Below are 57,671 nucleotides of genomic sequence, written 5' to 3' on the forward strand. Positions count from 1 at the left end.
TATTTTTTTGCAAAAAATTAAATGTTGGAGTTATTCACCCCAACATTTATTATAGAACCTTTTGACTTTTATAAAAAGAGATAGTGTATATAATGGTGGTAGTTTGTAGACAAAGTTATAAAATTCTTCACTAATTTTCAAATTTAGAAAATATGAAGAAACGGTCGAAAATAGAATTACAAACTCGCTATGCTCAAACAGTGTAATGCTAATCATTTTCTTCCTTATTCTATATTTTCACAAATTCTCAATAAATGTTTCGAATTTTAGGACTTTGCTACAATATACTTTGTCAATAGTCTGTATTTTATATATAATTGTATTGTTAGTTTTTATAAATGAAAAAATAGGGAGATTTAGCTATAATAAGCTAAAAAATGATAAAATAGTATAAAGGAGTATTTAATAGTAAAGCAGAAGGAAATGAGGGGGATATCATGTCTAATTTTACTTTTTTAAATAAGAAATGGGCAATATTGGCTAAGTTAGGAACACAAGCAGAAAACTATCTTCATACGGATAGCAATGCATCCATGTTAAAGATGCGTATGTTTGGAGAACAACTGATAGATCATATATTAGCAGCTTTGAAAATTGAAGTGGATAAATTTTTAACTCAAGATGATAAGATTAAACTTTTAAGAAATACAAGAATAAATGGAGCTATACCAGACTTGTTTGATATAGTGAGACGTTATGGAAATAAGGCGAATCATGAAGGCTATGAAAACAAAAAAGATGCTTTAGAATGTTTAGTAGCTATGTATAGAATATCGGCTTGGTTTTATATTAACGTAACAAAAGATACTTCAATAAAACCATTAGCATATAAAACTCCTAAACCAGTTAAAGCGAAAGCACCAGTATATAACATGGAAGAGTATGCTAAAGAAAAGGAAGAAATAAAAGAAGAACATATTAAAGAAGTAAGTGCTGTAAAGGAAGAAGTAAAAACAGTTATTGAAACTGAAAATGATAAAAAGTTAGAGAAGGAAGTTGAAGAAACTTTAGAGCTGAATGAAGCAGAAACCAGAAAAAAATTGATAGATATAATGTTAAAGGATGCAGGATGGGATATTAGTAACAATGAATTTGTGAAAGTAGAATTTCTCTTAGAAAACCATAAAGAAGCTGGTAAAAAAGGATTTGTTGATTATGTATTGTTTGATAAAAAAGGCAAACCAATTGCAGTAGTAGAGGCTAAAAAATCTTTTGTTGATCCTATTATAGGACGCCAACAAGCAGTAGAATATGCCAATACGATAGAAAGAGATTATAAAGTTCGGCCTATAGTTTTTTATACCAATGGATATGAAATATACATGTGGGATGATAAGTACAGTGAGCCAAGACAAATTTGGGGATTTTATACACTAGAAGATTTAGAAGAATTATTTTTTAAACATAAGTATAAGAAGGATTTAAACAAAGTTGAAATAGACCAAAATATTGCAGGAAGACCCTATCAAATAGAAGGGATCAAAAGAGTGTATGAAAGATATTCAAGTGGGTTTAGAAAATCTCTTTTAGTAATGGCTACAGGAACTGGAAAAACAAGAACAGTTATTGGATTAACAAAGGGCATGATGGAAGCAAATTGGGCTAAAAGAGTATTATTTTTAGCGGATAGAGATGAACTTGTAAGACAAGCTAAAGAGGATAAAAATAGCTTTAAAACCTTTATGCCAGAGCAAATATCTTGTAGATTTACTGGGAAAAATTCTGATAATAGAGAGGCTACACTTTATTTTTCAACATATCAAACTATGATTAATTATTATAGTAAGTTTAGTGTAGGATTTTTTGACCTTATTATTTGTGATGAGTCTCATAGAAGTATATATAAGACATATAGGGATATTTTAGAATATTTTGATTCTCGTATTATAGGGCTAACAGCTACACCAGTAGATTTTATAGAAAGAAATACTTTTGATTTATTTAATTGTGAAGAAGAAGATCCCACATTTAATTTTTCCATAGACCAAGCTTGGAGTCATATACCTCCATATCTTATTGAGCCAAGAGTAATTGATGCTACTACTGACTTTTTAAGAAAAGGAATAAAATATAGCCAAATGACAGAAGAACAAAGAAGACAGGTGGATGATGAAGGTTATAATGGTGATGAAATTGAATTTGATAAAAAAGAATTAGAAAAGAAAATAACAAATAAAGATACCAATAAGTTTATATTAAAGACATTAATGGATAATGGAATTAAAGTAGGAGATCATTTAGGAAAGACAATCATATTTGCCAAAAATAAAAATCATGCTAATCTACTAGATTCGTTATTTAATGAAATGTATCCTCAATATAAAGGAAAAATGACGGCTGTTATTTATTCAGGAATTAAGGATAAGGAAAGACTTATAGAAAATTTTAAAAATGAAGAATTCCCTAGAATTGCTATTTCTGTAGACTTATTAGATACAGGAATAGATGTACCTGAAATAGTTAATTTAGTATTCGCAAAGCCTATATATTCAAAGGTTAAGTTTTGGCAGATGATAGGTAGAGGAACAAGAAGATGCGATAATTTATTTGACAATGGATTAGACAAAACAGAGTTTGTTATTTTTGATTCATATAAAAACTTTGAATTCTTTGAAATGAATCCAAAAGGATTTATTCCTAAGCTACAAAAAACATCTATGCAGGTTAGATTTGAATCTTTGTGCAAGCTTTTAGAAACATATAAGTTAAAAAATAAAGAGAATATATGCAATGATTTTGTAGAAAAGTTAAAGAGAGATATAGAAGAGTTACCATTAGAGAGCATAGAAATAAAGAAAAATAGAAAGAAAATAGAACAGGTTAAAAAGGAAGAATACTGGAAGAATTTAAGTGAAAACTTTATTAAAAAGCTAAAGTTAGAGATTGCACCATTAATTCAATGGATTGAAGCGAAAGATAATTCAGATGCTATTTCATTTGACAACTCAATATATAGAATACTTCAAAACTTTGAGAATAACGATAAGGATTTATTGATTAAAGAAATTAATGTGACTATGGAAAAGTTAGCAAGACTAAAACTCAATATAAATCAATTTGATGGAAAAAGAGAGGTTGTAAAATCATTATTACAGCCATCAGGTTGGGAGAATCTTAGTTACGAAAGATTAGAGAAAATAAGAATAGATCTAAGAGATTTGATGAAACATAAAGGAGCTACATCAGGAGCTTTTGTAGTATTTGATATAAAAGATACTGCTGGAGTAGTAAAAGAAATTAGTGCGGGTTCAGTTTTATATGGAGCTAATATGGAGCCTTATGAAAAGAGAGTGAAATCAGCCATTGAAGAGAAGTTAAATGATCAGTTAGTGATTCTTAAAATTAGAAAAGGTGAAAAGCTTTCTCAAACTGAAATAGAGGGTATATACTCCATATTTGGTGAAGAATTTGTTTATAGTATAGATGAGCTTTCAAGTAAAACAGATATAGATAAAGAGGATATAGTCGGTATTATTCGAAAGTTTGTTGGTGTTGATGAAATGGAATTAAATAAAAGGTTTGAAGAATTTATTCAAAAGTACCATAAAAAAATGAATGCTACTCAAATTAAAACTTTAGAAATTATTAAGAACGATATAGCTAAAAACAAAGGGATATCCTTTGCAGCATTATTTGCACAACCCTATACATCATTTAGTCCAAATGGAGTGGATGGTATATTTGGGAGAATGGCTGATGATGTCTTTGATCTGATAGCACCATTTAAAGCGACATATATATCTTAAATTTAGGAGGAGTCAAAGCAATGTTAAGTCCAGATATTAAAAGTAAAATTGATAAATTATGGAATAATTTTTGGTCAGGGGGAATATCGAACCCTCTGACTGTAATAGAGCAGATATCATATCTTTTGTTTATAAAAAGATTAGATGATATGGATAATGCAAATGAAAAAAGAGCCAATAGAATAGGCAAACCATATAGATCGTTATTTATGGAGCTAAGTGAAAAATTAAAAGAAGACCGTAAGATAGAGGAAGATTTTAACTATGAATTATTAAAGTGGAGTCAATTTAAGCATTTAGATGTTGAAAATATGTTTGATATTGTATCACAAAAGGTATTTCCTGCAATAAAAAAATTAGGTGGGGATAATTCAAGTTTTACAGCTGAAATGAAGGATGCAGTATTTATGATACCAAAAGCATCTCTACTTCAAGAGTCAGTTAGACTTATTGATGGAATAAATATGGATGATGCAGATACTAAGGGAGATTTATACGAGTATCTTTTATCAAAGCTTTCAACATCAGGAGTAAATGGTCAGTTTAGAACACCAAGACATATAATAAGAATGATGGTTGAACTTATGGACCCATCATGTGATGATAAAATATGTGACCCTGCTTGTGGTACTGCTGGATTTTTAATTAATTCATTAGAATATGTATTAGAAAAATACACAAACTCTGAAAGTGTATTTACCGATGAGGAAGGAAATCTTCATAATAGAATTGGAGATATGATGAAGGGTGAAGAGTGGGAGCATTTTAGAAATCAAATGTTTTATGGATTTGACTTTGACCCATCAATGGTTAGAATCGCTTCAATGAATCTTATGCTTCATAGTGTAGATAACCCAAATGTAAGACAAATGGATACATTATCTAAAAATTATGAAGAAGAAAATAAATATACATTGGTATTAGCAAATCCACCTTTTAAAGGAAGTATAGATAAAGAAGATATAAATTCTACCCTTGCAAAGGGAGCAAAAACTACTAAGACTGAACTTTTATTTATGAAGCTTATCAATACAATACTTGATTTAGGTGGAAGATGTGCTGTAATAGTTCCAGACGGAGTGTTATTTGGATCAACGAAAGCTCATAAGGATATAAGACAAAATTTAGTGGAAGAAAATGCATTAGAAGGTGTAATATCAATGCCTTCAGGAGTATTTAAACCCTATGCAGGAGTATCAACAGCGGTGCTTTTATTTACAAAAGGTGGAGAAACAAATAAAGTATGGTTTTATGATATGCAAAGTGATGGATTATCACTAGATGATAAAAGAAACAAACTTGATCATGATGGAGATATTCCAGATATAGTAGAAAAATGGAGAGCTGTAAAAAAAGATAATACGATAGAGCCAACGAAAGAAGATAAATGGTTTTGGGTAGAAAAAGAAAAGATAGTAGATAATGATTATGATTTATCAATAAATAAATATAAGAAAATAGAATACGAAGAGGTAGTATATGAAAAGCCAGAGATGATACTAGATAAGCTTGAGGCTTTAGAAAAATCAATTTTAGAGGATGTAGCAGAGCTTAAAGGAATGGTGAAGTAGGATGGAGAAGACTAATTTTTCAGAAGAGTGGAGAAAAGTTAAACTATCGGATTTAGGAAAAATACTTACAGGAAATACACCATCAACAAAGTGTGAAGAGTACTATAATTCTAAAGATTTTATGTTTATTAAGCCAGATGATTTAAGGAAAAATACACTTAATAAAATAAATATTAGTAAAGCATATATATCATCAAGTGGGTCTGAAAAAGCAAGGAAGGTACCTGCTGGAAGTATATTAGTAACTTGTATCGGAATTATAGGTAAGGTTGCAATAGTGGAAGCTGAAGCGTGTTTTAATCAACAAATTAATGCTATAATACCTGATAATAATATAGTGGATGCAAAATTTTTAGGGTATGCTATATTAAAATATAAATATTTACTAAAAGCAGTAGCTAATGCGCCTATTGTTCCTATAATAAATAAGACGCAATTTAGTGATATAGAAATTAAGATACCCCCATTAGAAACTCAAAAGAAAATAGTTCAGGTTTTAGAAAAGGCTGAAAAGGCTATAAAAAAGAGAAAAGAAGCTATTAATTTGTTGGATGAATTAGTTAAATCGAGATTTATCGAGATGTTTGGGGATCCAGTATTAAATCCTAAAGGATGGAATGTAGGAGTATTAGAAAAGTATATTGATGTAATAGGCGGATATGCATTTAAAAGTACTAAATTTATAAATGAAGGTATACCAGTGTTAAAAATAGGCAATATTAATGCAGGATATTTTAAGCCAGAAAATTTGATGTTTTGGAAAAAAGATAGGAAACTTAATAAATATTTGATAAAGCCGAAAGATTTAGTTATATCACTAACAGGAACTGTTGGTAAAGATGATTATGGGAATGTATGTATAATTGGTGACGATTATGAAGAGTATTATTTAAACCAACGTAATGCAAAGTTAGAAATTAAATCAGAAAATTTATTTAATAAATATTATTTAACATATTTATTAAAAGTTCCAGAAATTAAAAAGAGATTAACAGGAATTAATAGAGGTGTGAGACAAGCAAATATTGCTAACAAAGATATTTTAAATTTAAAAGTACCAATACCACCAATAGGTTTACAAAATGACTTTGCTAAATTAGTTAATCAAATCGATAAATTGAAATGTAAAATGGAGGAGAGTTTAGAAGAATTAGAAAATAACTTTAATTCATTAATGCAAAGGGCATTTACTGGAGAATTATTTAATTAAATTAGAGGAGTATATATGTAATAAATTTGATATTTATTATAATTATAGAAAAAGGTAGTTGTAAAATGAAAATAGTAACTTATCTACAGAAAAAAGCATATATAGATATACATTTAATTAAAATTTAAATGATTTAAAATAAAATTAGGAACGACACAGGGGTCGTTCCACTATGTTGTATACATGATGAAGAAATAGCAAGAAAGTTTTCATACATTAAAAGCTATTGATTGCCTGAAATTTGAAAGAGGTGAGCTTATTAATGAATGATGCTCAAAAAAATGATTTGTTTTATGTATGTTGTCTTATAGAATTTATAGGTAGAAAAACTAAAAATAGAAGGTCAACAATTGTTCAAATATTAGGTAAGGAAGAACTAACAAGACAATTAGATATTGCAGAGGTTAATCATTGTCTATCATTTGACCAAGTTTCAGATGAAATAATAGAGTATTTTAATATATCAGAAGGGGATTTTGATACTGTTGGAGTATGTAAATACAATGTTCCAAGTGTTCAAGCAATAGGAAAAGTGTATCAGAGATTAATAATAAGTATAATTTCAGAACAATATAATTTACTAGATGTTTTATTCAAAGTATTTAATTCATTTATAAGTGATGAAATTTCAGATTTCAATTCATCTGTTTATTATAGTAACCCAGAGTATTTAAAGTACTCTTACTTAGAAGGAAGATTATTAGAGTAATTACTTTTTCATATTCTTGAAACTTATAAGAAAATAAGATATAAATAGAATAAAGAGTAATACTATAAAGGGGTTGAAAGGCATGAAATATAAAACAAAAAAAGTAGTAGCTATTACTATTGCAGCTATGATGGTGATTAGTGCTTTTGCTACAGTAGTTTCTATTTTCTAGACAGAAGGTTATTAGCGGTAAAGTGTATTTTGGCAAAGGCATAAAAATAAGGAACAATTATTGAGAATTTGTGAAAATATAGAAAAAAGAGAGAAAATGATTAGCATTACACTGTTTGAGCGTAGCGAGTTTGTAATGCTATTTTCGACTGTTTCTATATATTTTCCAAATTTGAAAATTAGTGACGGTTTTTATGCCTTTGTCTACAATTTAAATGATTTTTATATTAAGAATCATTTTTTCTTATCAGTAAAATAACAAATCTAAAAAACTTTTCGCAGCAGTAGAAAGAGGAATTTTTTCATGAGTAAGGATTCCTATGCTTCTCTTAGAAGACTTTGGAACTACATCTAATATAAAAATATCATCAGTTTTAAGAAGTGTTTGAATAGCATCCTCCATAACAAAAGATATTCCCAATCCAATTTTAGTAAGTTCCATTAAAAGATCAATACTTTCTAGTTCAATTTCAGGCAAGATACTTACTTGATGATTTTTTATATAACTTTCAAAAAAATTTCTAGTAGTAGAATTCTTCTTAAGACTTAAAAAAGGATAACTTTCAAGATCTTTTAGATCTATTTGTAAATTTTTTAAGTGATCATAAGACTTTCCTGCAATAAATACATCTTGTATTTTTTTTATTTCTGTATATTTTATATCCTTATTATTCTGTTCAAAAACATTTACTACTGCTAGATCTACTTTTCCTTCATACAAAAGATCTGCACAAAGAGGAGAAGGTTTGTTAATAAGTTGGATTTTAATATTTGGAAAAGCTTCATGGAATTTTTTAATATAAGATAGAAGATAATATTTACAAATGGTATCACTTGCTGCAATAGTTACTTCTCCTACGTCTAAGGAATGAATAGATTCTATAAAATTCTCTCCTAACTGAATAAAATGAAAAGCATTTTTTATATAATCAAATAAATTTTCTCCCTCAGAAGTAAATTTAACTTTTTTTGTATGACGAACAAATAGTTGTATACCTAATTGTTCCTCTAAGCTTTTGATAGATTGACTCACAGCAGATTGAGAAATATATAAATTTTTAGCTGCTTCAGAAAAACTCATATATTTTCCTACATAATAAAAATTTTTATAAAGCTCTAGATTTACATTCATTTATAAGCACCTCTAATGTATAGTATTAACTATATTAATTTTATTAATCAATTGTATTATGTTACAATCAAATTGTAAATACTAAATGAAAAAAGGTGGGATAACATGAGTGCCATCAAAAGAATATATGTAGAGAAAAGACAAGGCTTTAATATAGAAGCAAAAGATTTATTAGAAGATATAAAACAAAATTTAGGAATGAGTGGATTAAGAGATTTAAGAATTTTAAATCGTTATGATATAGAAGGAATTTCAGAAGAAGAATATAAAAGAGTTAGAAATACTATTTTTTCAGAACCAAATGTAGATGATGTATATGATGAAATTTTCCCAATAGAAGATGGAGAAAAAGTTTTTGGAATTGAATACATTCCAGGACAGTATGACCAAAGAGCAGATTCAGCAGAACAATGTGTTCAAATATTTACTCAAAAGGAAAAACCTCATATTTTAACAGCAAAGATTATCGTACTAAAGGCAGATATAACAGAAGATGAATTTAAAAAAATTAAAGAATATTGTATCAATCCAGTAGACTCTAGAGAAGCTGAATTAAACAAACCAAATTCTTTAAAAATGGAGACTCAAAATCCAGAAAATGTAGAAGTGATTGAAGATTTTTTAGAAAAAAATGAAAAAGATTTAATGGACTTTAAAAATAATATGGGATTTGCCATGAGTTTTGAAGATTTATTATTTTGTCAAAAATATTTTAAAGAAGAAAAGAGAAATCCAACGATTACTGAATTAAAAGTAATAGATACTTATTGGTCGGATCATTGTAGACACACTACTTTTATGACTGAAATAGAAAAAGTTCAAATAGAAGAGCCATTTATAAAAAATATATATGATGAATATCTTTCTTCAAGAAAATATGTATATGAAGATAAAAATCGAGATATAAATCTTATGGATTTAGCAACTATAGGTATGAAAGAACTTAGAAAAAAAGGGAAATTAGATGATTTAGATGTTTCTGATGAAATTAATGCGTGTAGTATAAATATTAAAGTAAATGTAGAAGGAATAGATGAAGATTGGCTTTTGATGTTTAAAAATGAAACGCATAATCATCCTACAGAAATAGAGCCTTTTGGAGGAGCTGCAACTTGTTTAGGAGGAGCCATTCGCGATCCCCTCTCAGGAAGAAGTTATGTATATCAAGCTATGCGAGTAACAGGAAGTGCAGATCCAAGAGTAGATATAAAAGATACTTTAGATGGGAAATTACCTCAAAAAAAGATTACTACGCAAGCAGCAGCAGGATATAGCTCTTATGGAAATCAAATAGGACTTGCTACAGGGCAGGTAGCTGAAGTTTATGATGAGGATTTTGTAGCTAAAAGAATGGAAGTAGGTGCAGTGATTGCAGCAGCACCAAAGGAGAATGTAATAAGAGAAAATCCTACCCTAGGAGATGTGGTTATATTAGTAGGAGGAAGAACTGGAAGAGATGGTGTAGGAGGAGCTACAGGGTCTTCTAAGGAGCATGATGAAGAATCCATATTAAATTGTGGAGCAGAGGTACAAAAGGGAAATGCACCTACAGAAAGAAAAATTCAAAGATTGTTTAGAAATCCAATTGTAAGTAAAATGATTAAAAGATGTAACGACTTTGGAGCAGGGGGAGTATCTGTTGCAATTGGAGAACTTACAGATAGTTTAGAAATAGATTTGGATCAAGTACCTAAAAAATATGAAGGATTAGATGGAACAGAAATTGCTATATCTGAATCTCAAGAAAGAATGGCTGTAGTAGTAAAAAAAGAAGATGCTAAGAAGTTTATTAAGCTTTCCAATGAAGAAAATTTAGAAGCTACTGTAGTAGCTGATGTTACAAATACAGGCAGACTTGTAATGAAGTGGAAAGGGAAAATTATTTTAGATATCTCTAGAGAATTTTTAAATACAAATGGAGTAAAGCAAAAAACTCAAGTATGTGTAAAAGCTTTGAATAAAGAAAATAACTATTTTAAAAACAATATAGAAGAAAAAGACTTAGAAAAAGCTTGGATCAAAAATCTTAAGGATTTAAATGTAGCAAGTCAAAAAGGACTTATAGAGAGATTTGATAGTACTATAGGATCAGGAACTGTTTTGATGCCACTAGGAGGAAAATATCAACTTACTCCAGCAGAGGGAATGGCTGCTAAAATTCCTGTTTTGCATAAAGAGACTACTACAGGAAGTTTAATGAGCTATGGATATAACCCTAAAATTGGAAAATGGAGCCCTTTTCATGGAGCTTTGTATGCAGTTGTAGAAGCTATATCCAAAATAGTAGCTATGGGTGGAGATTATAAGAATGTACGTTTGTCTTTTCAAGAGTATTTTGAAAAGCTAGACAAAGACTCTGAAAAATGGGGTAAACCATTTAGTGCTCTTTTGGGAGCATACTTGGCACAAAAAGAATTTCAAACTCCTGCTATTGGTGGAAAAGATAGCATGTCAGGAACTTTTAAAGATATTACTGTACCTCCAACACTAGTAGCTTTTGCAGTAAGTACTGCAGATATTAGAAATATTGTTTCTCCTGAAATCAAAAAAATAGGAAGTAAGATTGTATACATTTCAGTGAAAAGAAATGAAAATGAGCTAATAGACTTTGAAGAATTAAAAAGAAATTTTGAACAAATACATGAATTGGTGCAACAAAAAAAGATATTATCTATTCAATCTATAAGAATAGGTGGAATAGCTTGTGCAATTAGCAAAATGGCTTTTGGAAATAAAATAGGAGTAGCGTTTGAAAAAGAAATAAATGAAAATGAGTTATTTGATTCTAATTATGGTTCCTTTATTTTAGAAATGGATTCTGAAAATATTTCTCTGTTAAAAGACATAAATTATGAAGTGTTAGGAACAACTCAAGAAAATGAAAATATTTTAATTAATGGGATAGAGATTTCATTAGAAAAAATATTAAAAGAATGGGAAGAACCTCTAGAAAGTATATTTCCAACTTATAAAAAGCAAGAAGGAGATATTCCAAATATTTCTTTTGAAAAAGGAATTCATAAAAAAGCATCTATACAATTAGCAAAACCAAGAATATTTATTCCAGCATTTCCAGGAACAAACTGTGAATATGATATGCAAAGAGTATTTGAAAAAGCAGGAGCGATACCTAAAACTTTAATATTTAAAAACTTAAAGCATCAAGATATAGAAGAGTCTATTGAATCTATGGTAGAGCATATAAAGAATTCACAAATTATAGCTTTGCCAGGAGGATTTAGTGCAGGAGATGAACCAGATGGCTCTGGAAAATTTATTGCAACAGTTTTTAGAAATGAAAAAGTAAAGGAAGCTGTAATGGATCTTCTTAAAAATAGAGATGGTTTGATGATTGGGATATGTAATGGATTCCAAGCTCTTATCAAACTTGGACTGCTACCATATGGAGAAATTAAAGAGACTGATGAAGATGCACCTACTCTTACCTTTAATAATATAGGAAGGCATGCGTCTACTATAGCAAGAACAAAAGTAGTTTCAAATCTTTCGCCATGGATGATGTATACAAACGTAGGAGACATTCATACAGTAGCTATCTCACATGGAGAAGGTAGATTTGTATCAAATGAGATGGAAATGAAAAAAATGATTCAAAATGGTCAAATTGTTACTCAATATGTAGACATGAATGGAAAACCAACCCATCAAATGCCTTATAATCCAAATGGATCTTTTTATGGAGTAGAAGGAATTACAAGCCCTGATGGAAGGATCTTTGGAAAAATGGCACATACAGAAAGAATGAGTGAAAATACAGCTATCAATATAGATGGGAATAAAGATCAAAGTATATTTAAAGCTGGAGTAGATTATTTTAAATAAAAGAAACCGGGAGTATTCCCGGTTTCTTATGCATTTTTAGGTAATATTTACTAAAAATACAAATTTTTAATGCAAAAAACTTGTATCATATTGAGTTTCTATTTCATGAATTAAATTTTTCATATCTTTTTTTTCTCTATGTATTCGGGGATTTTTTAAAGCTGATTCTAATTCTTTTTTTAATTCATTACGAAAATCATATAATTGATTATTTTTTCGTGCAACGAGTAATTCTTTAAATTTTTTTTCTATAATCGTTTGAACCATATCACAGACTCCTTTCATTTAATATAACAATAAATAAGTTCTATAAAAAATATAAGAATCCTTTTGTTATTTATAGGGAAGACTAAAATTATATGGATTGTTATGTTTTAAATTTTAATGGAAAACACGAACTTTTACAAAAAAATAAAAGCTTAATATTCGAATATAAACAAATCAATTTACAAAAAGTATTGAAAAATATTCGAAAAAACTCTTGACGTTATGGGAGCCATTTGCTAAAATAATAGTGAAACAAGAACACGACAATTGATGATCTACTCGTATAATTTCGGTAATAGGGTCCGAAAGTATCTACCAAGCAACCGTAAATTGCTTGACTATGGGTGAAAGCGTATCTAGGGTTCCGGCGAAAGTGTCAGGTCCGAGTGATACGAGTATTACTTTGTAATACTACACCGTGGGGAGAAAAGCCCGGACGGGGAGGTTTCACTGCATATTAAACCTCTCTGTTCGGGTTTCGTTTTTTTTGACCACAGTAAAAATAATCCAATTTAAGGAGGAGATCAGGTTGGAATTTACAAACAAAAAAGGAAATACTGGAATGCTTGAAAATATCTTTAAGCTTTCAGAGAGAAAAACAAATGTGAAAACTGAAATTTTGGCAGGAATTACTACTTTTATGACGATGGCATATATTCTTGTAGTTAATCCTGATATTTTAAGCATGACAGGAATGGATAAAGGAGCTGTATTTACGGCTACTGCACTATCAGCAGCTTTTGCTACATTCTTAATGGGCTTTTTAGCAAATTTACCTTTTGCGTTAGCACCTGGAATGGGACTAAATGCTTTCTTTGCTTTTACTGTATGTTTAACAATGGGATATAGTTGGCAGTTTGCTTTAACTGCAGTTTTAATTGAAGGAATTATTTTCATTATACTTACGATAACAAATATCAGAGAAGCCATTATTAATGGAATGCCTAGTGTTATTAAAAATGCAGTAAGTGTCGGAATTGGATTGTTTATAGCTTTCATAGGTTTTCAAGGTGCAGGAGTTATTGTAAAAAATGATGCTGTTTTAGTAGGACTTGGAAATGTAAAAGATCCAGCAGTATTATTGAGTTTAATAGGAATTATTATTACGGGAATACTACTTATAAAGAATATAAAAGGTGCTTTATTATTTGGAATGATGATTATTACAGTAGGAGGAATTTTGATTGGAGAAACTATGATTCCTAATGCACTTGTGAGTATACCACCATCTATTGAACCTATATTTTGGAAATTTGTTGGTACAGATCAAATTTTTTCTGCAGATATGGTTGTTGTAGTATTTACTTTCTTATTTGTAGATTTGTTTGATACATTAGGAACTTTAATTGGAGTATCTACAAAAGCAAATATGTTAGACAAAGATGGAAAAATTCCAAATGCTAAACAAGCTTTATTTGCAGATGCTATTGGTACAACAGTAGGATCTATGATGGGAACAAGTACAGTAACTACTTTTGTAGAGAGTGCATCAGGAGTTGCTGAGGGAGGAAGAACAGGTCTTGCAGCTATTACAACAGGAGTGCTTTTCTTAGGATCAACTATATTTGCTCCAATATTTACATCTGTTCCACCACAAGCTACTTCAGCAGTATTGATTTTAGTGGGAATGTTTATGATGAGTCCTATTTTAAAAATTAATTTTGATGATTTTACAGAAGCCATCCCTGCTTTTCTAACTATTATCATGATGCCTTTAGCTTATAGTATTGCAGAAGGATTAGTCTTTGGAGTAATTTCTTATGTATTCTTAAAAGCTTTAACAGGAAGAAAAAAAGAAATTCATCCTATGATGTATATAGTAACATTATTATTTATAATAAAGCACATAGCTAGTTAAAATATAATAGCCCGAAATAGATGAGTCTATATCGGGTTTTTTACTACAAAACAAAGTGAGAATATTAAAAAAATATCTAATATAACAAGGAGGATTTTTATGAAAGTTGCGATTATTATGGGTAGTGATTCAGACTATAAAGTGGTAGAAAAAGCAGAAAAAGTATTAAAAGATTTTGGAGTAGAAGTAAGTGTTAGAGTAATATCAGCTCACAGAACACCAGAGCGTGCTGCAAACTTTGCAAAGGAAGCAGAAAATAATGGATTTGAAGTGATCATAGGAGCAGCAGGAAAAGCGGCTCATCTGCCAGGAGTACTAGCATCTTTGACTACATTACCAGTTATTGGATTACCTATTCAATCCTCTACTATGGATGGATTAGATTCTTTATTGTCTATTGTACAAATGCCAAAGGGAATTCCAGTTGCAACAGTTGCGATTAATGGAGCTGAAAATGCAGGACTGCTTGCTATACAAATGTTGTCTTTAAAATATGATAGTTTAAAAGAAAAATTAAAAAGATTTAGAGTAGAACAAGAAGAAGAAGTTATAAAAAAAGATGAAGCTTTTTTAAACAGATAAGGGGGATAAAAACATGGAAAAATTAGAAATGTTATATGAAGGAAAAGCAAAAAAGGTGTATAAGACAGATGATCAAAAAAGATATATTGTAGAATATAAAGATGATGCAACTGCTTTTAATGGACAAAAAAAAGGTACTATTGAAGACAAAGGTATTATTAACAACAAAATGTCAGCATTACTTTTTAAAATTTTAGAAGAAAAAGGAATACCTACTCATTTTGAAGAACTTTTAAGTGATAGAGAAATGCTTGTAAAAGCTGTAAAAATATTACCTCTTGAAGTTATTATAAGAAATGTAGCAGCAGGTTCCTTGTCTAAAAGATTAGGAATAGAAGAAGGAACACCTTTTTCACATACTATATTTGAATTTTGTTATAAAAATGATGATTTAGGAGATCCAATGATCAATGATGATCATGTGTTAGCTATGAATCTTGCAACTAAAGAGCAAATAGATACAATTAAAGATTATACTATGAAAGTAAATGAAATTTTAAAAGAATACTTTTTAGAAAAAGGTATGAAATTAATAGATTTTAAATTAGAATTTGGTACATTTGATGGACAAGTGATTTTAGCAGATGAAATATCTCCAGATACTTGTAGATTATGGGATGTAAAAACTAATAAAAAAATGGATAAAGATAGATTTAGAAGAGATTTAGGAGATGTAGAATCCACTTATCAAGAAGTATTAAACAGACTTCAGTAGGGAGGTAGCTATGTATAATGGAGAAAATTTAGATAAACTAAAAGAAGAATGTGGGGTTTTAGGAATTTATGCTCCCCAAGTGGAAAATATATCTCAAATGGTTTACTTTGGGCTTCATGCACTTCAACATAGAGGACAAGAAAGCGCAGGAATTGCAGCGAATAAAGATGGAGAAATTCATTATTACAAAGAGATGGGTCTTGTACAAGAGGTATTTTCAGATAAAGTTATACAAAGATTACAAGGAGATATTTCCATAGGACATGTAAGATATTCTACTACTGGAGAAAGCTATGTTATGAATGCACAACCATTGGTTGTGCATCATAAAGGAGGAGCTCTTGCACTGGCTCATAATGGAAATCTCATTAATGCAGGAGAGATTCGAGAAGAGCTTGAAGATGAAGGAGTGATCTTTCAAACTTCTATAGATAGTGAAGTCATTGCTAATATGATTGCAAGAAAAAATAAATTAGGGATAGAAAATGCCATTAAAGATACAATGAATCAAATAAAAGGTGCTTATGCACTTGTAATCACCTATCAAAATAAATTAATAGGGGTAAGAGATCCAAGTGGACTTAGACCTTTATGCATAGGAAAATTTGATGGAGGATATGTATTATCATCAGAAAGCTGTGCTTTTGGTGTATTGGGAGCAGAATTTATAAGAGATGTAGAGCCTGGTGAGATGATTATTATTGAAGATAATGAAATTATAAGTATTCAATATAAATGTAATGAAAAAAAATCATTATGTTCCTTTGAATTTGTTTATTTTGCAAGACCAGATAGTAATATAGATGGACAAAGTGTATATATCAGTAGAAAAAATGCAGGAATGATGCTTGCAAAAGAACATCCAGTAGATGCAGATTTAATCATTGCAGTTCCAGATTCAGGAACTGTGGCAGCTATTGGATATGCTCAAGAATCTAAGATACCTTTTGGAGAAGGGCTTATTAAAAATAGATATGTAGGAAGAACATTTATCCAACCTGATCAAAAGATGAGGGAAAGAAGTGTAAAAATGAAGCTCAATGTATTAAAAGAAAACATTGAGGGAAAAAGAATTATCATGGTAGATGATTCTATTGTACGTGGAACTACTAGCGGACAAATTGTAGAAATGTTAAAAAATGCAGGAGCAAAAGAGGTTCATGTACGGGTATGTTCTCCTCCAGTAAAATATTCTTGTTATTTTGGAATAGATACTCCAACTAGAAAAAATTTGGTAGGAGCTGTTCATTCTATAGAGGAAATTAGAAAGATGATTGGCGCTGATAGTCTTGGATATTTGAGTATTGAAGGACTATTAAACTCTACTTGTATACAAAATGATTTATGTAGTGCATGTTTTAGTGGAGAGTATCCAATGGAAGTTCCAAAGTCGGGAAATAAGTATTTATTTGAAAAGAGGTAGGAGGACATTATGGAAAAATCACTTACGTATAAGGATGCAGGTGTAGATGTATCAGAAGGAGCAAAAGCTGTTCATCTTATGAAAGAGCATGTACAAAAGACTTTTTCTAAAAATGTATTATGTGGACTAGGTGGATTTGGAGGATTATTTTCACTAGATCTAAAAGAATATAAAAATCCAGTACTTGTATCTGGTACGGATGGAGTAGGAACAAAATTAAAGATTGCTTTTATGATGGATAAACATGATACAGTAGGACAAGATTGTGTAGCTATGTGTGTCAATGATATATTATGCCAAGGGGCAAAACCATTATTTTTCTTAGATTATGTGGCTACAGGAAAACTAGAAGCTGAAAAGGTAGCTGATATTGTAAAAGGAATAGCAGATGGATGCTTAAAGGGACAATGCTCTTTAATTGGAGGAGAAACAGCAGAAATGCCAGGCTTTTATTCAGATGGAGAGTATGATATGGCAGGTTTTACAGTAGGAATTGTAGATTATGACAAAATTATAGACGGATCTAAAATAAAAGAAGGAGATGTACTTGTTGGTATTTCTTCAAGTGGTATTCATAGCAATGGTTATTCTTTGGTAAGAAAAATTTTCTTTGACACACTAGATTATAAGCTTGATCAATATATAGAAGAATTAGGATGTACTTTAGGAGAAGAGCTATTAAAGCCTACTCGTATTTATACAGATATAGTGATGAAATTAATAAATAAACATTCTATTAAAGGAATGGTTCATATGACGGGTGGAGGATTTTATGAAAATATTCCAAGAATCATTCCAAAAGGACTAGGTGTTGATGTAGAAATAGGAAGTTTTGACATCCTGCCTATTTTTGAATATATGCAAAAGCTTGGAAATATCAAACAAGAAGATATGTTTGCTACTTTTAATATGGGAATAGGCATGATTTTTGTAGTAGACAAAGACGATGTAGATCATGTCATGGAAGATTTAAAAGATGAAAAAGCTTATAGGATAGGAAAAGTAGTTAAAGGCGTAGGTGTGAATTTATGTCAATAAATATTGCCGCGTTTGTATCAGGGGGAGGAACAAATCTTCAAGCTCTTATAGATGAAATAGAAAAGAAAAATATAAATGGGAAAATACAACTTATACTTTCTAATAATGAAAATGCTTATGCCATAAAAAGAGGAGAAAAGCATGGGATTGAAAGTATTTATATAGGAAAGAAGAATTTCTCAGATATCAATGAAAGAAATGGAAAAATAATAGAAATTTTACAAGAGAAAAATATTGATTTAATAATTCTTGCAGGATATATGAGTATAATAGATAAAAAACTAGTTAGATTATATAAAAATAGAATTATAAATATTCACCCATCTTTGATTCCAAGCTTTTGTGGGAAAGGCTTTTATGGAAAAAAGGTTCATGAAGGGGTTTTAGAATATGGAGTAAAAGTAACAGGAGCTACAGTTCATTTTGTAGATGAAGGAACGGATACAGGACCTGTAATTTTACAAAAGAGTGTAATTGTAAAAGAAGATGATACCATAGATTCTTTGTCAGAGAGAGTTTTAAAGGTGGAGCATGAAATTCTTCCTTTGGCAGTGAAATACTTTTGTGAAGGAAAAATAAAAGTAGAGGGAAGAAAAGTTAAAATAGGGGGATTAGAGGATGAAACGTGCACTCATTAGTGTTTCGGATAAAAGAGGAATTGTAGAGTTTGCAAAAAAACTTCAAGATATGAATATAGAAATCATATCAACTGGAGGAACAGCAAAGGTTTTAAAGGAAAATGGAATCAAAGTCATAGGAATATCAGAGATTACAAATTTTCCTGAGTGTTTAGATGGAAGAGTTAAAACTCTGCATCCTGCTGTTCATGGAGGATTGCTTGCAAGACGAGATGATGAAACTCATATGAAGCAGCTTAAAAGTTTAAATATTACACCAATTGATATGGTAGTCATTAATTTATATCCTTTTAAAGAAACCATAAGCAAAGAAGATGTAACATTAGAAGAAGCTATTGAAAATATAGATATTGGTGGGCCTACTATGCTACGATCTGCTGCTAAAAATCATAAAGATGTAGTAGTAGTATGCAATCCTGATAATTATAAAGATGTAATTAGTGAAATACAAAAAGGTGAAATTTCTTATGATATGAAATATAAGTTAGCACTTAAAGTGTTTGAGCATACTGCTCATTATGATGCACTCATATCTGAGTATTTAAGAAAAGAAATCAATGAAGAACTTCCTTCTACACTTACATTGACTTATGAAAAAGTACAAGATTTAAGATATGGAGAAAATCCTCATCAAAAGGCAGTATTTTATAAAGAGATAGGAGAAAAAGAAGGTTCATTAATAGAAGCTACAAAGATTCATGGAAAAGAGCTTTCTTTTAATAATATAAATGATGCAAATGGAGCATTGGAGCTTTTAAAAGAATACGAAGAGCCTACTGTAGTAGCAGTTAAGCATACTAATGCTTGTGGAGTTGGAAGTGGCTATGATATTTATGATGCATATGTAAAAGCCTATGAATGTGATCCAGTTTCTATATTTGGAGGAATTATCGTAGCCAATAGAAAGATAGATAAAAAAACAGCAGAAGAAATCAACAAAATATTTATAGAAATAGTTATTGCACCAGATTTTGATCAAGATGCACTAGAAATTTTACAATCTAAGAAAAATATAAGAATATTAAAGCTTTCTAATATAAATGTGAAACAGTCAAAAGGATCTATAGATATAAAGAAAGTAAATGGAGGAATTTTGATTCAAGAAATAGACTATGATTTGACAACGGATATAAAAGTAGTAACAGAAAGAATTCCTACACAAAAAGAAATGAAAGACATGATTTTTGCTCTAAAGGTTGTAAAACATATTAAATCTAACGGAATTGTTCTTGCAAAGGATCAAAAGACTATAGGGATAGGACCTGGACAAGTCAATAGAATATGGGCTGTAGAAAATTCTATCAAGCAATCTAATGAAGAAGTAAAGGGTAGTGTACTTGCATCTGATGCATTTTTCCCATTTTCAGATTGTGTAGAGGAAGCAGCAAAATCAGGAGTTACAGCAATCATTCAGCCAGGAGGTTCTATTAAAGATGAAGAATCTATACAAATGGCAAATGAATATGGAATAGCTATGGTATTTACTTCAATGAGACATTTTAAACACTAAGGAGGAGTACCGATGAATGTATTGGTGATAGGAAGTGGCGGAAGAGAGCATGCAATCATATATAAAATCAGTCAAAGTCCAAAAGTAAAAAAGATTTATTGTGCTCCGGGAAATGCAGGGATCAAAGACTTAGCAGTATGTGTAGATATAAGTGTTGAAGATATAGAGGGACTTTTAAAATTTGCAAAGGAAAACAAAATTGATTTAACGATTGTAGGACCTGAAGTACCATTAGTTTTAGGAATTGTAGATGAGTTTCAAAGTAATGGGCTGAAAATATTTGGACCTAATAAAGAATGTTCACGACTTGAAGGAAGTAAAGCGTATACAAAAGAATTTTTAATAAGACATAATATTCCTACTGCAAAATATGAAGAGTACACAGATTTTAAGAAAGCAGAAGAAAATATAGACAAGTTTGGATATCCAGTAGTTTTAAAAGCAGATGGATTGGCTGCAGGAAAAGGAGTTGTGATTCCTCAAGCTAAGGAAGAAGCTATGGTAGCATTAGAAGAGATGATGAAAGAGAAAAAATTTGGACAAGCAGGATCAAAAGTAGTCATAGAAGAGTACTTAACGGGAATAGAAGCATCTATATTATGCTTTGTAGATGGAAAGACTATTATACCTATGGTAAGTGCACAAGATTACAAAAAGGTATATGATAAAGACCGAGGACCAAATACAGGGGGGATGGGAAGTTATTCTCCAAGTTTTTTAGATAATGAGAAATTCCAAGAAGAAATACAAAAGATTATATTAAATCCTATCATAGAAGGATTTAAAAAAGATAAACTAGATTTTAAAGGAATTTTATTTATAGGACTTATGATTACCAATGAAGGAATTAAGGTATTAGAATTTAATGTAAGATTTGGAGATCCAGAGACTCAAGCTATTCTTCCAAGACTAAAAACTGATTTGATAGACATTATAGAGAGTATTATAGGTGAAAAGCTAGATACACAACCTATATTATGGAAAGAAGAAAAAACAGTTTGTGTAGTCATAGCTTCAGGGGGATACCCAGAAAATTATGAAAAAGAAAAAGTAATACATGGACTAGATGAGATAAAAGATTCAATTGTATTTCATGCTGGAACAAAAGAAGTAGACGGAGAAGTTTTAACAAATGGAGGAAGAGTTTTAGGGGTCATGGCTTATGGAAAAACTGTAGAAGAAGCTAGAGAAAGAGTTTATAGGGATGTTTCTAAGATATCATTTGAGGATATGCATTATAGAAAAGATATAGGAAAAGTGATAACACCTGCATAAAAGTGTAGGTGTTTTTATTTTTAAATAAGAAGGAATATAAAAATACAATATAGAATAATAAAGGATTGAGGTGATTAAAATGAAATTTAAAGTAAATGAGATAACGATTATAGGTATAACAGCGGCATTAATGGTGGCTATTGGATATATATTATATGTAACAGGAAGCTTTTTACCTATTCCAGGGTCGAAATTTTTAATGTTTTCACCTTTTTTAGGTTTTATACTTACTATGCCTATATATAAAATTCGAAGAATGGGAGTTTTATCTGCTATAAGCTTTGTATTTGGAATTATTATGTCAAGTATATCTATATTTATGGGATTATCTATACTGGCCTCAGGAATATTTACAGACTTATTGTCTAAGATACTTTTTAAAAATTATAATTCTAATCAAAAAATAATTTTATCAATAGGATTTTATCCTATGTTTAGTTTAATCAACTCATTCTTGGTGGGATTATATATCACGGGAAATAAAGCATTTGCTTTAGATGGAGGATATGATATGCTAGGTATTGTTTCATGTATTATATATGCTTTGGGAGTATTAGGATCTTATGCGGCACTTAAGGTATTGCCATCTAGAATTATGAAAGAAAGATGTTAATGTTTGAATCAAACAAGATATAAAGGAAAGAGATATTCAAAAAAGATACATAAAAAGAAATGGTCAATGAAAGCGAATTAAAGCTGGAGTAAAAACTCCAGCTTTAGAAAGTTTAATATTTTTTAAACACATACAAAAGATTGTATATTTCTTAAATCTGTACCATAATACATCCACCAAAATCCAGTCCATCTATAACCAGAGATAGATCTTCTACCTATATATACAGGATAAAACCAAAAGTTATCTCCATTGTTTAGCCAAATATAAGTGAATCTGTTTCGACATCTTCGAATAGATCCAGGATCAACAGCTCTAGGTGCTTTAGGTGGAACTCTTGATGGAGGAGGAGAAGTAGGGGGTGGTGGCATTTGTGACGGTGGTTGAGGACCAAATGGTGGTTGAGGGCCAAATGGTGGTTGAGGGCCAAATGGTGGTTGAGGACCAAATGGTGGAAATAAAGGTGGCATAACCATATCATACACTCCTTTCCTAGTTTGTACTATAGTATATTCTCAATAAAATAAAATGTGCACATGGATAGGATATATTTAAAAAGAATAAAATATAAAAAGATTAATATGCAAAGTATTACATATACGATTGAAGTAAAGATGTGTATGGATTATTCCGATAAAAAATTTAGGAAGGAGAGATATAATGATTTTAGTGAATACAGACTTTATTACTGAAAAAAAGATAGAAACAATAGGACTTGTAAAAGGATCTACTGTAAGAGCAAAGCATGTTGGAAAAGATATTATGAGTGGACTGAAAACTTTAGTAGGAGGAGAGATTACTTCTTACAAAGAAATGATGGAGGAAGCAAGAGAAATTGCTACCAATAGAATGATGGAAGAAGCAAAAAAAATAGGGGCAGATGGAATCATAAATATAAGATATGCAACAAGTGCTATTATGCAAGGAGCAGCAGAAGTGATTGTTTATGGTACAGCTGTTAAAATAATAGAATAGTAGCCCTTGTTTTTATGACAATCTTTAAATTATTAACAGTTTGAAGCTATGAAATCATAGCTTCAATTTTTAATGTCTATGTTGTAAAATAGGGAAAAAGTTATGTATTAGGGGAATGTAATAAATTTGTAAAGAATTTATGAATAATTTGTTATATACTAGTATATGGAAAAGGGGGTGTTTTTATCAAAAATGCAATAGAAATCAAGGATGTCCGAAAAGTCTATAGAGTAGGAGATGAAAAGGTAGTTGCACTGAATCATGTTTCCTTGGAAATCAAGCAAGGAGAAGTTTGTTGTTTTTTAGGAACCTCAGGGTCAGGGAAATCAACCCTTTTAAATCTTATGGCAGGACTTGAAAAGCCTACAAAAGGAACAATTAAAATCAATGGACATTTTATTCAAAAAATGACTGAAAAGCAACTTGCTAAATTTAGACAAAAATATGTTGGTTTTATTTTTCAATCGTATAACCTGCTTCCTGCATTAACAGCAGTTGAAAATGTTAGTTTACCCCTTACGTTTAGAGGGATAGGAAAAAGCAAGAGAGAAGAAATATCAAAAAAAATGTTAGAAGCTGTTGGGCTTAAAAAATATATTACCCATAAACCTACTCAGATGAGTGGAGGACAACAACAGAGGGTAGGAATTGCAAGAGCATTTGTAAGTTATCCTCCTATTGTTTTTGCGGATGAGCCTACAGGAAATTTGGATTCTAAAACGACCCATGAAGTGATGGGGTTAATGCTTGAAATGGCAAAAGAGCACAATGAGACATTAATTATTGTAACGCATGACAAAAGTATAGCACAATATGCAGATAAAATTGTCTATATATTAGATGGAGATATACAAAAGATAGAAGAAAAAAACAAGGAGGAGAATTATGAGAAAGAGGGTAATTAGTTTATTTTTTATTTTTGTATTAATGGTAAGTATTTTACCTATTCAGCAATTAGCTTATGCTGATGGATCTAAATTGGTTATTGGAAGAAATACAGCTGTACCAACTTTTAAGCCTGGTGAGGATGTAAGATTGGGGATTCCTATAGAAAATATTGGAGAAGAGAGTGCAAAAAATGTAATAGTATCTTTAGATACTAGTGATTTAAAAAGCTTTCCTTTTGTAATAGATAAAATGACTACAACAAAAAGAATTTCATCTATAAATGGAAAAAGTGATGAAGATATAGCATTCTATTTAAAAGTAGCTATGGATGCAGAAAGTAAGACCTATCCTATCAAATTTAACATCAAGTATGAGGGCGGTAGTATGTCTGAAACAATTTATGTAAAAATTGAAGAAAATTTAAAAAAACCTTCATTAGAAGTCAAAGATGTGAAATTTAAAGGTGGAAGTGTGTTTAGTGGACAAAGTACCAATATGGAAATAGACCTTAGAAATGAAGGAGAAACTTTAGCAAAAGATATAGAACTTAAATTTGAAGGATTAAAAGCCAATGAAATTCGTCTAGATAAATATATGGAAAAGAAAAAGATCAAAGAAGTACAACCTAAACATTTTGAGAAAGTATCTTTTCCTATTTCAATAGGAAAAGATTTAGCAACAGGAACTTATGAATTAGAACTTATTATGAATTATAAAGATGAGTATGACCATGCTTATGAAAAAAAGACAAAAGTATATGTACCAGTAGATGGAGCTGGAGATCAAGAATTAGATTTTTCTTTTGAAAAACTTACATATCCTAAAGATGGGGTAAAGACAGGTCAAGACTTTGTAGTTGGATTTGATCTTATAAATTCATCAGATCAAGATGCCAAAAATGTAAAAGTCACAGTAGATGGAGGAGAATTCATCTTACCTAAATCGTCTTCTATTAAAAATATAAAAAATATTGCAGCTGGAAAAATGAATCATTTAGAGTTTAAGTTTTTTGCAAAAGATGGAGCAGAGTCAAAAAATTATCCTATTCAGATAAAGGTAGAATATGGGATCAATAGTTCGAAAGCAGAAGATCTTCGTTCTATGAGTCAATACGTAGGGATATATGTTGTAGGAGATAATTCTAAACTTACTCCAAAAATTATTGTAGATAATTATAATTTTGGAGGAGAATATGTAAAAACAGGAGAGGATTTTTTATTAAACATTTCTTTTTATAATACAAATAAAAGTAATGCTATAAGCAATATAAAAGTAAGTTTAAGTTCAGAAGGAGAAATATTTACTCCAGTAGGAAGTAGTAATTCTTTTTATATAGATGAAATAAATGCAAAGGGACATGCCCAAAAGACAATCAAATTAAAACCAAAAGTAGATGCAGAGAACAAAACTTATGGGATTAATGTAGATATTGAATATGAGGATCATAATGGAAAGCAATATACAGCAAAAGAAAATATTGGTATTCCAGTAGTTCAAGATCTACAGCTAATAGTAGAACAAGTAGAAATTCCTCAAGAAGTTTTTGTAGGAAATCCTACAGGTATATCTGTAGCATTTTATAATACAGGAAGAAGTCTTCTTCGTAATGTAATGATTAAAACAGTAGGGGATTTTGAAATTCAAGAGGGAAATGTTTTTTTAGGAAACTTAGAACCGGGAAAAGATGATTACTACGATGTAACTATTACTCCAAGTAAAGAAGGAAAAATAAAAGGAAAGATTATTTTTGAATATGATGACAATATAGGAAAACATTATACAACAGAAAGAGAATTTGAAATGAATGTTATGAAGGAAGAAATGCCTCCTATGCCAGAAGAAGGAATGGATATGCCTGATCAAGATGGAAAAAATCCTAATAAAAAATGGATTATTATTTCTATTGTAGGAGTAGGTGTAGGTATAGGAGGGTGGATTTTTTATAAAAAACGTAAGAAAAGAAAAGCTGAGGAAGTGAGTATAGATGAATAGTATAGACCTTTTTAAAATGGCCTTTCATAATCTATGGAGAAAAAAAACAAGGACTTTTCTTACAGTTTTAGGAGTAATCATTGGAACGAGCTCTATTGTTGTTATGTTATCACTAGGAATTGCAATGGATCAAAGCTTTCAAGAATATATTGACAGTATGGGGAATTTAAATATTATTGAAGTAAATAGTTCAGGCAGATATTATATGGACGAACAAGCTTCTAAAAATCAAAAGGAAATGAAGTTAAATGATGATGCAGTATCTAAGATCAAAGCAATACCAGGAGTTAAGGCTGTTATGCCTATTAAACGTGCTAGCATGAAAATGGCAGTAGGAAAAATGATAGGATATGTAAGTGTTATAGGAATTCACCCTGAGATTATGGAGGAGTTTGATTTTAAGATAGATAGAGGAAGACTTTTATTACCTACAGATAAAGAAGTTATGATATTTGGTAGTCAAGTTGCTTTTGATTTTACAAACCCAAGACTAAGAAATGATTATGGTGGATTTTCAGATAAACCTCCTGTAGATTTAATAAGTAATAAAATGATTTTAACTTCAGATATGGATTATGGAGAAAGAAGAAGTAATTCTGAAAGAGACAAAGACTACAAACCTCCTAAGCCTCATGAAGTGAAAGGTGTGGGAATATTATTAGAAAGTAATAGTGATAAAGACTGGAATGCTTATATGAATATGAGTACATTAAAAAAGATATTAAAAGAAGATGAAAAATTTGATAGGCAGAATAATAGAAAAAGAAATAAAGATGAAAATGAATATGGAAATTTAAAAGTAAAGGTAGAGAATATTGAGAAAGTAGAAAAAGTACAAGAACAATTAAGAGAAATGGGATTCCAAGCTTTTAGCTTAACAGATATGTTAAAATCTATGAAGGAGCAATCTAGAAAGACACAAGCAATACTTGGAGGAATCGGAGCAGTTAGTTTATTAGTTGCGGCTATTGGAATTACAAACACTATGATTATGAGTATTTATGAAAGAACTAGAGAAATAGGAGTGATGAAAGTATTAGGAGCTGATCTTCCTGATATCAAGAAACTATTTTTGATAGAAGCAGCTATGATCGGTTTTGTAGGTGGAATATGTGGGCTTTTGTTTAGTTACTTAGTATCTTATGGACTCAATAAAATTGGAGGAGGATTTATGGGGGGCATGGGAGGCATGGGAGGAGAAATAGGAATTTCTGTAATTACTCCTATGTTATCAGGGTCTGCACTCATTTTTTCCACAGTTGTAGGAATTGTATCAGGATATTTACCAGCAAGAAGAGCTATGAACTTAAGCGCACTAGAAGCAATAAAGACAGAATAAGAGAAGGATTTTTTCTCTTATTCTGTCTTTTACAAATTCTAAATTTCTGTTGGAGATTCTTCTGGAGGGAGTTTTTCCATAGTGATGCCTGTAAAACCATAGAAAATAGAAATTAATGGATTGACAAGATTTAAAAAAGCATATGGTAAATAAACGAATGGATGAATACCTAAAGCAGTAGTCATAAAAGCTCCACAAGTGTTCCAAGGGACTAAAGGAGATGTGATGGTACCAAAGTCTTCAAGACATCTAGATAGATTTTTAGGATGAAGTCCTTTGTCTCTAAAAATATCTTTATACATTCTGCCAGGAACTACTACTGATAAATATTGATCTCCTGTAGCTAAATTACAAAAAAGACAAGTGAAAAATGTTGCAACTACAATAGATCCAGTACTATGGGCAAAAGTTAATATTTTCTGTGCTATAGCATTGAGCATTCCAGAACTTTCCATAACTCCACCAAAGGATAGTGCAATTAAAATTAAAGATACAGTCCACATCATACTGTCAAGGCCTCCACGAGAAAGTAAACTATCTATAGCCTCTACTCCGGTATCTGAAGTATATCCAAAGTGAGCCGCTTTTATAATTTCAGTCATTCCAGCACCTTGGAAAATTGCTGAAAAGATTGCACCAAGGAGTGTTCCTCCAAATAGTCCAGGAAGAGCTGGAACTTTAAATACTACCATCAATATAACTAAAATAGGAGGGATGATTAATAAAGGATGAATAGTAAAATTAGAGCTAAGAGCATCTAGCATGATATTGATTCCAGCTACATCAAGTTCTTTTCCTGCATATTTGATTCCTAATATTCCAAACAATACACAAGATATAATCATACTAGGACCAGTTGTATAACACATGTGTCTGATGTGTTCAAACAGTGTAGTACCAGCCATGGCAGGTGCTAAGTTTGTAGTATCAGAAAGAGGAGACATTTTATCGCCAAAATAGGCACCTGAGATAATAGCACCGGCAACTATTTGAGATGGAATGCCAAGACCTGTACCTACACCAATTAATGCAATCCCTACTGTACCAGCAGTGGTCCAAGAGCTTCCAGTTGCGATAGATACGATAGAACAAATAATACAAGTTGCAATTAAGAATATACCAGGAGATATGATTTTTAGACCATAATAAATCATAGTAGGAACAACACCGGATAAAATCCAAGTACCGATAATACAACCAATAACCATAAGGATAAGAATAGATTGCATACCCATTTTAATTGTAGATAGGATACCTTCTTCAAGATCTTCCCATGTGCAACCTGATTTTATAGCTACTAAGCATGCAAATGCAACTGTAGTTAAAAGTGGAATATGAGGATCTCCTCCGAAAAACATTAATCCTCCAATTAAAGCTACGACTAAAAATCCGATAACTAACAAAGCTTTTCCAAGAGTCATTTTCGAACCATTGGATTCCATAAAATCATTCCCCCTTTTGGAATTTAATATATTTTAAAAATAATGAAATCCATATTTAGTATATCTAAAAAATGAATAAAAATCAATTAAAAAATTCAATTTAATAAAAAATTAGAAAATTTAAAAAATAAATTATATACAAATTAAATGCAAATTCTTCTGTGAATACACAAAAATAAAAATGAAAAAAGATAAAAATACTAATATTAAAAGGGAAAAAGTAGAAAAAATATACAAACAATTAGAAGCATAAAGTAATAAAGAATAAATAAAAAAATCAAAAAAATGAAATTAATTTCAATTGATTTCATTTTATAGAATAAAGAATAACACTTAAGTATGATGGAGATAGATATATAAATAAGTAGAAATGCTCGTTGATTGACAAATATAGAACCAAGAGTATAATATAATTAGCAAATGCCAACAATTATACTGGAGGGATTAAAATGACTATACAAAAAGAAAAAGCACAAGAAGGAACACATATTAAAAAAATTATTGCCATTATGAGTGGAAAGGGAGGTGTAGGAAAATCTTCTATTACTTCTCTTATGGCTATATCTTTACAAAATAAAGGATATAAAGTAGGAATTATGGATGCAGATATTACAGGACCAAGTATTCCTAAAATATTTGGAATCAATAATGAGAGAGCTTTTTCTAATGGACAAGCGATATTACCTGTAGAAACTTCATCTGGGATAGAGGTGATGTCTCTAAATTTATTAGTAAAAGAAGAAGATGATCCTGTAGTGTGGAGAGGTCCTATGATTTCAGGTACAGCAAAGAGATTTTTTACAGATGTAGAATGGGGAGAATTAGACTTTTTATTAATTGATATGCCTCCTGGTACGGGAGATGTACCTCTTACTATTATGCAGTCTCTTCCAGTAGATGGAGTAGTAGTAGTATCTTCACCTCAAGATTTAGTAAAGTTAATTGTTAAAAAATCTGTCAATATGGCAAAAATGATGGATATAGCTATTTATGGTATTGTAGAAAATATGAGTTATTTTATTTGTCCAAATTGCAATGAAAAACATTATATTTTTGGGAAAGGAAAAGTACAAGAAGTAGCAGAAGAAATGGGAGTAGATGTAATTGATTATCTTCCTATTGATCATGAATTTGTTTCCCTTTGCGATGAGGGAAAAGTCGAATTATATGGTAAAATAGAATTTGGAAGATGTGAAGAATTTGCAAAAAAAATAGAAGAAAAAGTAGGAGGTAATAAATTATGAAAATAGCTATTTCAGTTTTAGAAAAAGGAATGGATGGAATGATGGATGCTAGATTTGCAAGATGTTTATATTTTGCAATTGTAGATACACAAAAAAACCAATGTGAATGGATCGAAAATCAAGGGACAGCGGCTTTAAATGGAGGATCAGTAGTTTCTGCACAACAAGTAATAAGTCAAGGAGTAGAAGTGCTAATAACTGGTTTTGTAGGACCTCATGCTATGAAGGTATTAGAAACAGCAAATGTGAAAGTATATAGAGGAAAAGGTGGTACTATAGAGGATGAAGTAACTTTATATGAAGAAGGAAAGCTTGAAATTTTACAAGCAGCTATACAAGGAAGTCAATGTAGTTTTCATGAATAGGTAGGAGGTGAAGACTTGCCAAGACCTACAAAACCTAGAAAAATTGCATTTATGCCAGAAAGTAGGTATTTTATTCCTGTAGGAAAAGGAAAGTGCAATATTGAGGAAATACAGCTTAAACTTGAAGAAGTAGAGGCTATGAGACTTAAAGATATAGAAAAATTTTCACAAGAAGAATGTGCAGAAAAGATGCATATTTCAAGACAAACTTTTCAGCTTATCATTGATGAGGCAAGAAGAAAAGTAGCTCAGGCCCTTACAGAAGGAAAGGCTATTTTAATAGAGGGTGGAAATTATACTTTAAATATATGTAAATATGAATGTAAAAATTGTGGACATATATTTTGTGAAGCATATGAAAAAGAAATTCATGTGTGTCCTACATGTGATGCAAAAGAAGTTTCATGTTTAGAACAAGGTAAATTTTGTAGAAAAAGATGTGAAAAGGGTTGGTGTAGACAAAATAAAGAATAAGTTAAGAATTTTCTTGGCTTATTCTTTATTTTTATGACAGAAGCTGATAAAGCTTGAGAAGTTTTTGAATATATATAGAAAGGAAATAGATTATGCCAATTATTACAAAAATTGAACGACAAAAAAATAAAGAAAGAATAAATATTTATATAGATGATGCTTTTTTTATGGGAATCGATTTGGAGATTCTTTATAAATTGCATTTAAAAGAAGGACAATCTATAGAACAAGAAAGAATAAAAGAAATGATTTATGAAGAAATGTATATAAAAGCAAAAAATAAATCATTTCAAATTTTAAAATTTAGTGGACGTACTCAAAAGGAAATGGAAAAAAAATTAAAGAATCACGGATATGAAGATCATATTATAGATAGAGTGATAAATTTTTTGATAGAATATGGGTGGATCAATGATGAAGAAATGGCTAAATATTTAGTTAAAAACAAATTAGAAGGAAAAAAATATGGAAAAAATAGAATCAAACAAGAATTATACCAAAAAGGAGTAGATCATGAGTTCGTTGAGAATGCATTGAAAGAAGAGTTTAATGAAGAACGAGAATATGAAAATGCAAGGTTATTGGCACTAAGGAAAAGAAAAAGTATAAAAGATGAAGATCCTCAGAAAATTTATGAAAAAATAGGAAGATATTTAGTTTATAAAGGATATGGATATGATTTGATTCGAAAAGTTTTAAATGAAATAGTAAAGGATTCGTAAAAATAAGTATCATTTAAATATTACAGCATTTTAATATATAGTTTTATTGGATAGGATTGACCTTTTTGTCATTTACATGTATGATTATACATGTAAATGGTATCTTTATACTACAAAAAAATACAGGGGGCGACAAAATGGATGAAGAGGCGACAAAAATGGATAATAGTAATAAGAAAAGGTTTTCAGTGCCAGATACATATGTAATTATATTTTGCGTGATCTTACTGGCAGCCTTTTTAACTTATGTAATTCCGGTTGGACAATTTGATACTCATGATGTGACATTTACACAAGAAGATGGAACAGAAAAAACTAGAAATGTATTAATACCCGAGAGTTTTGAAATTGCTAAAGATGACCAGGGACAGTCTGTAAAAAATGGAATTAAGTTTTTTGAACCAGGTGGAGAAGTCGGAATTATGAATTACATGTTCGAAGGTTTAGTAAGCGGAGATAAATGGGGATCAGCAGTAGGAGTAGTAGCTTTTATCCTAGTAATAGGAGGTGCCTTTGGAATTATATTAAAAACTGGTGCAGTAGAATCAGGAATGCTTTATATCATCAAAAGAACAAAAGGTTTTGAAATTGCAGTATTACCTATTTTATTCTTTATATTTTCTTTAGGTGGAGCTGTATTTGGAATGGGTGAAGAAGCTATACCTTTTGTTATGATCTTAGTTCCTATTATTATTGCTATGGGATACGATGCAATTACTTGTATTTTGGTTACTTATGTTGCAACACAAATAGGCTTTGCAACTTCATGGATGAATCCATTTAGTGTAGCCGTTGCTCAAGGAGTAGCAGGTATTCCTGTTATGTCTGCAGCTACTTTTAGAATATTTATGTGGATTTTATTTACCACATTAGGAATTGTATATACAATGCTTTATGCTAAGAAAATAAAGAAAGATCCTTTAAAATCTATTTCTTATGAAGAAGATGCTCATTACAGAGAAGAATTTGAAGGAAAAGCAAATATAGAAGTAGATTTTGGATTAGGTCATGGTTTGGTAATATTAACGATTATATTAGGAATGGCTTGGGTTGTATGGGGTGTTATGAAGTATGAATATTATATACCAGAAATTGCTACTCAATTCTTTATTATGGGAATTGTATCAGGAATTATTGCAATTATCTTCAAACTTAATAATATGACAGTAAATGATATGGCTTCATCTTTTAGAGAAGGAGCAAAAGATCTTTTAGGAGCAGGTTTGGTAGTAGCTATGGCAAAGGGAATTATTCTAGTTTTAGGAGGAGCTGATCCTACCACACCAACAGTTTTAAATACAGTTCTTCATTATACGGGAAATATTGTAGGAATGCTTCCCCCAGCTTTAGCTGCATGGTTTATGTTAGTATTTCAATCTGTATTTAATTTCTTTGTGGTATCTGGATCAGGGCAAGCAGCTCTTACGATGCCTCTTATGGCACCACTTTCTGATTTGGTAGGAGTTAGTAGACAAGTTGCAGTCCTAGCATTTCAATTAGGAGATGGATTTACAAATTTAATTGTACCTACATCTGGCATACTTATGGCAGTACTAGGTATTACAAAAATAGAATGGAGTAAATGGGCTAAATGGCAATTAAAATTTCAAGGAATATTATTCTTGTTTGCATCTATAATTGTTATTGTAGCTACTATGATTGGACTTCAGTAAACAGAAAGAGATATGCATAGCATATCTCTTTTGTTGTAATATAGTGGTATAATAAATATATAGAAATGGAGGGATAAATTTGAAAACAATAGGTTTTATAGGAGCAGGAAATATGGGACGAGCTATGATGGGAGGAATTTTACAATCTAATATTGTAAAAAAAGAAGACATCATGGTATCGGATCAAAATGAAAATAATATCTATGAAATAGAAAATACGTTTGAAGTAAAAACTACAAAAGACAATAAAGAAGTGGCAAGATTTGCAGATATTTTAATATTATCTGTAAAACCAAACACTTATCCAGCAGTTATAGAAGAGATTAAGGATATTGTAAAAAAAGAAGTAATTGTCATTACTATAGCAGCAGGAAAAGATATAGAGGGAACTCAAAAATCATTTGAGAGAAAGTTAAAAGTAGTAAGAACTATGCCAAATACTCCAGCATTGGTAGGAGCAGGAATGACGAGCGTAGCTTTTAATGAATTATTAACAGAAGACGAAAAGAAAAGAGTTATACAGATACTAGAAAGCTTTGGAAAAGTTGAGATTGTTAGCGAAAAACTAATGGATGTAGTTACATCTATTAGTGGATCATCTCCAGCATATGTATTTATGTTTATAGAAGCTATGGCAGATGCAGCAGTTTTAGATGGTATGCCAAGAGATCAGGCTTATAGAATGGCAGCTCAAGCAGTACTAGGCTCAGCTAAAATGGTGTTAGATACAAAAAAACATCCTGGAGAGCTTAAGGATATGGTATGTTCCCCAGGAGGAACTACAATAGAGGCAGTAGCTACTCTTGAAAAAAAAGGTTTTCGTTTTGCAGTGATAGAGGCGATGCAAAAATGTACAAAAAAATCTATAGAAATGTCTAAATAAGGAATGGTGCTCCATTCCTTATTTCTTTTTTTGATTTGGTAACACTCCCTTTTTAAGATAAATATTATGGTTATAGAAGAAAAAAGGGGGGAAAGATATGTTTGAGTCATTATTTATTGCTTTGGCAATATGCATAGATTCATTTGCTGTTGGATTGTCTTATGGATTTGAAAATATAAAAATTCCAAAGAAATCTTTGTTGGTAATTCATTGTATCTCGATAGGAACTTTAGGGGGATCTATGTATTTTGGGAATTTAGTTCAAGAATTGTTAGATGGCTCTGTGGCAGCTATGATTAGTTGTTTTATATTGGTTGGGTTAGGAACTATGTATATTTTACAAGGATGTTTAAAATCTTTTATCCAAAAAAAAACTATGAATAAAGAGAGTAAAATTGCAGAAATTAAATTTTCAGAGTTTAAAATTATGATTGATGTAATGATGGATTGCACAAAAGCTGATACAGATATTTCAGGAACTATTGAGTTAAAAGAAGCTTTGTATATAGGAATTGCTGTATCATTAGATTCTTTGGGAGTAGGATTTGGTACTGGAATAGGAGATATCAATTGCTTAGAAGTTTTAATGATGGCATTTGTATTTAATCTTTTGGCTTTAACAGGAGGAATTTTTATAGGTAAAAAGGCAAATCATTATAATAAAAATTTAAAAACTTTTTGGATTTCAGGAGGAATTCTTATCTTTTTAGGATTATCTAAACTAACATAATAAATAACAAATTTTACAAGGTGTAAAGAATGAGAAAACTCAAAAAATAGTTATATACCCCACAAAAGAATTGAGTAGAGAAAGGAGAAAAAAAATGAAATTTCAAAAGAGGATCAGTATACTTTTCGTATGTTTATTGTTTATAAGTATAGTTATTGGTGGTTGTACCCCAGCACAACAAAAACCTGTACCTACACCTATCCCTCAACCAGATGAACCACCTATTGTAAATAGAGAAAGAGATTATAATACGGTTGAGGAATATAACAACAATACTCCTATGAATCCAAATCCACCTACTATGGAAGAAAACCGTACTATGGAAGAAAACCGTACTATGGATCAAAATCGTAGAATGGAACAAAATGTAGCCAATGCTATTAATAAAATAACAGGAGTAAGCAATGCAACAGTACTAATTAACAACAATATAGCTTATATAGGGGTAGATTTAGCATCTGATATAGAAAGTACTCAAACCAATCGAATCAAAGATGATATTATTAGCAAGGTAAAAGGTATAGAACCTTCTATCAAAACTGTTTATGTATCTTCTGATGTAGATGTAGTGGGAAGACTTAGAAATTATGGAAGAGATGTAAGAGATGGAAAACCTATTACAGGATTTATTGAAGAAATTGAAGAAATGTTTAGAAGACCAGTGCCTAGAAGCTAAAGTTACAAAAAGGTGATCTAAGATCACCTTTTTGTATTTAAAATGCAGGAATGATTGCTCCTTTATAGTTTTCTTCTATAAATTTTTTCACATCATCTGATTGAAGAGCTTTCATAAGTTTTTGAATTATTTCAGAGTCTTGATCTTCAGATCGAATAGCAACAATATTTGCATATGGAGAGTCTTCTCCTTCTATGAGTAGTGCATCTTCTTTAGGATTTAAATTTCCCTGTAAAGCGAAGTTTGTATTGATAATACTTACATCTACATCATCTATAGTTCTAGGAAGTTGTGCAGCCTCTATTGGTTTAAATTGTAAATTCTTAGGATTATACAAAATATCTTTTTCAGTTGCTTCTAATCCTGCATCAGATTTTAAGTGGATAATATCTTTTGCATCTAATAAAATTAAAGCTCTTCCTCTATTTGTAGGATCTTCAGGAATACTAATGATTGATCCATCTTTGAGTTCATCTATGGATTTAATTTTTTTAGAATATAATCCAAGAGGTTCTAGATGAACATTTCCTACACTTACAAGATCTAATTTTCTTTCCTTAGCAAATGTGTCTAAGTAAGGTTTATGTTGAAAGAAATTGGCATCAATTTCTTTATCAGAAAGAGCAAGGTTTGGAGATACATAATCTGTAAATTCAGTAACGATAAGCTCAATACCTTCTTTTTCTAATTGTGGTTTTACAACTTTGGTAAGAATATCAGCATGAGGATTTGGACTAGCACCTATTCTTAATTCTACTAATTCATTTTTATTTTTCTCCACATTTTCTTGTTTAGAGCATCCTGCAAAGATTAAAGAAAAAGACAATACACATACAAGTAATAAAGTAATTTTTTTCATTTTTTATTCCTCCTATTTTTTATTTATAATTTGTGCAATTTTATTTCCAGTACTTTGAATGATTTGAACTAAAACAATCAATAAAATAACAGTTGCAATCATTACGTTTGTTTGATAACGATGATATCCATAACTTATAGCTAAATATCCAAGACCACCTCCTCCAATTGCACCAGCCATAGCAGAGTAGCCTAATACATTAATGATGGTAATTGTAATTCCAAGAACTAAAGAAGACATAGATTCTGGAAGCAAAACTTTTAATATGATTTGAATGGGAGTAGCACCCATGGATATAGCCGCTTCTACAACTCCCCAATCTATTTCTTTGATACTTGATTCTACAACTCTAGCAAAGAAAGGAGTAGTAGCAAGAATCAGTGGAACGATGACAGCTTTTGTACCAATAGTAGTTCCTACTATAAGTCTTGTAAAAGGCATGATAAAAATCATTAAAATAATAAATGGGATAGATCTTGTAATGTTGATCATATAAGAAAGTATTTGATTAAGCCATGAATTTGGTAAAATATGATCTTCTCTGGTTATGACCAAAATAATTCCTAGTGGAAGACCTAATAAAATTGTAAAAAATACAGATACAAATACCATATATAAAGTTTCTAATAAAGATGGAGTAAGAAGTTCTATCCATTCATTCATTGTTTGATCACCTCTACCTTCACATAATTTTTTTCAAAGTATTTTATAATATCTAAAAGTCTGTGACAATCAACGTCCATTTGTATGGTTAGTTTTCCAATAGCTTGATTTTGAATGTATTCTATTTTACCAGATAAAATATTTACATCTATATCAAAATCTCTTGTAATTTGAGAAATAAGAGGCTGAGTAGCACTTCCCTGTGTAAAAGAAAGATGAAGAACTTTTCCTTTTATAAAAGATTTTGGAAGATTTTCATCTTGATTGATAAAATGCTTCGTAATAGGGTTTTGTGGTTTGGAGAAAATATCTACGGTAGATCCTTCTTCTGCAATGTTTCCTCCTTCTAGGATAGCTACTCTATTACAAACTTCTTTGATAACTTCCATTTCATGAGTGATGATGACAATAGTAAGATTTAGTCTATCGTTAATATTTTTTAAAAGATTTAAAATTTGTTTTGTAGTTTTAGGATCAAGTGCAGATGTAGCTTCATCACAAAGTAATACATCAGGTTCATTTGCAAGAGCTCTTGCAATTCCAACTCTTTGTTTTTGCCCTCCACTTAATTGAGAAGGATAAACATAAGCTTTGTCAGATAGTTCTACAAGCTCTAATAAATGATTGACCTTTTCTTTTATAATTTTTTCTGGTGTATTTACAAGTTTTAAAGGAAATGCAATATTTTCAAAGACAGTTTTACTGTGTAAAAGATTAAAGTTTTGAAAAATCATTCCTATCTTTTTTCTTGCTTTTCTAAGTTCTTTATTTTTTAAATGAATAAGATTAATTTTATTGACCAGTACATCACCAGAGGTAGGTTCTTCTAATCTATTGATGCATCGAATCAAAGATGATTTTCCAGCCCCACTTAATCCTATAATTCCGTAAATATCTCCTTTTTTTATCTCTAAATTAATATCTTTTAGAGCAACTACTTCATTTCTTCCTTTTGTATAAACTTTAGACAAATTTTTAATATGAATCATAATTTCACCCCTTTATAACTATACAGTACTAAACTAAAAAGATTATAAAATAAACTCTTCTATGAAAAGAGAAATTAAAAAAACCTCTTTCAGGAGAAAGAGGTACTAAACAGTATCCTTTCTCTCATCTATCGATATAAATATATCGTAGGAATTGGCACCGTTGCTTATATATAAGCCGGTTGCCGGGTTTCATAGGGCCAGTCCCTCCACCTCTCTGGATAAGAGATATCCGTTTTATTTAATTGTAGCCTTTGATTACTACCCAGTATAATAAGTTTTTAGAATAATGTCAATACTTTTTAAAAAAAATATTTTAAATGAAAAAGGATATAGGGGGTATATATAGAATATAACTATAAAAATAAGAAGTTTGAGGTGATAAAATTGAGTTATGAGTCAAAACTAAAAAGTAATTTTATAGACGAACTATTTGAAGCTATACTTTTACTAGAAAATGAAGAAGAGTGTTATAGATTTTTTGAAGATATATGTACAATTAAAGAAATACAAACTTTAGGTCAAAGGTTAAAGGTTGCAAAATTATTAAGGGAAAAAAAGACATATAATGAAATTGAGGAATCTACAGGAGCCAGTACGGCAACTATTAGCCGAATTAATAGATGTCTTACTTATGGAGCGGATGGATACAATATTATATTAGATCGATTAAAAGAGCAAAAAAAGTAATCTTATGAGAGATTACTTTTTTGCTCTTTAGAAATTTATATAAATGGACAAATTGTAGATAATTTTAGAAAGTTAGATGTTCATCTAATTTTAAGCAACGGAAATTCTGAATAAAATGAAAGAATTTCGTTGGCGCTATGAGCAATTCCGATAGGAATATGCGAATTTTTTGATAAAATATTGATTTTTGTATATACTTTATCTATATTAAAAACAAAGAAGGTCAATCTTTATAATAAAAGATCTATTATAGATAGTAGCTTAGAATATAGTTTTAGGAGGATGAATATGCAGTATAAAGATTATTATCAAATACTAGGAGTAAAGAAAGGATCATCACAAGGAGAAATAAAAAGTGCTTATAGAAAGCTTGCTAAAAAATATCATCCAGATGCAAATCCAAACAATAAAGAAGCAGAGGAAAGATTTAAATCTATCAATGAAGCTTATGAAGTATTAGGAGATGAAGAAAAAAGAAAAAAATATGATCAATTCGCAAGTGGATATAATTTTGAGCATGGATCTAATTTTGATCCATCTCAGTTTGGGTTTGGAGGATATTCATCTAGTAATAGAGGAGATTTTAGTGATTTTTTTAATACTATTTTTGGAAGTGGAAATGTTCATATGCAAGATTTATTTGGTGGATTTAGTCAAGGAGGTTGTAGAGGTTGTTCACCAAAGGGACAAGATGTTGAAACGAAAATAGATATTACACTAAAAGATGCTTATCAAGGAATTACAAAGAATATTTCTATAAAGATGGGTTCACAGAAAAAAAGTGTTTCTGTAAAAATTCCTTCAGGAATTTTACCTGGAAAGAAAATTAAGTTAAAAGGACAAGGAAAAAATGGAGGAGACTTATATTTAAAAGTAAATATAGTAGAGTCTAAAGATTTTGAATTAAAAGGATTAGACTTATACACAGTTCTTGATCTTACACCATGGGAGGCAGCTTTTGGGGTAGAGGTGATTGTACCTACTCTTACAGGAAAAGTAAAGGTAAAGGTTCCTGCTAATATGCAACCAGATGGAAAAATAAAAATTTCTAAAAAAGGATATAAAGATTTAAAAGGAGAAGCAGGAGATTTATATATAAAAACACGTATTATAAACCCACCTACTTTAACAAATGAAGAGATACAATTGTATGAGAAATTAAGAGAAGTTTCTCAATTTCAACCAAGAAATTAGAAATTGCAATATCAATAAAATAAGTCTATTAATAGAAAAAACATCTATTAATAGGCTTTATTCATTATAGTAAAGTTTTGTTATGAATAATTACTGGAAGAAGGGTATGTAATATCAAAATAGATGTAAAAATAGAAGTAAAGAGTATTGAGCTTAGAAATGAAATATAATATGTTTATTGATTGTAAAATATATTATGATGTATAAAAATAAGGGAATTTTTATAGAAAAGAAGTGAGAATATGATAAAAAACATAGGGTATGCTTGTATTAATACGCATCTTAAACCTAGAGGTTTTAAAGAATGTAGACTTTCATCTGTTTATAAATATGGCATAGATTATTTAAAAAAAGCAATGATGAATAATGCAACCTTAACAAAAGATATTTTGAAATGGAATGTAGAACATGATATTTATATGTATAGAGTTACAAGCACCATTTTGCCACTGGTGACTCATAAAGATTTATTAAAAGATTTTTCTTGGAGATGGCAATATGATGAGGATATCTTAAAAGAGCTCCATGAAATCAAAAACATCGTTACAAAAGAAAATATTCGTCTTTCTATGCATCCAGATCAATTTACTGTTTTAAATAGTAAAAAAGAAGACGTGGTACATAATAGTATTATTCATTTAAGATATCATCAAGAGGTTTTAACAAAAATGGGAGGGACTGATCTAATTATCCATACAGGCGGAGTTTATGGGGACAAAGAAGGTTCTACAGATAGATTTATAAAAAATTATAAAGATTTAGATGAAGAATTGAAAAAAACATTAAGACTTGAAAATGATGATAAGTCTTATACGATCCAAGATGTTTTAAAAGTTCATGAAAAAATAAAGATTCCTATTGTATTAGATATTCATCATCATCATTGTAATCAAGAAGATCCATATATACCTATAGATGAAATTGTAGATACATGGAAAAATACAAATTTGATTCCTAAAATGCATATTAGTAGTGGAAGAGAAGGAACTATAGATAGGCGTCATGCAGATTATATTTTAGAAAGTGATTTTTTAAAATTTAATCAGTTAATAAAAGATATAGATATAGATATAGACTTAATGGTAGAAGCCAAAGAAAAAGAAAGAGCTGTACTTCAAATAAAAGAAAAATTTTTTATGGATATGAGATAAGTATATGGAAACCATCTTAAAAAATAAGATTTCAATTGTGTAGTTCCACCATGCTGATATTGTATATATATCACAAAATGGGAGTAGCTTAGCTATTTCAATGTAGTATTTTTTGCAAGTTGTACAATTCTGTAACTTGCTAATAGTAGATAGAATAAAGGTGGAAATTAGATGAAAAAAATAAAATATTTATAGCAATTGTATTTGTTTATAAATAAAAAAGACTCATATTTAAATAAAAAATGAAGGATATAAGTAAGATATATAGAAATATTTAGTAAAAGCAGAAAAATCTTAAAAGGGGGAATGATTTTGGGAAAAATGATGATTATTGATGTAATATTGATTGGACTATATCTAATAAGTATGGTATGGATTGGTTTTTATTTTAAGAAAAAAGTACAAAAAACTACAGATTACTATTTGGCAGGAAGAAGTTTAAATAGTTTTGTTATTATGTCAACGGTATGTGCTTCAATCATTGGTGGGGGGGCCATGATTGGACGTGGAGGGGTTACTTATAGTCAAGGGGCAGTTGCTATTATGCTTGGACTTCCTTATCTTGTAGGGATGTATGTTTTTTCTGCAATTTCAGGGAGAATACAAGAAGTTGGAGTTTTGAATAATATTTCTTCCATACCTGATTTGATGGAATATAGATTTGGGATAAAGGTAAAATATATTACGGCTTTTTTAATAGCATTTACAATGATGGCTACGGTAGGAACACAAATTACAGCAACAGCTACACTGATTAAAACAATAGGTGGTTTTTCATATGAAGCAGGAGCTTGGATAGCTGTAATCATATTTGTTGCGTATACAGCTGTTTCTGGATTGTTTGGTGTTGTTTATACAGATGTGGCACAATTTATTATTTTAATTACTTTTATGTATATTTTATTACCTACTATCGCCTTAACTAAAATAGGCGGATTTGATACGATGATTCAATTAGTTCCTAAACAAATGCTTTCTATCAAACCATCTGCTGAGATTGTAGGTTGGATTTTTACTAATTTGGTATTTACATTAGCAGGAGCAGAGATGTGGCAAAGAGCGTTTGCAGCTAAAAGTGCCAAAGATGCCAAAAGAGGAATGTTCTTAGGAAATACAGTATATGCTTATACAATTAGTATAACATTTATTATAGGGCTAAGTGCTTATATATTACTTCCTAATGTAGTCAATGATTATGGTACAGCAGATGCAGCTATTCCAGCATTAGTTATGGAATTATTACCAATAGGAATTAGAGGGCTAACTATGGCTGCCTTATTTTCGGTTTTAATGTCTTCAGCAGATACTTATCTACTCATTTCAGTGCAAACCATTTTAGGAGATCTATTAAAACCTTTATGGCCAAATATTGAAGATGAAAAAGAGTTATTTTATTCAAGAGTAGTGACTGTTTTATTAGGATTTGGGGCATTAATTATTGCTCTTTATATTAGACAGGCGTATGAAGCTCTGATGTTTGCGTGGACATTTTATGCAGCTGCTTTAGGACTTCCGTGTTTTGCTGCACTGTACTGGAAAAAAGCTACAAAAGAAGGTATTACAGCAGGGATTATTACAGGTTTTACAACGAGTATTGTATGGAAAGTAGGAGGATCACCTTTTGGATTAGGGGCTGCTCTTCCAGGATCAATATTATGTGGAGTTGCTTTAATTGTAATAACTTATGCTACCTATAAAGAAGAAAATCCTACACCTTTTCCTAATTTAGCAAGACAGGAAAAGATAGAATGTAATGAATAGAATGATGGTTCAAATAATCAAGAGGTGATTATTTATGGAAATTCAAGATGTTTTGCAGACATTGATGCAAGCAATACTCAATATGAACAACTTTTCTACTATAGCTAATTCTGTAATGGTGATCAATACTATAATAGTATGGGCTAAATTAACTTTCTTCATTTTTGTAATTTTTTATGTATATGAAGATGCCCCAAAGTATAGTATGCATAAATTTTTATGGATTGCCATTGTTATATTTGTTCCTAAATATATAGGATTTATGACTTATTTGATCATAAGAACAATCAAACAGTATTTTCCTAAAGAAAATAAATCTTCAATAGAAGATTCTATCATAAATATATCAAATGAAAATAGTACGATGAATAAAAATTTGTTTTATAAAGTGATTAGCGTATGGATCATGATCACTATATTGGTTGCTGCTATTTATATGGTTGATAAAGAAAAAATAAAATCTGAAGAGGCTATAGAATTTGGAGTGGTTAAAGCAGAAAACTATTTTAAAGATGAATACAAAGATTTTATAGGAAAAGAAATAAAAGAAATATGGTTTGGAGAGAATGGAGTTTTAGAAATTCACTATGATTCAAAGGTAAAAAAAGGTGAGCTAACACTAGGGGTATATGAATATAATGGAGAGCCTATAGAAATATTTAAAACAAACAAAAGCGGAGTTACGACTATTAGCATAGAAAAAAATAGAATATATAAGTTGATTGCAAAGGGAATCCATACAAAAGGATATTATAATTTTTCTTGGGAATTCAACAAAGAGGAATAAAAGAGTGATAAAAAATCACTCTTTTTCAATGTATAGAAAGTTATAGAAGAAATATATTTTAATACAAAACAAACGTTCGACTTCCTCTACAGAAAGATAAAAAAATATGATATACTATGTTTTATTGAAGTTTTAAAAATAGTAATAAACAAGCTACACATAGATAAAAAAATTAAGAAAAATATACAAAGGAAAGGAGCAAGAGTATGGATCTATCCATGTTAAATCCTCCACAAAGAGAGGCAGTTTTAAAAACAGAGGGGCCACTACTTATATTAGCAGGAGCAGGATCTGGAAAAACTAGGGTGTTAACTCATAGAATTGCTTATTTGATTGAAGAAATAGGGGTGCATCCAGGAAATATATTAGCTATTACTTTTACAAATAAAGCGGCAAAGGAAATGAAATATAGAGTAGAAAGCTTGTTAAAAGAACCTGCACATATATGGGTAAGTACTTTTCATGCAGCTTGTGTAAGGATTTTAAGAAGAGATATTGAAAAAGTTGGATATACTAGTGATTTTGTCATTTATGATACAACAGATCAAAAGGTAGTTTTAAAGGAATGTTATAAGGAATTAAATGTGAATGATAAAAATTATCCATTACCAATGGTTCAAGGTAGAATCAGTGAGGCAAAAGACAGAATGGAGAATCCTAATCGTTTTAGAAAGTTATATGCAGGAGATTTTCAAATGGAAAAAATAGGACAAATCTATGAGCTTTATCAAAAAAAATTAAAAAAGAATAATGCTCTAGATTTTGATGATTTGATTTTTAAAGCAGTAGAATTATTTGAAAAAGATCCAGTAACCCTTTCTTATTATCAACATAAATTTCAATATATTATGGTGGATGAGTATCAGGACACCAATCAACTTCAATACAAATTAGTTTCTATGCTTGCAAAAATTCATCAAAATCTTTGTGTTGTAGGAGATGATGACCAGTCTATTTATAGCTGGAGAGGGGCAGATATAAGAAATATATTAAATTTTGAAGATGAATTTAAAAATGCTATGGTAATCAAGTTAGAACAAAATTATCGTTCTACTCAAAATATATTAGATGCTGCAAATAGTGTTATAAAAAACAATAGAGGTAGGAAAAATAAAGTATTGTGGACATCTCAAGAGTCAGGTGAGAAATTAAAATATTATAGAGCTATGACAGAACAGGATGAAGCACAGTTTATCGTGAAACAAATTAAAGATCTGATGGATAGGGAAGAAAAAAATTATTGTGATTTTTCTATTTTGTATAGAACAAATGCTCAATCTCGTGTCATAGAAGATATGCTTATGAAAGCTTCTATTCCTTATCGTATATATGGGGGATTAAAATTCTATGATCGAAAAGAAATCAAGGATATGATTGCCTATTTAAGACTTATTCAAAACCCTGTAGACGATGTGAGCTTGAAAAGAGTCATCAATGTACCGAAAAGAGGAATAGGAGATCGAACGATAGAGAAACTTCAAGAAAAGGCAAATCAAACAGGAGAAAGTCTATTTAGTGTATTATTAGACGATGAAATGATGGAAGGCTTTTCAAAAAGAATTTTAGCAGGAATCAAAGATTTTGTACTTTTGATTAGTAGATATGGTCAATTAAAGGAAGAATTAAGCATAGAAGAATTAATTGGTAAAATACTAGAAGAATCAGGTTATTTAGAAGAACTTAAAAAAGAAGGAACTGTAGAAGCACAAGGAAGAATGGAAAACTTACAAGAATTCTTATCTGTAGCCATAGATTTTGATCGAAATAGTGAGGAAAAGACATTAGAAGAATTTTTATCTAATATTTCACTAGTTTCTGATTTAGATAAAATGGAAGATGAAGAAAATACAGTAGTTTTGATGACTCTTCATAGTGCAAAGGGACTTGAATTTCCTATTGTATTTTTAGTAGGCATGGAGGAAGGAATATTTCCTATAGGAAGAGCAAAAACTGATGAAAATGATTTAGAAGAAGAAAGAAGGCTTTGCTATGTGGGGATTACAAGAGCAGAGGAGACACTTTTTTTAACTCATGCTAAAATGAGAACTTTATATGGAAGAACCAACTATAACCCAATGTCTAGATTTATTGAAGAAATTGCAGAAAATTTAATAGATATGGATCGAGAAGAAATAAAAAAACAAGATCAAAGAACATTTGCTCCATCTAAGGGAATTTATAGAGGAGCTACTTTAAAGACAGAGCCAAAGCCCCAAGGGAGTACAGGAGAAGCTAAACCAGGGAGTAAGATCAATCATGGGAAATTTGGAGTAGGTACAATTATATCTGTTAGTAAAAAATCAGATCAAACAGAACTTACTATTGCATTTGATAATGCAGGAATAAAAAAACTGATTATGGAGTTTGCTCCTATTACACTTATATAATGAGGTGAACTTTATGCACAAAGATGAAGCATATAAAAAAATATATGATTTGATACAAAACTTAAATGAACATAACTATAATTATTATGTACTAGATCAGCCTACTATTACAGATTATGAATATGACATGATGATGAATGAACTTATCAAGTTAGAAGAAAAATTTCCTGAGTTCGTTATGGAGGATTCTCCTACAAAACGAGTAGGAGGAGAAGCACTATCCTCATTTGAACAAGTAAGACATACAGTACCTATGCTTAGTCTGGATAATTCATATGACTCAAAAGATTTGATTGATTTCGATCAAAGAGTAAAAAAAGCTATCATGAAAGATGTGGAGTATGTAGTAGAGCCTAAAATTGACGGATTGTCTGTATCCTTAAAATATGAAAGAGGAAAATTTGTTCAAGGAGCTACTCGTGGAGATGGCATTATAGGAGAAGATATTACAAATAATTTAAAAACAGTAAAATCTATTCCACTTCAATTAAACGAAGATATAGATATAGAAGTAAGAGGAGAAGTTTTTATTCCCCGGGAAAAGTTTGTAAAAATAAATCAAAAACAAGAAGAAAAAGGGGAGACTATTTTTGCAAATCCAAGAAATGCAGCAGCTGGCTCTTTAAGACAGCTAGATTCCAAGGTGACTGCCCAAAGAGGACTAGATATATTTGTATTTAATATACAAATCATGGAGAATAATGAAATTTTAAAGCATGATGAGGGATTTGAATATTTAAAAAAACTAGGTTTTAAAACTTCTATGTATAAAGTGTATAAAAATATAGAGGAAGTAGTAAAGGCCTGTGAAATGTGGAAAGAAAAAAGAAGTAGCCTACCCTTTGATATTGATGGACTTGTGATAAAAGTCAATGATCTAAGACAAAGGGAAGAACTAGGATTTAAATCAAAAAGCCCTAGATGGGCTATTGCATATAAGTTTCCAGCAGAACAACAAAAGACGAAAATTGAAGATATTACTGTTCAAGTAGGAAGAACAGGAGCGCTTACCCCTACAGCAGAGCTTACTTCTGTAAGAGTAGCAGGATCAGTTATTAGTCGTGCAACTTTGCATAATGAGGATTATATCAAAGAAAAGGATATTCGTATTGGAGATTATGTAATGATTCAAAAGGCAGGGGACGTGATTCCAGAGGTTGTTAAAGTTATTATAGAAGACCGAACAGGAGAGGAAGTTCCTTTTGAAATGCCTAAAATTTGTCCTTCCTGTCATGAAGAAACTATAAGACTAGAAGGAGAAGCGGTGACAAGATGTGTCAATGGGGCTTGTCCTGCTCAACTAAGACGAGGACTGATTCATTTTGTATCAAGAGATGCTATGAATATTGATGGACTAGGAGAGTCTATTGTTACAGTTCTTTTAGAAAATAATCTAATAGAAGATGCAGCAGATTTGTATAATCTAAAAAAAGAAGAGCTGATTCATTTAGAGAGAATGGGAGAAAAATCTGTTAAAAATCTATTAGATGCTATAGAAAAATCTAAAAAAAATGATCTTTATAGAGTGATATTTGGGCTAGGAATAAAGCTCGTAGGAATAAGAGCAGCATCTTTGCTTTCAGATGCATTTATGAGTATGGACAATTTAATGAAGGCAAGCTATGAAGAAATTGTAGTAATTCCTGAAATTGGACATAAAATGGCAGAAAGTATTGTAGCTTTTTTAAAGGAAGATCGTAATATTGAGATCATTGAAAAGCTTAAAAAAGCTGGTGTAAATATGGAAAACTACAAAGATGATGATACAGAGGTTGAGAAAAAATTTGAAAAGAAGACATTTGTACTGACAGGAACTCTACAAAAATATAAAAGAAATGAAGCAAAGGAAATTATAGAAAAGTTAGGGGGAAAAGTTACAGGAAGTGTAAGTAAAAAAACAGATTATGTTTTAGCTGGAAGTGAAGCTGGGTCTAAGCTTGAAAAGGCAAATGAGCTAGGGGTAAAAGTAATTGATGAAGATGAATTTGAAGAAATGATAAAATAAAACCAGCTTTTGCTGGTTTTATTTTATGAGAAAGGAGAATAAGTGTGAATATAGATGATATTGCTGCTCTTTCTAAGATTAAATTAAGTGAATATGAAAAAGAAAAAATGATAGATGACTTTAATAGAACGATTGATTTTGTAGATAAATTAAAAGAAGTGAATGTAGATAAAGTTGCTCCTACTTATCATATTTTACATATAAAAAATGTATATAGAGAAGACAAAATACTGCCTTCTATGAAACAAGATGAGGTTTTAAAAAATGCGCCTGAAAAAAATAATGGTTATTTTCAAGTACCAAAGATGATGGAATAGGAGAGGTGGTTATGGAACTTTATCATTTGACAATACATGAAGTGTTAGAAAAAATCAGAAAAAAAGAAGTGAGCAAACAAGAGGTTTTACAGACCACTGTAGATAGAATCAAAGATATAGATTATCATATAGGAGCTTATCTTTATGTTAATAAAAAATTCCATATGAATGATGGAGAACTTTCAGGAATTTCTATGTCTATTAAGGATAATATTTGTACAAAGAATATTTCTACTACTTGTGCATCTAAAATACTTAAAAATTTTATTCCTCCTTATGATGCGACAGTTGTAGATAAGCTTTATGAAAATGGATGCATTTTAGTAGGGAAAACAAATATGGACGAATTTGGAATGGGTTCTTCTACTGAAAATTCTAGCTTTCATATTACTAAAAATCCATGGAATTTAGATTATGTTCCTGGAGGGTCTAGTGGAGGATCAGCAGCATCTATAGCATCTTCTCAAGCTTATTTTTCTTTAGGATCAGATACGGGTGGGTCTATTCGTCAACCATCAGCATTTTGTGGACTTGTAGGACTAAAACCTACCTATGGACTGGTATCTAGATATGGACTAATTGCTTATGCATCGTCATTAGATCAAATAGGACCAATTACAAAGGATGTAGAGGATTGTGCCATTGTGCTAAATCATATAGCAGGATACGATAGGAAAGATAGTACTTCTTTTAAATACCGAAAAATAGATTATACAAAAGAATTAAGAAAAGATATAAAAGGAATAAAAATAGGAATCATAAAAGAATATATGAATGAAAGTATGGATGCATATGTAAAAAAATCTTTTTTTGATGCATGTAAAAAGCTTGAAAGTTTAGGAGCCATAGTAGAAGAAGTATCCATTCCTCATGTAAAATATTCACTACCTACTTATGAAATTATATCTTCTAGTGAATGCAGTTCTAATTTGTCAAGATTTGATGGAATTCGTTATGGAGTGAGAAGATCAAAAGATTTATTAAATGATTTATTTACATCTACAAGATCACAGGGCTTCGGAGAGGAAGTAAAAAGAAAAATTTTATTGGGAACATTTTTTCTAACAGCAGATTCTTATGAGGAATATTATGAAAGAGCATTAAAGGTAAGAACTTTAATAAAAAAAGATTTTGATGAAGCCTTTAAAAGGTTTGATGCAATGATTTGTCCTACATCTCCAACACTTCCATTTAAAATAGGGCAAAGAAAAAATATAATAGATAAATATATACAAGATACGTATACAGTAGCTGCAAATTTAGCAGGAATTCCTGCTATTTCTATTCCTTGTGGATGCAGAGAAAATTTATTTGTAGGGCTTCAAATTATGGGAAAAGCATTTGATGAAAAGACAATTTTAAATATTTCCTATGCTTTTGAACAAATTCATGATTACCATAAGAAAAGGCCTAATTGGAGGTAATGTATGTATCAAATACTTATAGGACTTGAAATTCATGCAGAGCTTTTGACAAATTCTAAAATATTTTGTAGTTGCTCTACTCAGTTTGGAAAAGAAGCGAATACTCAGTGTTGTCCAGTATGTTTAGGTCTTCCAGGATCATTGCCAGTTTTGAATAAAAAGGTTATAGAGTTTGCTATCCAATCAGGAATTGCAATGAATTGTGAAATTACAAAAAAGTCTTTTATGGATCGGAAAAATTATTTTTATCCAGATTTACCAAAGGCTTATCAAATTTCTCAATATGAAGATCCTTTGTGTAAAGATGGGTATATAGAAATAGAAAAAGATAAAAAAGTAAAAAAAATTGGGATTCAAAGAATTCATATAGAAGAGGATGCAGGCAAATCCATTCACGAGAAAGATTATTCATTAGTGGATTATAATAGATGTGGATTACCTTTAATTGAGATTGTTACAAAACCTCATATGAATTCTTCAAAAGAAGCTTATCTATTTTTGGAGAATTTAAAAAGTATCCTTGAATATATAGAAGTTTCAGATTGCAAAATGGAAGAAGGATCGCTAAGGTGTGATGTAAATATTAATGTAGTATCAAGCGATATGGTAAAAACTAATATTGTAGAGCTTAAAAATTTAAATTCATTTAAAGCAGTTGCAAAAGCTATTGAGTATGAAGAAAAAAGACATATTTCTCTTTTAGAAAAAGGTGAAAATACAAAAAAAGAAACGAGAAGATGGGATGAGCACAAAAACATGACTATTCCTATGAGAAGCAAAGAATATGTACAAGATTATAGATATTTTAAAGATCCAGATTTAGTTATGATTCATATAGATAAAGATTGGATAGAGGGTATGAAAAAAAATATTCCAGAGCTTCCAAAGGATAAAAAAAGTCGTTTTATAAAAGATTATCATCTTCCAGATTATGATGCGAAAGTACTTACTTCTTCAAGAAAAATAGCTGATTTTTTTGAAGAAGTAGTGAAATATTTTTCTGATTTTAAGCTTGTAAGCAATTTTATAATGACAGAAGTTTATAGAGTATTAAAAGAAAAAAATATCACTATAGAAGATATAAAAATTAAACCAAAGGATTTAGGAGAGCTTCTTACATTCATACAGAAAGGAATGATTAGCAATCATATAGGGAAAAAAATTTTTAAAAAGATGTGCATTTCTGGAGAAACACCAAGAAACATTATAGAAAATAAAGGACTAATACAAATATCTGATGAAAATAGTATCAAAGAAATGATACAAAAAGTAATCAATGAAAATCCTCAGTCTATTGAAGATTATAAAAATGGAAAAGATAAAGCATTAGGTTTTTTAGTAGGACAAGTGATGAAAGAATCTAGAGGGAAAGCAAATCCAAAGCTTGTAAATCAATATCTAAACAAGATGATTTAATGAGAATATGGTATAAGAACATAGGAATTTTGTAACTTACACCTTCTTTTATGAATATTATGAATATAAACCATAAAAGGAGGTTTTTTTATTGATTGAACTTACTCTTATTCATTGGATTTATGTAGTGATGGTACTTGTTGTATTAGGAATTATGTTAATGAGAAAAGATACAATTATTCCCTGTGTATTAGGAATATTTTTTATAGGATTTGCAGCTAAAAAAACTGTTTTAGGAGCTACAAAAGCAATATTTGATAGTTTTATTGTGGCAGGGATAGAGCTACTTGGAATTATATTAGTGATTTCATGTATTGTTGCCATGTCTAAAGTATTAGAAGAAATTGGTGCCAATCAATTGATGGTAAAACCTTTTACAAAGTTTATCAAAACACCAGATATAGCCTTTTGGTTTATAGGAATAACGATGCTTTTGATATCATGGTTTTTTTGGCCTTCACCAGCAACAGCCTTAGTAGGAGCTGTAATGCTTCCTGTTGCACTTAAAGTAGGACTTCCAGCTATAGGAGTAGCTATGGCTATTAACTTATTTGGACATGGACTTTCCTTATCTACAGATTATGTGATTCAAGGGGCACCTACTATTACCGCAACAGCAGCAGGAGTACCTGTCGAATCAGTTATTACAGAAGGAACTCCTCTTTTTTGGGTAATGGGTATTGTGACTATTACGACTGCATTTATTCTTTTAAAAAGAGATATGAAAAAAGGAAAAATATCAAATACAAATATGGATGAATTTCATACAGAAGCAAAAAAGAAGATAAGGGCGACTGCTAAAATATCTGCAATTTTAGTATCAATTGGATTTTTATTAGATGTTATAGCTATGTTTTTATTTGAAATTAAAGGATCAGATGCAACAGCATTAATTGGAGGAACATCTATTCTATTACTTATGATTATTTGTGGTATAACTTATAAAGGAGAAGCTTTAGATCAAATTACAAAATATATAAAAGAAGGATTTGTATTTGGAATGGAAATATTTGGACCAATTATTCCTATTGCAGCTTTTTTCTATATGGGAGAAGTATCCCCTCTTGAGGCTGTTTTAGGAGAAGGAGTTCTTCCTATAGGCTCTCAAGGAATATTATCTGATATGGGAAGCGCACTAGCAGCTGTTGCTCCTATGAATCGTCCCATGGCAGCTAGTATGGAGATGGTTGTAGGAGCTATTACAGGGTTAGATGGTTCAGGGTTTTCAGGAATGTCTTTAGCAGGATCTTTAGCAAAAGTCTTTGGAACAGCAGTAGGTGCAAGTATACCAAAGCTTGCAGCATTAGGTCAGATTGGAGCTATATGGGTTGGAGGAGGAACGATTGTTCCTTGGGGACTTATTCCTGCAGCAGCTATCTGTAGAGTCATGCCTATAGATTTGGCAAGAAGGAATTTCTTCCCTGTCATGATTGGATTCATTGTAACAACCATAGTAGCTATATTTATTATATAGCAATCTAAAACTAAGCCGAAGGCTTAGTTTTACTGTTATATGAAAACAGAATTTTTATCCATTGTTACATCTGAGTTACAATTCAATAAAGTACATTGACGAAGCTTTTAACTAAGTGATATAACTGTAAGTAGAGAAAGATTGTCGAAAATAATACAAAATTATTTTTATTTTTGGCAAAAGGAGGAATGCTATTAAAATTAGGGGGACAAGTGATGAAAAAAGGATTATTATTTTTGATTATATTTACAATGATGTTTTCTATAGTATCTACAGCTTTTGGACAAGAGGCAAAAAATAGCATACAAGTAATAGATGGGATAACAGGAAAAAGTCAAAAAGTACATAGTGTAAATTTAGTAATGTCGGGAGAGGTTGTTCATACAGATGTACCTGCTCTCTTATATACTATAAATTGGAAAAGTAGAACTTTGGTACCTATTAAGTTTATCGTTGAAAATTTAGGAGCAGAAATTAAGTGGAACCAAGAGAAAAAGGAAGCTACGATTATTGCAGATCAAAAAACTATTGTTTTAAAAATAGATAGTGATAAGGCTTTAGTAAATGGAAAATCTGTTTCTCTTCCAGATCAAGTTCCTGCAAAATTATTAGGATATAAAGAAAACTATAGAACCATGGTTCCTTTAAGATTTATTGCTGAACAATTGGGAATGGATATAGGTTGGAATCAAGAAAGTGCTACTGTTACCATTGAAGCTATAAAACCTGTAGAACCTATACAACCTATTACTCCAACAGAAGATATTACTGATATTACATATGAAAATTCAAAAAGACCTCAAATACTTATTAAAACTACTAAAGAGGTAGAATTTAAAACAAGCTATTTAGAGGGAAGTAAGTATGGAAGCTGTGATCGATTGGTTTTAGATATTCCAAACACTACTTTTAAGATCAATGATCCATCTATGATAGATAATGATGGACTTATTAGAAAAACTATAAATAAAGATGGAATTATGACAATAAGAGGATCTTTATTTGAACCAGCGCCTAAAAATGTAAGTCGTATTGTGATAGATTTAGCTATGACAAAAGGATATCATGTGTCTTATGATAAAGAGCAAAAGGCTATCAAAGTAGATTTTGTAAATAGTGTTAATAACATAAAGGTAGAAAAAAGAAATCTTGTAGATGCTATAGTGATCCAAACAGAAGAGAAGCCTACCTATAATAGAATGAACTTAGGAAATAGAGTGGTGGTAGATGTATTAAATGCATCATTGAAGTTTAATAAAAGTGAAGTTCCCATTTCACAAGTAGGAATTCAAAAAATCAGAGTAGCTGAATTTGAACCAGATCAAAATTATGAAAAAGATGATCGAATTGTTAGGATTGTAATAGATTTAAATAATATGCAAAGTCCTGAAAATGTCTTTATAGACCAAGAAGGAAAGGATATTATTATCTATACAAGTCAAAAGCCTATAGATACAATGAATTATGAAAAAATAAATAATAGTCAATCACTCCTTCAACTTTCTTTAAATGATGAAGTAAAATATGATATAGACCATGATTTAAATAAAAATGAATTATACGTAATAGTGCCAAAGGATAAAGTAGAACTAAAAAACACCCTTCTTACATTAGAGGATCGTATGATTCAAACTATTAAGATAGAAGGGCAAAAGGATTCGTATTTATTAAGTATCAAAATGAAAGAAAAAACAGAATACAAAGTAGAAAGTTCAAAAACAACAGATGAAATTAAAATAAGATTTACGAATACGGCAATTACTCCACTGCCTAGTACAGGAAAAAAATTGATTGTTATTGATGCAGGTCATGGAGGAAAAGATCCTGGAACACATAGTAAAAGTCCTCTACAATATGAAAAAGACTTAGCATTAGATACAGCAAAGAGATTAGAACAACTTTTACAAATGGCAGGTTATGATACTCATATGACAAGAAGCGATGATACATTTATAGAACTTAAGGAGAGACCTGGTGTTGCAAATCGTTTAAATGCAGATTTATTTGTAAGTATTCACTATAACTCTCATCCAAATCCAGATATAAGCGGAGTACAAACTCTTTATGTAGATAATGATCCAAGAAACAACAAACCCTTTGCAACGATTATGCAACAAGAACTTGTAAAGGGACTAAATGCACCAGATAGATTGATTGTGCATAGGCCAAATTTAGTGGTGATTAGAGATACAAAAATGCCAGCAGTATTATGCGAGATTGCATTTGTATCAAATCCACAAGAAGCTTTAAAATCAAGTATGCCAGAATACAGACAAAGAGCTGCTCAAGCAATGTTAAATGGAATTGAAAGATATTTAAATGAGGTAAGATAAATGTACAAAATAAGACTAGGCCGTAGGCTTAGTCTTATTTTGTATAGAAATATGATTGTATGTATTTTGAGGGGTAAAATACACACAACTAGGATGGGGAGTAGAAGATAACGAAATAACATGAGTAAGATTGCATTTACCATCATTTTGAAAAAAACAAGGAAGAGAACAATTGATGTTAATCATTTTACTGATCACCTCTTAAAGATAGTATGAGAATATATAAGATAGATATACCTTGAAAAAAATGTATATCTGTATAAAAAATTTAAAAAATCATATCATAAACAAGAATAAGAATAAAGGAGGAAGAATATGTTTTTTGAGGACTATACAAATACAAAAGTTTTGTATCATATTATTAGTTTGATAGATTTAAAAAGAGTATTACAAAGAGGAATTCATTTTGATGACAAAATTACTTATCAAACCAAATATGATGGTTTTCATGAAATCATTGACAATGAAAAGCCAGAATATATTCCTAAATGGGTAATTAGAAATAAATCTATTTTTGCAAGCATGAATTATTCTAAGAATCATTATTTTCATTCTCATAGTGCAGTTTTATCTATTCAAGTAAATCCTAAAAAATGTTGGGTAGCCAATGAAAATTATGCCAATGAGTTTTATGAACCTTTTGTGCTACAGCATATAAAAGATTTCGAAGGGTGTAAAAAATATATTCAAAATGAAGGAAAGAAATTATTAAAAAAATATTGGGAGACTTCTTTAAGCTTTGAAGAAAATTTGAAAGCCAGAAAAGATAAAACAAAAGGATATGACGCAGAAGTACTTATTCTACATTCTATTGAGCCTAAAGATATTGAGATTGAATACATCGTATCAGATCATAAAATGATGACTATAAAAGAATGGAAAAATACTTTTTGTGGATAAATTTATATTAAACAATACTTATTACATATTGGTTACAATTTAATAAGTATATTGACGAGAGATTTGAGCAAGTGATATAACTGTATATGTAGAAGGATTGTCTAAAATAAAACAATACTGTTTTAATTTGGGATAAGAGGAGGAATATGATTAAAATAGGGGGACATAAGATGAAAAAAGTATTATTATTTTTATTTACATTCACGATATTCTTATCTATGGGATCTATAGCATTTGGGGAAGAGATGAAGAGTAGTATGCAAGTAAAAAATCAAAAAGTAGAGACAGTCAATAAGGTTCATAATATTAAGATAGAAAAAATAAATCTTGTAGATGCAGTAGTCATACAAACAGAGGAAACTCCTACTTATAATAGAATGGATATAGGAAATCGAATCGTAGTAGATGTGCTCAATGCATCATTAAAAATGAATCAAAAAGAAATGCATATTTCTCAATTAGGAATTGAAAAAATAAAAATGACTGAATTTGCATCTAATCAAAACTATGAAAAACAAGATAAAGTAGTTCGTATTGTACTTTATTTAGATTCTGTGGAAAGTGCTGAAAATGTATGTATTGATCAAGAAGGAAAAGATATCATTATTTATACGAGTCAAAAACCTGTAAAACAATTACATTATGAAAAAGAAAATAATAATATTATTTTTCCTACAAAAAATAATACAGGGAAGAAAATGATAGTGGTAGATCCAGGACATGGAGGAAAAGCCCCTGGAACTCATAGTGAAAATCCTCTACAATATGAAAAAGATTTAGCATTAGATACAGCAAAAAGATTAGAAAAACTTCTACAAGAAGTAGGATATGATACATATATGACAAGAAGTGATGATATTACTGTAGGACTTTCTGATAGGGCTAATGCTGCAAATATTGTAAATGCAGATCTATTTGTAAGTGTACACTACAATTGGTTTGATGATCCAAAAGTAAGTGGTGTACAAACTCTTTATGTAGACAATGATCCTAGAGATAATAAAGTTTTTGCAAAGATTATGCAAGAAGAATTAGTAAAAGGACTGGATGCTAAAGATATGCGTATTGTAGATAGACCAAACTTAGTAGTCATTAGAGACACAAAGATGCCAGCAGTTTTGTGCGAGATTGCTTTTTTATCTAACCCTGAAGAAGTACTCAAAGTTAGTACACAAGAATATAGACAAAGAGCAGCACAAGCCATGTTAAATGGGATTACAAGGTATTTAAATCAATAGATAGTATAAAAATAATAAAAGATGCAAATTCGCATCTTTATTATTTGTGTAGAATTTTCTAAATAGTCAATAAAAAAGTTTTGTAAATAAGCAAAAAGGATATATAATGAAAATAGATCACAATATTTCTACAGGAGGGAAATGTCATGGAGTTTATTTTAGGATATTTGATTATATTTTGTGCAAGAATTGTAGATGTATCTATTTCTGTAGTAAGAACGATTTTGATGGTGAGAGGAAAAAAATTTCAAGCAGCTGCTTTAGGGGTGTTAGAGACTTTTATTTATATTACGATTCTTACTAAAATCATGGGACAATTAGACAATGTAGGAAATTTGATTGCTTATGCATTAGGATTTGGTACAGGTCAGATGGTAGG

The 57,671-nt window shown here is 30.3% G+C and carries 48 protein-coding genes and 2 riboswitches (1 of these 50 running past the window's edge); of the genes, 41 read left to right on the forward strand and 7 right to left on the reverse strand.

The window, feature by feature from the left end; all coding sequences use genetic code 11:
- The first annotated feature begins 437 nt into the window (after nucleotides 1-437).
- The 4 genes from EK368_RS01350 to EK368_RS01370 all read left to right on the forward strand — a co-directional run bounded on the left by EK368_RS01350 (nucleotide 438) and on the right by EK368_RS01370 (nucleotide 7,236).
- Nucleotides 438-3,746 (forward strand): DEAD/DEAH box helicase family protein, encoded by a 3,309-nt coding sequence (locus EK368_RS01350; protein ID WP_129595936.1) that lies wholly within the window; start codon nucleotides 438-440, stop codon nucleotides 3,744-3,746.
- 20 nt (nucleotides 3,747-3,766) lie between these two features.
- Nucleotides 3,767-5,317: a class I SAM-dependent DNA methyltransferase gene (locus tag EK368_RS01355; protein ID WP_129595937.1), complete on the forward strand. Its 1,551-nt coding sequence runs from the start codon at nucleotides 3,767-3,769 to the stop codon at nucleotides 5,315-5,317.
- Nucleotide 5,318: 1 nt separating this feature from the next.
- On the forward strand, nucleotides 5,319-6,527 hold the full coding sequence (locus tag EK368_RS01360; protein WP_129595938.1) for a restriction endonuclease subunit S: 1,209 nt from the start codon (nucleotides 5,319-5,321) through the stop codon (nucleotides 6,525-6,527).
- 262 nt (nucleotides 6,528-6,789) lie between these two features.
- Complete coding sequence (locus EK368_RS01370) at nucleotides 6,790-7,236, forward strand: hypothetical protein (RefSeq protein WP_129595939.1); 447 nt, start codon at nucleotides 6,790-6,792, stop codon at nucleotides 7,234-7,236.
- A 418-nt stretch (nucleotides 7,237-7,654) separates the two neighbouring features.
- On the opposite strand, the gene EK368_RS01375 is transcribed toward EK368_RS01370, so the two are convergent.
- Nucleotides 7,655-8,539 carry a LysR family transcriptional regulator gene (locus EK368_RS01375; RefSeq protein ID WP_129595940.1) on the reverse strand — a complete coding sequence of 295 codons (885 nt, stop codon included), beginning with the start codon at nucleotides 8,537-8,539 and terminating at the stop codon, nucleotides 7,655-7,657.
- 105 nt (nucleotides 8,540-8,644) lie between these two features.
- Between EK368_RS01375 and EK368_RS01380 the strand changes: the two genes are divergently transcribed.
- A complete protein-coding gene (locus EK368_RS01380) occupies nucleotides 8,645-12,382 on the forward strand; it encodes a phosphoribosylformylglycinamidine synthase (RefSeq protein WP_129595941.1) in 3,738 nt (1,245 codons plus the stop codon).
- Nucleotides 12,383-12,448: 66 nt separating this feature from the next.
- On the opposite strand, the gene EK368_RS01385 is transcribed toward EK368_RS01380, so the two are convergent.
- Nucleotides 12,449-12,649 carry a hypothetical protein gene (locus EK368_RS01385; RefSeq protein WP_129595942.1) on the reverse strand — a complete coding sequence of 67 codons (201 nt, stop codon included), beginning with the start codon at nucleotides 12,647-12,649 and terminating at the stop codon, nucleotides 12,449-12,451.
- 259 nt (nucleotides 12,650-12,908) lie between these two features.
- Nucleotides 12,909-13,010: riboswitch (purine riboswitch) on the forward strand.
- Between the two features lie 201 nt (nucleotides 13,011-13,211).
- On the opposite strand from EK368_RS01385, the gene EK368_RS01390 reads away from it, so the two are divergent.
- From EK368_RS01390 to EK368_RS01430, 9 genes are all read left to right on the forward strand, one after another.
- Nucleotides 13,212-14,507: an NCS2 family permease gene (locus EK368_RS01390; protein ID WP_129595986.1), complete on the forward strand. Its 1,296-nt coding sequence runs from the start codon at nucleotides 13,212-13,214 to the stop codon at nucleotides 14,505-14,507.
- 99 nt (nucleotides 14,508-14,606) lie between these two features.
- Nucleotides 14,607-15,089 carry a 5-(carboxyamino)imidazole ribonucleotide mutase gene (gene purE / locus EK368_RS01395; RefSeq protein ID WP_129595943.1) on the forward strand — a complete coding sequence of 161 codons (483 nt, stop codon included), beginning with the start codon at nucleotides 14,607-14,609 and terminating at the stop codon, nucleotides 15,087-15,089.
- A gap of 13 nt (nucleotides 15,090-15,102) precedes the next feature.
- Nucleotides 15,103-15,804 (forward strand): phosphoribosylaminoimidazolesuccinocarboxamide synthase, encoded by a 702-nt coding sequence (gene purC, locus EK368_RS01400; protein WP_129595944.1) that lies wholly within the window; start codon nucleotides 15,103-15,105, stop codon nucleotides 15,802-15,804.
- Between the two features lie 10 nt (nucleotides 15,805-15,814).
- The gene (gene purF, locus EK368_RS01405) at nucleotides 15,815-17,227 is read left to right on the forward strand and encodes an amidophosphoribosyltransferase (protein ID WP_129595945.1); all 1,413 of its coding nucleotides are present in this window, start codon (nucleotides 15,815-15,817) and stop codon (nucleotides 17,225-17,227) included.
- 9 nt (nucleotides 17,228-17,236) lie between these two features.
- Complete coding sequence (gene purM / locus EK368_RS01410; protein WP_129595946.1) at nucleotides 17,237-18,265, forward strand: phosphoribosylformylglycinamidine cyclo-ligase; 1,029 nt, start codon at nucleotides 17,237-17,239, stop codon at nucleotides 18,263-18,265.
- Nucleotides 18,256-18,903 (forward strand): phosphoribosylglycinamide formyltransferase, encoded by a 648-nt coding sequence (purN, locus tag EK368_RS01415; RefSeq protein ID WP_129595947.1) that lies wholly within the window; start codon nucleotides 18,256-18,258, stop codon nucleotides 18,901-18,903. Before purM ends, purN begins: the two co-directional genes overlap by 10 nt.
- Nucleotides 18,884-20,413: a bifunctional phosphoribosylaminoimidazolecarboxamide formyltransferase/IMP cyclohydrolase gene (gene purH, locus EK368_RS01420; protein WP_129595948.1), complete on the forward strand. Its 1,530-nt coding sequence runs from the start codon at nucleotides 18,884-18,886 to the stop codon at nucleotides 20,411-20,413. Before purN ends, purH begins: the two co-directional genes overlap by 20 nt.
- Nucleotides 20,414-20,425: 12 nt before the next feature.
- Nucleotides 20,426-21,688 (forward strand): phosphoribosylamine--glycine ligase, encoded by a 1,263-nt coding sequence (gene purD, locus EK368_RS01425; RefSeq protein WP_129595949.1) that lies wholly within the window; start codon nucleotides 20,426-20,428, stop codon nucleotides 21,686-21,688.
- Between the two features lie 79 nt (nucleotides 21,689-21,767).
- Nucleotides 21,768-22,301 carry a hypothetical protein gene (locus EK368_RS01430; protein WP_129595950.1) on the forward strand — a complete coding sequence of 178 codons (534 nt, stop codon included), beginning with the start codon at nucleotides 21,768-21,770 and terminating at the stop codon, nucleotides 22,299-22,301.
- Nucleotides 22,302-22,423: 122 nt separating this feature from the next.
- Here EK368_RS01430 and EK368_RS01435 read toward each other — a convergent pair whose 3' ends face one another.
- Nucleotides 22,424-22,777, reverse strand: coding sequence for a hypothetical protein (locus tag EK368_RS01435; protein ID WP_129595951.1), 354 nt, complete (start codon nucleotides 22,775-22,777; stop codon nucleotides 22,424-22,426).
- Between the two features lie 184 nt (nucleotides 22,778-22,961).
- On the opposite strand from EK368_RS01435, the gene EK368_RS01440 reads away from it, so the two are divergent.
- From EK368_RS01440 to EK368_RS01455, 4 genes are all read left to right on the forward strand, one after another.
- The gene (locus tag EK368_RS01440; RefSeq protein WP_129595952.1) at nucleotides 22,962-23,276 is read left to right on the forward strand and encodes a YbjQ family protein; all 315 of its coding nucleotides are present in this window, start codon (nucleotides 22,962-22,964) and stop codon (nucleotides 23,274-23,276) included.
- A gap of 203 nt (nucleotides 23,277-23,479) precedes the next feature.
- A complete protein-coding gene (locus EK368_RS01445) occupies nucleotides 23,480-24,181 on the forward strand; it encodes an ABC transporter ATP-binding protein (RefSeq protein WP_479722764.1) in 702 nt (233 codons plus the stop codon).
- The gene (locus EK368_RS01450; protein ID WP_129595954.1) at nucleotides 24,162-26,156 is read left to right on the forward strand and encodes a COG1361 S-layer family protein; all 1,995 of its coding nucleotides are present in this window, start codon (nucleotides 24,162-24,164) and stop codon (nucleotides 26,154-26,156) included. Before EK368_RS01445 ends, EK368_RS01450 begins: the two co-directional genes overlap by 20 nt.
- The gene (locus EK368_RS01455) at nucleotides 26,149-27,495 is read left to right on the forward strand and encodes an ABC transporter permease (RefSeq protein ID WP_129595955.1); all 1,347 of its coding nucleotides are present in this window, start codon (nucleotides 26,149-26,151) and stop codon (nucleotides 27,493-27,495) included. The genes EK368_RS01450 and EK368_RS01455 overlap by 8 nt, the downstream gene beginning before the upstream one ends.
- A gap of 38 nt (nucleotides 27,496-27,533) precedes the next feature.
- Here the strand turns inward: EK368_RS01455 and nhaC are convergent, their stop codons facing one another.
- Nucleotides 27,534-28,937, reverse strand: a complete 1,404-nt coding sequence (gene nhaC, locus EK368_RS01460; RefSeq protein WP_129595956.1) for a Na+/H+ antiporter NhaC — start codon at nucleotides 28,935-28,937, stop codon at nucleotides 27,534-27,536.
- 449 nt (nucleotides 28,938-29,386) lie between these two features.
- On the opposite strand from nhaC, the gene EK368_RS01465 reads away from it, so the two are divergent.
- The 8 genes from EK368_RS01465 to EK368_RS01500 all read left to right on the forward strand — a co-directional run bounded on the left by EK368_RS01465 (nucleotide 29,387) and on the right by EK368_RS01500 (nucleotide 35,704).
- Complete coding sequence (locus EK368_RS01465) at nucleotides 29,387-30,181, forward strand: Mrp/NBP35 family ATP-binding protein (RefSeq protein WP_129595957.1); 795 nt, start codon at nucleotides 29,387-29,389, stop codon at nucleotides 30,179-30,181.
- Nucleotides 30,178-30,546 (forward strand): NifB/NifX family molybdenum-iron cluster-binding protein, encoded by a 369-nt coding sequence (locus EK368_RS01470; protein WP_129595958.1) that lies wholly within the window; start codon nucleotides 30,178-30,180, stop codon nucleotides 30,544-30,546. The genes EK368_RS01465 and EK368_RS01470 overlap by 4 nt, the downstream gene beginning before the upstream one ends.
- Before the next feature lie 15 nt (nucleotides 30,547-30,561).
- Entirely contained in the window at nucleotides 30,562-31,020 is a 459-nt protein-coding gene (locus EK368_RS01475; protein ID WP_129595959.1) for a DUF134 domain-containing protein, read from the forward strand.
- Nucleotides 31,021-31,112: 92 nt separating this feature from the next.
- Nucleotides 31,113-31,742: a regulatory protein RecX gene (locus EK368_RS01480; RefSeq protein ID WP_129595960.1), complete on the forward strand. Its 630-nt coding sequence runs from the start codon at nucleotides 31,113-31,115 to the stop codon at nucleotides 31,740-31,742.
- A gap of 137 nt (nucleotides 31,743-31,879) precedes the next feature.
- Entirely contained in the window at nucleotides 31,880-33,415 is a 1,536-nt protein-coding gene (yfcC, locus tag EK368_RS01485; RefSeq protein WP_243109330.1) for a putative basic amino acid antiporter YfcC, read from the forward strand.
- Nucleotides 33,416-33,494: 79 nt separating this feature from the next.
- Nucleotides 33,495-34,298: a pyrroline-5-carboxylate reductase gene (gene proC / locus EK368_RS01490; RefSeq protein WP_423243531.1), complete on the forward strand. Its 804-nt coding sequence runs from the start codon at nucleotides 33,495-33,497 to the stop codon at nucleotides 34,296-34,298.
- Nucleotides 34,299-34,395: 97 nt separating this feature from the next.
- The gene (gene ytaF / locus EK368_RS01495) at nucleotides 34,396-35,028 is read left to right on the forward strand and encodes a sporulation membrane protein YtaF (protein ID WP_129595962.1); all 633 of its coding nucleotides are present in this window, start codon (nucleotides 34,396-34,398) and stop codon (nucleotides 35,026-35,028) included.
- A gap of 94 nt (nucleotides 35,029-35,122) precedes the next feature.
- On the forward strand, nucleotides 35,123-35,704 hold the full coding sequence (locus tag EK368_RS01500) for a YhcN/YlaJ family sporulation lipoprotein (RefSeq protein ID WP_129595963.1): 582 nt from the start codon (nucleotides 35,123-35,125) through the stop codon (nucleotides 35,702-35,704).
- A 37-nt stretch (nucleotides 35,705-35,741) separates the two neighbouring features.
- Here the strand turns inward: EK368_RS01500 and EK368_RS01505 are convergent, their stop codons facing one another.
- The 3 genes from EK368_RS01505 to EK368_RS01515 are packed head-to-tail and all read right to left on the reverse strand — an operon-like array spanning nucleotide 35,742 to nucleotide 38,215.
- Nucleotides 35,742-36,563 carry a MetQ/NlpA family ABC transporter substrate-binding protein gene (locus EK368_RS01505; RefSeq protein WP_129595964.1) on the reverse strand — a complete coding sequence of 274 codons (822 nt, stop codon included), beginning with the start codon at nucleotides 36,561-36,563 and terminating at the stop codon, nucleotides 35,742-35,744.
- Nucleotides 36,564-36,575: 12 nt separating this feature from the next.
- Nucleotides 36,576-37,226, reverse strand: coding sequence for a methionine ABC transporter permease (locus tag EK368_RS01510; RefSeq protein ID WP_129595965.1), 651 nt, complete (start codon nucleotides 37,224-37,226; stop codon nucleotides 36,576-36,578).
- On the reverse strand, nucleotides 37,223-38,215 hold the full coding sequence (locus EK368_RS01515) for a methionine ABC transporter ATP-binding protein (RefSeq protein WP_129595966.1): 993 nt from the start codon (nucleotides 38,213-38,215) through the stop codon (nucleotides 37,223-37,225). The genes EK368_RS01510 and EK368_RS01515 overlap by 4 nt, the downstream gene beginning before the upstream one ends.
- 121 nt (nucleotides 38,216-38,336) lie before the next feature.
- Nucleotides 38,337-38,443, reverse strand: a riboswitch (SAM riboswitch).
- A gap of 159 nt (nucleotides 38,444-38,602) precedes the next feature.
- Between EK368_RS01515 and EK368_RS01520 the strand changes: the two genes are divergently transcribed.
- The 15 genes from EK368_RS01520 to EK368_RS01590 all read left to right on the forward strand — a co-directional run.
- Nucleotides 38,603-38,905 carry a YerC/YecD family TrpR-related protein gene (locus EK368_RS01520; protein WP_129595967.1) on the forward strand — a complete coding sequence of 101 codons (303 nt, stop codon included), beginning with the start codon at nucleotides 38,603-38,605 and terminating at the stop codon, nucleotides 38,903-38,905.
- Nucleotides 38,906-39,193: 288 nt separating this feature from the next.
- A complete protein-coding gene (locus tag EK368_RS01525; RefSeq protein WP_129595968.1) occupies nucleotides 39,194-40,099 on the forward strand; it encodes a DnaJ C-terminal domain-containing protein in 906 nt (301 codons plus the stop codon).
- A gap of 242 nt (nucleotides 40,100-40,341) precedes the next feature.
- Nucleotides 40,342-41,250: a UV DNA damage repair endonuclease UvsE gene (gene uvsE / locus EK368_RS01530; RefSeq protein WP_129595969.1), complete on the forward strand. Its 909-nt coding sequence runs from the start codon at nucleotides 40,342-40,344 to the stop codon at nucleotides 41,248-41,250.
- A gap of 321 nt (nucleotides 41,251-41,571) precedes the next feature.
- Nucleotides 41,572-43,011, forward strand: a complete 1,440-nt coding sequence (locus tag EK368_RS01535) for a sodium:solute symporter family protein (RefSeq protein WP_243109332.1) — start codon at nucleotides 41,572-41,574, stop codon at nucleotides 43,009-43,011.
- 34 nt (nucleotides 43,012-43,045) lie between these two features.
- Complete coding sequence (locus EK368_RS01540; protein ID WP_129595971.1) at nucleotides 43,046-43,798, forward strand: hypothetical protein; 753 nt, start codon at nucleotides 43,046-43,048, stop codon at nucleotides 43,796-43,798.
- A gap of 206 nt (nucleotides 43,799-44,004) precedes the next feature.
- On the forward strand, nucleotides 44,005-46,185 hold the full coding sequence (gene pcrA, locus EK368_RS01545) for a DNA helicase PcrA (protein ID WP_129595972.1): 2,181 nt from the start codon (nucleotides 44,005-44,007) through the stop codon (nucleotides 46,183-46,185).
- A gap of 13 nt (nucleotides 46,186-46,198) precedes the next feature.
- Nucleotides 46,199-48,190, forward strand: a complete 1,992-nt coding sequence (ligA, locus tag EK368_RS01550; RefSeq protein ID WP_129595973.1) for an NAD-dependent DNA ligase LigA — start codon at nucleotides 46,199-46,201, stop codon at nucleotides 48,188-48,190.
- Between the two features lie 44 nt (nucleotides 48,191-48,234).
- Entirely contained in the window at nucleotides 48,235-48,507 is a 273-nt protein-coding gene (gene gatC, locus EK368_RS01555; RefSeq protein WP_165000280.1) for an Asp-tRNA(Asn)/Glu-tRNA(Gln) amidotransferase subunit GatC, read from the forward strand.
- An 11-nt stretch (nucleotides 48,508-48,518) separates the two neighbouring features.
- On the forward strand, nucleotides 48,519-49,931 hold the full coding sequence (gene gatA, locus EK368_RS01560) for an Asp-tRNA(Asn)/Glu-tRNA(Gln) amidotransferase subunit GatA (protein WP_129595975.1): 1,413 nt from the start codon (nucleotides 48,519-48,521) through the stop codon (nucleotides 49,929-49,931).
- A gap of 3 nt (nucleotides 49,932-49,934) precedes the next feature.
- Nucleotides 49,935-51,347 (forward strand): Asp-tRNA(Asn)/Glu-tRNA(Gln) amidotransferase subunit GatB, encoded by a 1,413-nt coding sequence (gene gatB / locus EK368_RS01565; protein ID WP_129595976.1) that lies wholly within the window; start codon nucleotides 49,935-49,937, stop codon nucleotides 51,345-51,347.
- Nucleotides 51,348-51,438: 91 nt separating this feature from the next.
- The gene (locus EK368_RS01570) at nucleotides 51,439-52,821 is read left to right on the forward strand and encodes a hypothetical protein (protein ID WP_341472765.1); all 1,383 of its coding nucleotides are present in this window, start codon (nucleotides 51,439-51,441) and stop codon (nucleotides 52,819-52,821) included.
- 215 nt (nucleotides 52,822-53,036) lie between these two features.
- The gene (locus tag EK368_RS01575; RefSeq protein WP_165000281.1) at nucleotides 53,037-55,154 is read left to right on the forward strand and encodes an N-acetylmuramoyl-L-alanine amidase; all 2,118 of its coding nucleotides are present in this window, start codon (nucleotides 53,037-53,039) and stop codon (nucleotides 55,152-55,154) included.
- A gap of 315 nt (nucleotides 55,155-55,469) precedes the next feature.
- On the forward strand, nucleotides 55,470-56,054 hold the full coding sequence (locus tag EK368_RS01580; RefSeq protein WP_129595978.1) for a hypothetical protein: 585 nt from the start codon (nucleotides 55,470-55,472) through the stop codon (nucleotides 56,052-56,054).
- A 170-nt stretch (nucleotides 56,055-56,224) separates the two neighbouring features.
- Nucleotides 56,225-57,292, forward strand: a complete 1,068-nt coding sequence (locus EK368_RS01585) for an N-acetylmuramoyl-L-alanine amidase (protein ID WP_165000282.1) — start codon at nucleotides 56,225-56,227, stop codon at nucleotides 57,290-57,292.
- A gap of 146 nt (nucleotides 57,293-57,438) precedes the next feature.
- On the forward strand, nucleotides 57,439-57,671 hold the 5' end (the start) of the coding sequence (locus tag EK368_RS01590; RefSeq protein WP_129595980.1) for a DUF2179 domain-containing protein. Its footprint extends 289 nt past the window's final position; the window shows 233 of its 522 coding nt (coding positions 1-233); it begins with the start codon at nucleotides 57,439-57,441; the stop codon falls past the right edge of the window.

The sequence above is a fragment of the Anaerophilus nitritigenes genome (genome assembly GCF_004138215.1).
Classification (GTDB): Bacteria; Bacillota; Clostridia; order Peptostreptococcales; family Thermotaleaceae; genus Anaerophilus; species Anaerophilus nitritogenes.

Excerpts from the sequence above, each read along its gene's own strand:
- EK368_RS01435 (WP_129595951.1), bottom strand. The coding sequence starts at position 22,777 with ATGGTTATGCCACCTTTATTTCCACCATTTGGTCCTCAACCACCATTT.
- EK368_RS01510 (WP_129595965.1), bottom strand. The coding sequence starts at position 37,226 with ATGAATGAATGGATAGAACTTCTTACTCCATCTTTATTAGAAACTTTA.
- purM (WP_129595946.1), top strand. The coding sequence starts at position 17,237 with ATGGAAAAATCACTTACGTATAAGGATGCAGGTGTAGATGTATCAGAA.
- EK368_RS01360 (WP_129595938.1), top strand. The coding sequence starts at position 5,319 with ATGGAGAAGACTAATTTTTCAGAAGAGTGGAGAAAAGTTAAACTATCG.
- EK368_RS01385 (WP_129595942.1), bottom strand. The coding sequence starts at position 12,649 with ATGGTTCAAACGATTATAGAAAAAAAATTTAAAGAATTACTCGTTGCA.
- EK368_RS01585 (WP_165000282.1), top strand. The coding sequence starts at position 56,225 with ATGAAAAAAGTATTATTATTTTTATTTACATTCACGATATTCTTATCT.
- EK368_RS01380 (WP_129595941.1), top strand. The coding sequence starts at position 8,645 with ATGAGTGCCATCAAAAGAATATATGTAGAGAAAAGACAAGGCTTTAAT.
- gatA (WP_129595975.1), top strand. The coding sequence starts at position 48,519 with ATGGAACTTTATCATTTGACAATACATGAAGTGTTAGAAAAAATCAGA.
- purH (WP_129595948.1), top strand. The coding sequence starts at position 18,884 with ATGAAACGTGCACTCATTAGTGTTTCGGATAAAAGAGGAATTGTAGAG.
- EK368_RS01470 (WP_129595958.1), top strand. The coding sequence starts at position 30,178 with ATGAAAATAGCTATTTCAGTTTTAGAAAAAGGAATGGATGGAATGATG.
- EK368_RS01370 (WP_129595939.1), top strand. The coding sequence starts at position 6,790 with ATGAATGATGCTCAAAAAAATGATTTGTTTTATGTATGTTGTCTTATA.
- EK368_RS01575 (WP_165000281.1), top strand. The coding sequence starts at position 53,037 with ATGAAAAAAGGATTATTATTTTTGATTATATTTACAATGATGTTTTCT.
- EK368_RS01580 (WP_129595978.1), top strand. The coding sequence starts at position 55,470 with ATGTTTTTTGAGGACTATACAAATACAAAAGTTTTGTATCATATTATT.
- EK368_RS01465 (WP_129595957.1), top strand. The coding sequence starts at position 29,387 with ATGACTATACAAAAAGAAAAAGCACAAGAAGGAACACATATTAAAAAA.
- EK368_RS01355 (WP_129595937.1), top strand. The coding sequence starts at position 3,767 with ATGTTAAGTCCAGATATTAAAAGTAAAATTGATAAATTATGGAATAAT.
- purN (WP_129595947.1), top strand. The coding sequence starts at position 18,256 with ATGTCAATAAATATTGCCGCGTTTGTATCAGGGGGAGGAACAAATCTT.
- ytaF (WP_129595962.1), top strand. The coding sequence starts at position 34,396 with ATGTTTGAGTCATTATTTATTGCTTTGGCAATATGCATAGATTCATTT.
- purC (WP_129595944.1), top strand. The coding sequence starts at position 15,103 with ATGGAAAAATTAGAAATGTTATATGAAGGAAAAGCAAAAAAGGTGTAT.
- EK368_RS01375 (WP_129595940.1), bottom strand. The coding sequence starts at position 8,539 with ATGAATGTAAATCTAGAGCTTTATAAAAATTTTTATTATGTAGGAAAA.
- EK368_RS01540 (WP_129595971.1), top strand. The coding sequence starts at position 43,046 with ATGGAAATTCAAGATGTTTTGCAGACATTGATGCAAGCAATACTCAAT.
- EK368_RS01455 (WP_129595955.1), top strand. The coding sequence starts at position 26,149 with ATGAATAGTATAGACCTTTTTAAAATGGCCTTTCATAATCTATGGAGA.
- EK368_RS01390 (WP_129595986.1), top strand. The coding sequence starts at position 13,212 with ATGCTTGAAAATATCTTTAAGCTTTCAGAGAGAAAAACAAATGTGAAA.
- EK368_RS01505 (WP_129595964.1), bottom strand. The coding sequence starts at position 36,563 with ATGAAAAAAATTACTTTATTACTTGTATGTGTATTGTCTTTTTCTTTA.
- nhaC (WP_129595956.1), bottom strand. The coding sequence starts at position 28,937 with ATGGAATCCAATGGTTCGAAAATGACTCTTGGAAAAGCTTTGTTAGTT.
- EK368_RS01535 (WP_243109332.1), top strand. The coding sequence starts at position 41,572 with ATGATGATTATTGATGTAATATTGATTGGACTATATCTAATAAGTATG.
- purE (WP_129595943.1), top strand. The coding sequence starts at position 14,607 with ATGAAAGTTGCGATTATTATGGGTAGTGATTCAGACTATAAAGTGGTA.
- purD (WP_129595949.1), top strand. The coding sequence starts at position 20,426 with ATGAATGTATTGGTGATAGGAAGTGGCGGAAGAGAGCATGCAATCATA.
- EK368_RS01450 (WP_129595954.1), top strand. The coding sequence starts at position 24,162 with ATGAGAAAGAGGGTAATTAGTTTATTTTTTATTTTTGTATTAATGGTA.
- purF (WP_129595945.1), top strand. The coding sequence starts at position 15,815 with ATGTATAATGGAGAAAATTTAGATAAACTAAAAGAAGAATGTGGGGTT.
- EK368_RS01430 (WP_129595950.1), top strand. The coding sequence starts at position 21,768 with ATGAAATTTAAAGTAAATGAGATAACGATTATAGGTATAACAGCGGCA.
- yfcC (WP_243109330.1), top strand. The coding sequence starts at position 31,880 with ATGGATGAAGAGGCGACAAAAATGGATAATAGTAATAAGAAAAGGTTT.
- ligA (WP_129595973.1), top strand. The coding sequence starts at position 46,199 with ATGCACAAAGATGAAGCATATAAAAAAATATATGATTTGATACAAAAC.
- pcrA (WP_129595972.1), top strand. The coding sequence starts at position 44,005 with ATGGATCTATCCATGTTAAATCCTCCACAAAGAGAGGCAGTTTTAAAA.
- EK368_RS01500 (WP_129595963.1), top strand. The coding sequence starts at position 35,123 with ATGAAATTTCAAAAGAGGATCAGTATACTTTTCGTATGTTTATTGTTT.
- EK368_RS01515 (WP_129595966.1), bottom strand. The coding sequence starts at position 38,215 with ATGATTCATATTAAAAATTTGTCTAAAGTTTATACAAAAGGAAGAAAT.
- uvsE (WP_129595969.1), top strand. The coding sequence starts at position 40,342 with ATGATAAAAAACATAGGGTATGCTTGTATTAATACGCATCTTAAACCT.
- gatB (WP_129595976.1), top strand. The coding sequence starts at position 49,935 with ATGTATCAAATACTTATAGGACTTGAAATTCATGCAGAGCTTTTGACA.
- EK368_RS01350 (WP_129595936.1), top strand. The coding sequence starts at position 438 with ATGTCTAATTTTACTTTTTTAAATAAGAAATGGGCAATATTGGCTAAG.
- EK368_RS01525 (WP_129595968.1), top strand. The coding sequence starts at position 39,194 with ATGCAGTATAAAGATTATTATCAAATACTAGGAGTAAAGAAAGGATCA.
- EK368_RS01480 (WP_129595960.1), top strand. The coding sequence starts at position 31,113 with ATGCCAATTATTACAAAAATTGAACGACAAAAAAATAAAGAAAGAATA.
- EK368_RS01440 (WP_129595952.1), top strand. The coding sequence starts at position 22,962 with ATGATTTTAGTGAATACAGACTTTATTACTGAAAAAAAGATAGAAACA.